This window comes from Glaciibacter kafniensis, assembly GCF_039538945.1.
In the GTDB taxonomy this organism is placed as follows: domain Bacteria; phylum Actinomycetota; class Actinomycetes; order Actinomycetales; family Microbacteriaceae; genus Cryobacterium; species Cryobacterium kafniensis.
In genome coordinates, this window is record NZ_BAABCN010000002.1 from 1362307 (window position 1) to 1419977 (window position 57671).

Below are 57671 nucleotides of genomic sequence, written 5' to 3' on the forward strand. Positions count from 1 at the left end.
TCGTGATCGACGACCCCGCTGCGCGGGTGCGGGCGGTAGATGACCCGATGGCGTCCGGTCTTCAACAGTGCGGTCACCAGTGCAACACCGTGGGTGGCGATGGAGCCATAGGCCGCTGCGGCGCGGTCGCCCTCCCAGGTGGGCGCGTAGAGCACGACCTGACGCTCGTCGGGGGTGTACGGCAGCGTGCCGCTGTAGTAGTCGGCCTGCGGACGGCCGATCTTGAGGGCGCGTTTGTCGAAGTCGTAGTCCCAGAGCACTTTGTCGAGGCGGCTCAACGCCGCGTCGCCCGCAACGAAGGCATAGTCGTACGCCTTGAACTGGTTGGTGGTCATGTACATCTTGTCGCTCTCACCGTGGTTGATGAAAACGTGCCAGCGGCGCCCGTAGCGCATCATCTGAAAATTCTTGGCGTTCTGGTTGACGTAGAACACGATGCGGATGTCTTGCTCGGCGATGACCTTTTCAAGGTCTGTCACCTTGCGCACGAAGGCGACGGGAACCGGCGACTCTTCCATCAGTTTGAGGGTGCCGCCGCCGGTGCGGCTGAGCAGCAGAACGGGCCAGGTCTCAGCGAGCTTGGCGAGCGGCTTGTACCACTGACGCATCTGATAGAGATTGACCGGGCCGTCGGCGAAGTACACGGCGATCTTGAAGTGGTGAGGAGGAAGCGGCGCCTGCACGGCGAGTTTGCTGTTGAGCATTCCCTTCGCCTTGCGTGACGCCGAGACGTCCTTGACCAGTTTGATTGCCAGTCTGACGTCTCTCTGAATACCCACGTTTCAACCCTATCGATGTCACCGTGTTCACTTCGGCGAAATGTACCCCGAACGGGTGTACCGGTAGCGAATCGTTAGACGATCGGCGGCCGCCCGGCCAGGCTCATCCGCCAGATTGTGCGGGCCGATAGCGGCTTGCGCTCCCCCGGAATCTCACGCCAACCCTCGCGCCAGCCGCCGAACCAGGCCGAGAGCGCCGACCGGTTGCGGGCCCAGCGCAGAACCTGGATGCCCGTCCACGAACCGACGTAGAACGGCACGAACAGTGCAGGCAGGTTGCGGCGGGCCAACCAGACCCGGTTGCGCGCGTTGAGACGGTAATAGTCGGCGTGGCGGGTCGGCTGAATCACCGGGTGGTTGGCTTCGAGATCGCCGGCATACCATGCACGCAGGCCCTGGTCCCAGACCCGCCAGGCGAGCTCGATGCCCTCGTGCGCATAGAAGAACGGCTCGGCCCAACCGCCCGTCGCGTCGAACACGGCCCGCGGCAGCATCACCGCGCCTTCCCAGACCGAGAAGACGGCGCTGGAATGCGTGGCCTCTCCCTTGCGAATTCGGGGAATCCACCGGCGGGGCGAGGTGATTCCGCTGGGATCGACGACGCGCGGTTGCAGCAGGCCGATCGACGGGTCGTTCTTCAGCAGCGCTATCGCATCCCGCAAAAAGTGCGGGTCGGGAATGCTCGCATCGTCGTCGAGAAAAAAGAGGTATTCTCCGCTGACCTGGGCGACTCCGCGATTGCGGCCGGCCGGAATGCCGAGGTTGGTCGGCAACGCCAGCGCCGCGACACCTTCGGGAAGCCCGGTCGGCGCCCAGCCGTTTCCGACGCAGACGACGTCGAGACGGACATCCTGCTGCGCAAGAATGCTGCGGATGCCCCGCTCGAGATCGTCAGGCCGGGTGCCCTGGGTGAGCACCACGACACCGACGGTCGGCACGGCGCTGTTCGGCCCTGCGCCGGTCGCCCCCGCACCGGCCGGCCGTGGGGAGACCGGCCGGTCGGCGTCAGGAACGGACACGCTTCGATGCCATGATTGCGATGAAATGCCCGACGAGTGCCAAGAAGGCGAGCGGCACGAGCACGATGAGCACGATCCGGTCGACGAGAGGTTCGCCGAAGATCAGGCCGACAACCGCTGAGACGAAGATCACCATCGTCATCTCGACCGAGTGATAGAGACGGTGGAACGGCACGAAGCGCGCGAAGCGGCGGGCACGAGCGAGCAGGCTGGAGGTCGGAGCCTTCTCGCCGTGGGTGTCGGCCAGTTTGACGAGTCCGGCGTTGGCCCTGGCCACGTGAACCATGTCGTTGAGCGCCTTGTTCAGCACGATCAAGAGCGCGAGAAGCAGGCCGAGGGTCGTCCACAGAAAATCGGCCGGCGCATCAAACGGGTAGGCGGCAACCCGAATGCCGAAGGCGATCGGAATAAGCGCCTCGGTCGTGTAGTGACCGACCTTGTCGAGAAAGACGCCGGCTGGCGACGATGTTTTGCGCCACCGGGCGACCTCGCCGTCGCTGCAATCGACAAGCATCTGCAGCTGGCTGAGCAGCAGGGCAAGCACAGCACCCCAGATGCCGGGGATGAGCAGGGCTGCAGCGGTCGACCAGCCGACGAGGATCATCAACCCGGTGACACCATTCGCCGAAATGCGCGTCTTGAGCAGCATCCAGGTGAGATACGGCGAGAGGTCGCGCAAGTAGAGCGAGGCCGTCCAATGTTCGGCGTTCGCTCGCATCCGCACCTCTGGCGGTTGGGCGACGGCTCGAAGTTCGGCGATCGATCTGGGACGGGAATCCGCCGGAGTGCCTGGCTGCATAATTATCTTCCCGTGTGTGCCGTGATGTTGCTGGTGAGTTTCAGGTATCCGAGAACGAACCCGATACCCCAGCAAAAGTGAATGCACGGCAAGACTATGAGAAACCAGAGCGAGGAACGAAACCCGTCGGGGCGCGTGACGAGAATTGTCGCGGCGATCACGAAGACGAGGTAGATGGCGGGAATCACGAATCCGAGAAGCAGCCAAGGCGATTCGCCGAGCGCCGCTTGCACGATTCCGCCGATTCCGAGCAGCAGGCCGAGGATCGTGCCGACGACCATCACCGGCGGCACGAAATAGCGCAGGCCGTTCGAAGCCGGAAAACGACGGGCCAGTTCGCCGCGCCAGAGGCCAGTTGACAGCATCTGTCTGGCCAAGCGCGACAGGCTCGGTCGCGGGCGGTAGATCACGGTGAGGGCCGGGGTGAACCACACTGTTCCGCCGGCCTCACGCAGACGACGGTTGAGTTCCCAGTCCTGACCGCGCTTGATGCTTTCGTCGAAGAGTCCGACCTTCAAAATGCTCTCGCGACGGAAGCAGCCGAGGTAGACCGTGTCTGCCTTGCCCTCCGCTCCGCCGACGTGAAACGGAGTTCCCCCCAGCCCGACGCGCGTGCCGTAGGCCCGAGCGACGGCTTTCTGAAACGGATGCTCACCCTGGGCGTCCATGATGCCGCCGACGTTGTCGGCTCCGGTGCGTTCCAACGTCTCGACGGCGATGCGCGCATAGTTGCTCGGGAGCACCGAGTGAGCATCGACCCGAATCACGACTGGGTAGACGGAGGCGCGAATAGCGGTGTTCAGTCCGGCCGGAGTCGAGCCGATCTCATTGGGGACGACGCGGATGCGCGGATCGACCGCCGCCATTTCTTCGACGAGTTCTGTCGTACCGTCGATGCTCGGGCCGAGCGCCAGAGTCACCTCGAATGGGCCGTCGTAGTCTTGGCTCAGCAGACTGTTCACTGCGGCACGCACGTGAGTCACTTCGTTGAGCACCGGCATCACATAGGAGACGCCAATCAGCGGTTCGTCTCCGGTTCGGTGCAACTGGTCTGCCATATTTCCATTCGTCTATAAGTCGATTGAGCCTATCAGGCGCGACTTTTGAAGCCGCCGGGTGACCGCGCCGCCACCGGGTGTCCACACGCCCAAATACGGCTGCGCCGCCGGTCGAAACCGGCGGCGCAGCCGCGAGGAAGGATCAGCCGACGAGGTCGACGAGCTCGGCTAGCTTGACAGCGATCCGAGAGTCACCGAGATCGTTGTGGCCTTGCCGTCACGCACATAGGTGAGTTCTGCCTTCGACCCGGCCGCTTGAGCCCGCACCTGAGCGGTGAGGTCTGTCGCGTCGGTGATCGGCGCACCATTGAAGTTGGTGATGATGTCACCCTTCGTGAGCCCCGCTGATGCGGCAGGCCCACCATCGGTGACGCTGCTCACCAGCGCACCGACCGTTGTGCTGGTATCGACGCTGGCCGCGTCACCGACGCTGGCACCGAGCAGACCGTGAGTCGCCGTGCCGCTCGCGACCAGTTCGTCGGAGATGCGCTTGGCGAGGTCTGACGGGAGGGCGAAGCCGACGCCGATGCTTCCGGCGGCGGTAGTGGAGTTGGAGCTCGCGTTCGCGATGGCGACGTTGATTCCGATCAGCTCACCCTTGCTGTTCAGCAGGGCTCCACCGGAGTTGCCTGGATTGATCGAGGCATCCGTCTGAATGACCGGAAGCGAGATGCTGCTGCTGGCCGCGGTCGGCTGCTGAGCACCGTTGCCGTTGTCGAAGTAGTAGTCGAACGGACCGCCAGAGCCGCCGTTGTTCGGCGTGGGTGTGGTCGTGTCCGGCGAGGTCGGGGCGGCTGACGACGCAACGGTGATGCTGCGGTTCAGCGCGCTGACGATGCCGGTCGTGACCGTGCCGGACAGACCGAGCGGCGCACCGATGGCCACGGTGGAGTCGCCGACGTTGAGCTTGCTGGAGTCTGCCCACGTGATCGGGGTCAAACCTGAGGCGTTGGTGAGCTTGATCACGGCGAGGTCGGTTGTCGGGTCGGTACCGATGACCTTCGCGTCGTAGATCTTGCCATCGTGGGTGGTGACCTTGACCGTTCCGTCGGCGGAGGCGCCATCCAGTGTCACCACGTGGGTGTTGGTCAGAATGTAGCCGTCTTCGGTGAGCACGACGCCGGATCCGGTGCCGCCTTCATTCGCCGTCGTCACGTTGATCGTCACGACGCTCGGCGCGGCCTTCGCCGCGACCGCAGTCACTTCGTTGACACTCTGCGTGTTGTTCACCACGACGCTGCTGGCGCCCTGCGACTGGTTTGCCGGAACGGTGCTGCTCTGATTGCTGTTGACGAGCGCGACGACTCCGGCACCAGATGCGCCACCGAGGATGGCTCCGATGGCGAGGGCTGCGATGAGGGTCGTGGTGCCCCGGCGGCGGCCGGCGTCCTTCTTCTTCAACGGTGGAATCGGCTCGGTCGGGTACCCGTTCTCGGTGGCATACGAGGGGGCGCCGTTCGCGTCGGAAGTCCCGGCGTAGAGCGGGCGGCCGAACGCGTCAGTCGGGTAGGCGGCGGTTGCATTGGCAGACTGAGCGGCAGGGGCGGGCGGGTTGTGCTCGCCCTGCTGGGCATGCTGAGCGGATGCGACGGGTGCAGCCTGCGGAGCAGAGTGCGTCGGGTGGGCAGCTGGCGTTGCGACGTGCTGAGCTGGTGACGCCCCAACCGGTGCGACAGTGGCAATCGGTGCGGCGGCGGCGGGGACGACCGGCGCAACGGGAGCTGCGGCGGCGGGGATGACGGGGGCAACAGGAGGTGCGGCGGCGGCCGGGACGACCGGGGCTGCTGCCTCGGCGGGCGCCGGGACGACTGGCTGCTGCGGGGTTGAGGCAGCGATCGGGGCCGCGGGAACCTCAGAAGTCGGTGCGGGCGGCGTTGCCGGTGTCGGCGTCGGGGCCTGCGCGGCAGGTGCCACGGGTGCGGCCGGAACGACGGGGGCGACGGGCGTTGCAGCGACGGGCTGCGCCGCTACCGGGGTCGCTGGCTCGGCTGCGACGGGCAGAACGGCTTCGCCTGACGTGTTGACTTCGACTGCAGCAGCGTCGCTGGGGACAACTGCGTCGCCCTGCTGTTCGGGGGTGTTGCCTGATTCGTTAGTGCTGTCGGTCATGGGGTGCTCCTTCCAAGCGTTGTTAGCTTCGCCCCCGAACCTGGACGTTTTATATGCGAGGGCTGAGAGCATTCAATGGCGAAGCCGTGACCTTGCTTGGGGTTGTGCTGCACCCTGTGATTCAGCAGCCGGGGCCGCGTGAATCGGCCTGACATCCGTCGTTCACCAGTACCGTTTTGGCCTGTCCGGCGACCGCGCTGAACGGTTCCGCCGTCACCGACAGAGTACCGGCGATGGTGCGCCACCCTTGCTCGGCGAACCGATACTCCGCGGTGTAGGTGACACCGCTGACGATGACAAAGGTTGCGGATGCGGCGTAACGGTGACTTGTCGAGGTGTCCGAGAACTCGGCCAGGCTCTGCGCTGCCCACGGCGACCCACCCGAGGCGGAGCTGAGCGTCGTACCGTCTCCAAAGTTCCAGCTGTAGCTCACCGGCGTGAAACGCACCTCCGCTGGGAACCCCAGGAGCAGTCCGGAACGTACATGGATCTCGGCAGTGGCCATGAAGTTGGCGGGCAGACCGACCACCATCCAGCCGTTCGGTTCCATGCCGGTCGACGCTGTGGCCGGCGTGAAATTCACCAGGTCACTGATTCTCACCGTGAAGTTCGGATCGCACGGCGAGTTTGGAATGCAATTGACCACGTAGTCCTCGCGGTCGATTGGTGGCGGGCCGCCGACGGTTGCTGTGTTGCCACCGGGCGCGGCGTCGCCATAGTTGCTCTCGCCGGTCACATCGTCTTCGTTGCTCGTGCCGTTGGAGCCTGTGTCGACACCGGCGGAGACGTCGACGCCGCCGCCGTTGATGTCGCCGGTTGCTGGGGGTGGGTCGCACAATCCAGCCCTAATTTCGCCCTCCGTGCATTGGTCGTTTGCGGCGATAGCAGGTTCCAGCACCAGCATGCTCTGCGGCAGGAGAGCGAGCGCAAACATGCACGCTGTCAACAGAAGTTTTTTCCAGCCCATGATTCGCTCGAAGAGACGAGCAACCTTTTCGAAGTCGGATCTGACGGAAGGAATTCAACCACGATTGGGAACCGATCAGCGCGAGTTGTTGGGACGACGGACTCTCCCTTGTAATTGACGACGTCAACATCCGACACGTCGGAACACAAATACGTGCTCATGCCCGGCACTCTCGAATTCAAGTCAATCGATTGGATCCGCAGCGAGTCGAATTTGGACGTTCCGATCGATCGGTATCCACGAGTCGTGTACATGTCTGCTGTTTCAAGTTCAGATCTAAGTGCATCCCCGGTCAGGACGTCACCGAACCTGGTTGTATCGATTTCATCTGCTGCGAGCGCCTGATCAATCATTACCTGGTACGCGGCATACGCCTCCGTCGCCGCGGCGAGCGCCTCCTCGTCCGAGGCGAAGACCGGCGCTGCCGCGGTCGGTGTTTCTGACGGAACGGGAGCCGGGGCCGACGCGCATCCGCTCACCACCAACACGCTGGCGATGAGTAGCAGCCCGGCCCGGGCACGCACAACAGAAGGAGCGGTGTGACGACCCCAACTCACGGTGCGCATGCCGACACGTTAGGCCAGATTGGGCCTCGCAGGTGCAAACTTTCCACAGGTCGGACCGGATCGGCGGCAGCTCTTCGGTCGCCGCGCTTGTCGCTCGCGCAACCCGCGCCCGGCGGATGTCGTAGTTTTGAGGGCATGCAGGTTGCGAAATGACGATCACCGGCGCTTGGCAGCGCACCGCCCGTGGAGCCGGTTTGCTCGCCGCCGATGGCAGCGTGACCGCGAGCATCTTCGCTGAGATGAGTGCGCTCGCCATGCGCACCGGGTCGATCAATCTCGGCCAGGGTTTTCCCGACGAGGACGGCCCGGCCGAGGTGCTCGAAGCCGCGCGCCAGGCGATCGCCGACGGAGTGAACCAGTACCCGCCGGGACGCGGCGACCCGATTCTTCTCGACGCCATCTCCCGGCACCAACTGCGTTTCTACGGTCTCACCGTCGATCCGGCCACCGAGATCTTGGTCACCGCCGGTGCGACCGAGGCTTTGGCCGCGACGATCCTGGCGCTGCTCGAACCCGGCGACGAGGTCGTCACTTTCGAGCCGTTCTACGACGCCTATGGCGGACTGATCGCCCTGGGCGGCGGCATCCACCGCACCGTGCCGCTGCACTCCCCCGGGTTTCAACCCGAGGAGAGTGAGCTGCGGGCCGCGGTCAGCGACCGCACCCGTCTCATCCTGATCAACAACCCGCATAACCCCACTGGCACCGTCTTCAGCACGGAGACTCTCGCGCTCATCGTGGAACTCGCACACCGCCACAACGCCCTCATCGTCACCGACGAGGTCTACGAGCACCTGACTTTTGGCGTACCGCATATTCCGATCACGACACTGCCCGGTGCCGCCGAACGCACCATCACCATCTCGTCAGCCGGCAAAACGTTCAACACAACGGGCTGGAAAATCGGTTGGCTGAGCGCGCCCGCCCCGATCGTGACCGCGATTCTCGCCGTCAAACAGTTCCTCAGCTATGTCAATGGCGCGCCATTCCAACCGGCGATCGCCCGCGGGCTCGATCTGCCCGACTCCTTCTACACCGGCATCGCGACCGACCTTGCCGCCAAGCGCGATGTGCTCGCGGAGGGGCTCCGCACCGCCGGTTTTGAGATCACTGTGCCGCAGGGTTCGTATTTCATCGTGGCGGATGCGCAGAGTCTCGGTTATGCAGAGGGCGCCGAATTCTGCCGCGCCTTGCCCGAGCTCGCCGGCGTTGTCGGGGTTCCGCTGAGCGCGTTCACCTCACCGGATCACCGCCACCGCTACGCGTCACTCGTGCGCTTCGCCTACTGCAAGCGGGTTGAGGTGTTGGAGCAGGCGGCGACGCAGCTCGCGGGGCTGTCGGCGCGCTGAGGCCGCACCCGACCACGGAAAGCGATCGCCTCCGCGAAGGCTGATCAGCCCCGTAAAGGAGGAGATTCTGCGAAACGCCGCCTGAAACAGGCAGTTCAGCACGGCGAGTTGCAGAATTTCCTCCTTTACGTGCGGCAGCCCATGCTTACGTGCGGCAGCGAACGCGACGCACGGCACCCCACGCCGAGTCCGACCACGCGCGAAATTCCAGTTAGCGCGGGACGACCGCGAACCGACGCAAGGCGAGCGCAGGATTGATCGTGCGCACCGCCGCGATGCGTTCCGCCGACACCCAGGCGATGGCGATGTCGGTGATCTCACCGACGGTGGCGAGCTCGACGCCCATCGGATCGACGATCATGCTGTTGCCCACCCCGACCGGCGGCGTGTGATCCGCCGCCGCAACATAGATCGTGTTCTCCAGCGCCCGTGCCGTGACGAGCGTGCGCCAGTGATGCTCTTTGAGCGGGCCACGCACCCACTCGGCAGGAACCAACACGACGTCAGCGCCGGCATCCACCAGTCGTCGAGTGACCTCCGGAAAACGGATGTCGTAACAGGTCTGCAATCCGACCGTCAGGCCGTGAATGGTGAATGTCTCTGGTTGCTCAATCGCACCGGCGACGACCCAGGTCGATTCCCGGTCGCCGAAAGCGTCGTAGAGGTGAAGCTTGCGATAGGTGGCAAGAAGGACTCCGTCGGGCGACACCGCGACAAGCGTGTTCGAGAAGCGGGCCGGGTCGGACGTCGTCTCCAGCATTCCGGCGACGACCCAGATTCCGAGCTCACGGGCCAGGTCGGTCAGTGCGGTGACGAAACTGCCGTCGAGCGTCTGCGCCGCTGCGACAAAAGAGGGACCGATCGTCGGTTCGAAGAACGCCGAGTACTCGGGAAAGACGGCGAGAGCGGCACCGCGCGACGCCGCACGCTCGGCTAGTCGCCGCATCTCACTGAGATTCGCGGCCTCATCGGCGCCAGGTCGAAACTGACAGACGGCGATTCCGACAGACGCGGGAGCCTCAGAGGCGTGAGTTTCAACCATGTCGTCAGCCTATATCGGCGCTCCACTGGTGCGCGTCGGTGCATGTCGGTGCGCTGCACTGCACCGCGTCGCGTCGCTTGAACTTCGCGCCTCAACCCTCGACGGCCCGACGCAGAAACCGCAAGCGACAGCGGATGCCCCACGATCTGTGCGGCTTCCGCTGGCAGTCACGCAATCCCAGCGGTTTCTGCGATATCACCCGCGACTCTGACGTCCACGCACATGCCAGCACGCACACCCACACCCACACGCACACCCACACCCACACCCACGGCCAGGGACATCCCGCAACCCGCCGCATCAGCCGGTTCACCGACACCGCACCAACCGGGAGGCTGACACAATCGATCCAGTGTGAGAAAGTTGCAGCCACAGATGACCGCGGACTCCATCACGGAGCGGCGTCGTCGGTGACTGATCGGCGAACTCGGCCGCAGTAGCCCTGAAAGGTGCTGACATGAAGATCTTGGTCGTTGAAGACGATGAGCAGATGGGTTCGCTGATCGAACGCGGCCTGACCGCCGAAGGCTATGAGGTTCGTCGGGTGGCCAGCGGCATGGACGCGCTGATTGCCGTTGCCCACGAGGACTTCAATCTGGCTGCCATCGATGTGATGCTCCCCCAGATGTCGGGTTTCGAGCTGTGCCGTCGCATCCGTGAGACCGGCATCACCATGCCGGTGCTTCTGCTCACCGCTCGCGACACGGTCGAGGACCGGGTCTTCGGGCTCGACAGTGGGGCCGATGACTACCTGACCAAGCCATTCGCGTTTGCCGAACTCACCGCGCGCGTGCGCGCGCTCCTGCGTCGGCAGTCGATGGGCGCCCAGCTGACCCTCGAGCTCGGAAACGTGGTGCTCGATTCTCGCGACCTCCGGGTGAGTGTGTCTGGCCACACCGTCGCCGTGAGTCCCAAGGAGTTCGCGCTGCTGCGGCTTCTCTGCGGGCGGGCAGGCGGTGTCGTCGACAGGACCACGATTCTCGAGGAGATCTGGGACGGCACTTCGCACATCGACCCGAACATCGTCGACCAGTACATCAGCTACTTGCGACGCAAGATCGACTCAACCCTGGCCGGCATCCGGATCGTGACAGTTCGAGGCACCGGCTATAGCGTGGAGCTGACGGAATGAGACGTCTGCCCGGGCTGTCGATCCGGGCGCGAATCACTCTCGGAAGTCTGGTCGTTGCGGCAGTGCTGTTCAGCACCGCCGCCTTCTTCTTTCGCCTCGAGGTGCAGTCGATCCTCGCCGAGACCACGGCAACCCTGCTGAAGAACGATGCGGCACCGATCGTCTCCAACCTCATCGCCGAGCCGAGCGCGACGGTCGAACCGCCCGGCGAAGGCCAACTCGTCGCCGTTGTCGACCCGACCGGCCTCGTGCAGGAGTCGACCCTGCCGCTCAGCCTCGCCTCACACACCTCGATGCTGACCCAGCTGACGGGGTCGCCACATGAGATTCAAGCGGGAAACTCCAGCTACCTGGTGATGGCCACCCCGGTCGAGACGCCCGCCGGCACCTGGGTCATCGTGACCGCGCGCAATCAGGAAGCCCTCGGGCTGCTCCTCGACGAGCTCACCGGCGTCTTGATCACCGGCACGATTGTGCTCATCGTCGGGTTCGGCATTGCCTCCTGGCTGCTCACCGGCGCAGCTCTACGCCCGGTGAACCGACTCCGCGAAGAGGCCGAGAGCCTGAGCGAGGTCGGCGCATCCGCTCAGCTTCCCGTTCCGGCCGGACGCGACGAGGTGAGCCAGCTCGCCGTGACCCTCAACGCGTTCATCGAGCGGCTGCGTCGTGGCGTCGATCGTGAGAAGCAGGTGGTGTCGGATGCCAGCCACGAGTTGCGCACCCCGCTGGCGGTTCTGAAAACCCAGCTTGAATTGGCGCACCTGGATTCCGGCAACGCACCGGCACTGCTGAGAGACATCGACGAGGCATCCGTCACCGTCGACCGGCTCTCCCGGCTAGCCACGAATCTGCTCGAACTCTCGAAGCTGGAAAGTGATCAGGCACCGCCGGAGACCGATTGGAATGGGCTCGTCTCCGAAGTGACAGGTTCCGTCGATCGAGCACGGATGACCAGGGGCGTTCGCGAGCTGGAGATCGCGTTCGAAATCTCCGGTGACGATCCACACGGGCGTTACACGCTGTCGCGCACGAACATGGGTCAGCTCGTCGACAACCTGATCGCCAACTCGATGGCCGCGATCGGGGCCAGTGGAACCGTGACCGTGAGTTTGTCCAGACAGGGCGACGTCGCGGTCGTGCGCGTTGTCGACACCGGCCCCGGCATGCCCGTGGATTTTCTGCCCATCGCCTTCGACCGGTTCTCCCGTACCGACGGTTCTCGGGCCAGCGGTTCCGGGGGTTCCGGACTCGGCCTTGCCGTCGTTCACGCGATTGTCGATCGGGCCGCCGGCACGATCACGGTGGCCAACACAGGAACGGGTTTGGCCGTCGAGGCGCGTCTTCCTCGGCATCTCAGCTGAGCATCACCTGATACACGCCTGAGAGCCTTCATAGGAGGACACCCTCCGTACGCAGCCAATCGTTAACCTGCGCCCCCTAACGTCAACAACGTGACCTCCGCACTCACCCACCCCATCGAGACGCCCCGTGTGCCGCAAACCCCGGCGCAGCGGTCCGCTGGGTGGCCTGCGCGACGGCCCGCACAGCAGCCAAGGTTCACCCGTACTGCGGCGCTGCTCGGAGTGCTCGGCGCTCTGATCTCATTCGCCGGCTCGTGGAACCCTTCGTATTGGGGCGACGAAGCGGCCAGTGTCATGTCAGCCGAACGCTCGCTGCCGTCGCTGTTTCAGATGCTCGGTCATGTCGACGCTGTGCATGGCACCTACTACCTCTTTCTGCACTTCTGGATCGAGGCGTTCGGCACCTCAGAACTCGCAACCCGCCTGCCGAGTGCCCTCGCCGTCGGTCTGGCAACCATGGCCACCGCGGTACTCGCCCGACGCCTGTTCACCGCACGCGTTGCAGTCGTCGCCGCACTCGTCTTCGCTGTGCTCCCCCGCGTCACCTTCATGGGCGCTGAAGCCCGCTCGACCGCGATGGCGACGGCCTGCGCCGTCTGGCTGACAGTTCTCCTCGTGCAGACGCTGCGGATGTCCGCATCGCCGAGCACCAGCATTCGGATGCGCCGGGGCCTCTGGGCCGCATACGCCGCGCTTGGCGCACTCGGCATTTACGTGTTTCTCTATCTGGTGCTGCTCATTCCGATTCACGCCCTGGCAGTCTGGCTTTGGGCGCCGAACGAGCATCGCCGCGCACTGTGGCGCAGCTGGTTGAAGGCGACCGGCAGCGGAATCCTGCTCGCCGCCCCCGTCGTGGTCTTCGGACTGGCGCAGCACGAGCAAATCTCGTTCATCGGCACCCGGCCGCAGCCCACCCTGCTGACCGCTTTGGTCAGCCAATGGTTTGACAGTGCGCCCGTCGCCCTGGCCGCTTGGGCCTTGATCACTGTGGCCGTCGCCGTCGTCATTTTCTCCCGGCACCCGCTGCGCGGATTCGAACGCCCGGTGCGCCCGGCGCTCGTGGTCATGCTCGCTTGGATCGTCGTTCCTACCGCGGCGCTGTTGATCGGCACCTTTCTAGTCGCCCCCATGTATATCCAGCGCTATCTCTCGTTTTGCACTCCTGCGGTCGCGATCGTGATCGCCGTCGGCATCGTCTGCCTCGGGCAACGCTGGCTGCAGGCCGGGGCGCTGCTCCTGCTCGTCGCACTGGTGGCGCCGGACTACCTCTCCCAGCGCACGAGTTTCGCAAAAGACGGCGGCAGCGACTGGCGGCAGACGGCCGCAGTGGTCGCAGCCAACGCGCATCCAGGCGACGCGGTAATCTTCGATGACAGTACGCGGCCGTCACGCCTCCCCCGACTGGCGCTCCGGCTCTATCCGGCGGCGTTCACCGGACTCCAGGATGTGACGCTCGCCACGTCGTTCCAGCAGACCGCAGGTCTCTGGGACGTGACGGTGCCACTCGCATCCGTCACCGAGAAAGTGGCGAGCACCCGCACCGCCTGGATCCTGGAAAACGTCGGCAGCACCGAAGCTGTCGCCGCAACCGACGTGCACGAACTCGAAAACCTGGGCTTCGTTCCGGCCCTGACCGAAACCGTGAATCGCACTACAATTATCGAAATGACGAGGTAGCCCCCATGCCCAACACGCTGGTCATCATTCCGACCTACAACGAGATTGACAACCTCGAGCCGATCGTTTCGCGCGTACGTGCGAACGTCGCCGACGCCGAGGTGCTCATCGTCGACGATTCTTCGCCCGACGGCACCGGGGCACTCGCCGACTCGCTCGCCGCGCGCGATTCGAACGTGCATGTCTTGCATCGTTCCACCAAGAACGGGCTCGGCGCCGCCTACCTTGAAGGATTCGCCTGGGCGCTCTCCCGCGGCTATTACACGCTCGTGCAGATGGACGCCGATGGCTCACACCTGCCGGAACAGCTGCCGAGCCTGCTGGCGGCCAGCGAGAACGCCGAAGTCGTGATGGGTTCACGCTGGGTTACCGGCGGACACATCGTGAACTGGCCGTGGCACCGACGGATGCTCTCCCAGGGCGGGTCGACCTACTCGCGTTTTCTGCTGCACTTGCACCAGCGCGATGTGACGGGCGGCTACCGCGTGTACAGCGCCAACGCTTTGGAGCGGATGCGACTGTCCAGCGTCGAGAGTCTCGGCTACTGCTTTCAGATCGACATGCTTCTTCACGCCGTGCGGGCGGGGCTGACGGTGGTCGAGGTACCGATCACCTTCGTCGAGCGCACCCATGGCGCATCGAAGATGAGCGGCCGGATTGTGCTCGAGGCGATGGGACGCGTCACGATGTGGGGCCTGACCGGGCAGGGCGTTGCGCGCACGAGCGGTTCTCCGGCTGTGGCTGGGTCGCGCCGCGGCTGAGGGCTGAAGCACGGGGACCTCGTTGGTCGAGGAGGCCGCCCGCGATCGGGTCGAGACCCCGTGAGCCGACGTTCAAACGCAACCCACGTCAAGAGATCGACTCGCCGGGTCTCGAGACGCGCGCTCCTGCGTCGCGTGCTCCTCGACCAACGAAATGGCCCATATACCTGAGACGCGCGCTCCTGCGTCGCGTGCTCCTCGACCAACGGGACGGGATTGCCCGAGATGTGTTCTAGTCAAAATGACTATATGATGGACCCAGTGAGTTAAAGTCGATTCAACCTTTACTTGATGGGGCAATCCATGAGCGCTGAGCAACCCGGCACCACCCTTGCGGTGTCGACGGTGATCTTCGCGTTGCGCCCGGATGCGACATCCGGTTTGATGACGCTCTGGCTCCCGCTGGTTCGCCGCACCCGCGAACCCTACGAAGGTCACTGGGCGCTGCCAGGCGGCTGGCTTCCTGACGACGAAGAGCTCGCGACCGCCGCGGCACGCACGCTGCGCGAAACCACGAGCCTCACGCCGACCTACCTGGAGCAGCTCTACACGTTCGGCGCCCTCGACCGCTCCCCCGGTCGCCGCGTGATCTCGGTCGTCTACTGGGCGCTCGTGCAGTCAGTCGAAGCAGCGCAGGTCACTGTCGGTGAGAACGTGAAGTGGTTTCCGGCCGACGCACTGCCGCAACTGGCATTCGACCACAACCGCATCGTCGAATATGCACTCTGGCGATTGCGCACGAAGATGGAATACTCCCGCGTCGCCCACGCCTTTCTCGGCGAGACATTCACGCTTTCGCAGCTGCGCGAGGTGCATGAGGCCGTGTTGCAGAGGCCCCTCGATCCGGCAAACTTTCGGCGCAGCATGGAGGCCTCCGGTTCGATCGTCGACACTGGTGAGCGGCTCGCGGGAGCCCGCAATCGCCCGCCCAGGCTCTACCGGTACAACGCCGAACTTCTCGCCCCCAGCGGCGCTCCGTCCCGCCGCCGCCCGTCAGAGATTCCAGAACGCCCCCACACCGCACGACCCACTCCGGGAGAATCATCATGACCATCGCATCCGTCGACACGACAATTCGTCTCATCAGCACCGGCAGCACGGCCGGCAGCACGTGCAGCCCCGATCTCGCGAAGGGACCGTGGGAGTTCGATGCCGGCGTGCCCGGCTATGGCCCCGGGTCGTCGATGGGTGACGTGATCCCGACCGGCTCGCCGCGCCAAGGCGAGCTGCCGGCCGAGTACCGCACGGCATCCGCTGATGAACTCGATCTGCGCATCCGGTCAGCGAAAGAGACCCTCGGCGACCGCGTCGTCGTTCTCGGCCACTTCTACCAGCGCGAAGAGGTGGTGCGCCACGCCGATTTCGTCGGCGACTCGTTCCAGCTCGCGCAGGCGACCCGCAGTCGACCAGACGCCGAAGCGATCGTGTTCTGCGGCGTGCACTTCATGGCTGAGACCGCCGACCTTCTGTCTGGCCCCGACCAGGCCGTGATTCTGCCGAACCTCGCCGCCGGCTGCTCGATGGCCGACATGGCCGACATCGACTCGGTCACCGAATGCTGGGAACAGCTCAGCGAGCTCTACGGCACCGAAGCGGATGTCGACGGCCGGGTTCCCGTCATCCCCGTCACTTATATGAACTCCTCCGCTGCCCTCAAAGCATTCTGTGGGGAGCATGGCGGCATCGTCTGCACCTCGTCGAACGCCGAGACCGTGCTCGAGTGGGCGTTCGAACGCGGCCAGCGGGTGCTCTTCTTTCCTGACCAGCACCTCGGACGCAACACCGCGAAGGCCATGGGCATCCCGCTCGAGCGCATGCCGATGTGGAACCCGAACCGCCCGCTCGGTGGCAACACCGCTACCGAACTCGACGATGCCCAGGTGATCCTGTGGCACGGCTTCTGCAGCGTGCACAAGCGGTTCACCGTCGACCAGATCGCGAAGGCTCGCCAGGACTACCCCGACGTGCGCGTGATCGTGCACCCCGAGTGCCCGATGCCGGTCGTCGATGCCGCAGACGAGTACGGCTCGACCGATTACATTCGCAAAGCGATCGCCGCCGCCCCGGCCGGATCGACATTCGCCATCGGCACCGAGATCAACCTGGTGCAGAGGCTGGCCGCCGAGCATCCCGAACACACCATTTTCTGCCTCGACCCGGTCGTCTGCCCCTGCTCCACGATGTACCGCATCCACGCGGGCTACCTGGCCTGGGTGCTCGAAGCGCTGGTGGGAACCGCCGAACGCCCGGCCGCCGTGCTCAACCGCATCGCGGTCGCTCCCGACGTCGCCGCGCACGCCACCGTTGCCCTCGAGCGGATGCTTGCAGCCCTGCCGCCGGTGGCGGCTCCGGTCGCTACGTCCGCCGGAGTCTGACATGGCCTCGGTGCTGATCGTCGGCAGCGGCCTCGCCGGGCTGCTGGCCGCCGTGCGCGCCTCCGATGCCGGTCACACCGTCACTCTGGTGACGAAGGCGGAGCTGGCCGAGAGCAATACCCGCTACGCGCAGGGTGGCATCGCCGCTGCCCTGTTTCCGGGTGATTCGGTCGAGGCGCACGTGCAGGACACCCTGCTTGCCGGCGCGGGTCTGAACGACGCAGCGGCCGTGCGGGTGCTCTGCTCCGAAGGGCCGGCCCGGGTGCGGGACCTGATCAGGTTCGGCGTGGATTTCGACCACGACGAGTCGGGTCTGCGTCGCGGCCTGGAGGCGGCGCATTCGCGTTCACGCGTGCTGCATGCCGGCGGTGACGCCACCGGCGCCGCCATCGAAGCCGCGCTGATCGCGACGGTGCGGCGGCGCAGTGCGCTGCCCGGACCGGCCCGGCCCGGTGCCTTGCGCATCAAGGAGCACACGATGCTCGCCGATTTGGTGCTGCAGAACGGCCGTGTGACGGGTGCGCTTGTCGCGGGCGTCAGCGGCGGCGCCACAAGCGGAGCCACAGGCGGCAGCCAGGTCACGCGTCTGATCGAAGCGGATGTCGTAATCCTCGCCACCGGCGGCGCCGGAATGCTCTACCGGCATACCACCAATCCCTCGGTCGCCACCGGTGACGGTGTCGCCGCAGCGTGGCGGGCCGGAGCCGCGGTCGCCGACCTCGAGTTCTATCAGTTCCACCCCACCGCACTCGCGGTGCCCGGCACACCGCTCATTTCGGAGGCCGTGCGCGGTGAGGGAGCCGTGCTGCTCAATTCCCGCGGCGAACGGTTCATGCTCGCCGTGCATCCCGACGCCGAGCTTGCGCCGCGCGACGTGGTGGCGCGGGCGATTGCCGCCGAGATGCACGCGCAGGGCGGCGAGCCGGTGCGCCTCGATGCGACGATGATCAATCGTGCGAAGCTTGAGTCGCGTTTTCCCACCATCACCGCGGCCTGTGCCGCCGCCGGTCTCGATTGGGCGGCTGAGCCCGTTCCGGTCGCTCCGGCCGCGCACTACTGGATGGGCGGCGTCGCCACCGATCAATGGGGGCGCAGCACCCTGCCCGGACTCTTCGCCATCGGTGAGGTCGCCCGCACCGGCGCGCACGGAGCCAACCGTCTCGCCTCAAACTCGTTGCTCGAGGCGGCGGTCTTCGCCGATCGGGCGGTGCGGGCGCTCGATGAATCGATGGTCGAGCCGTTCTCGGTCGAGCCCACCCCACTGGTCGAGCTTGTCGAGACCCCCGCCAGCCAACCCTCGAACGCGACCCGCGTTCGGAGATCGGCTCACCTGGTTTCGACAAGCTCAACCAACGAAACGCAGGCAGAGATGCCTCCCTTCACCCGCACCGCCCTCGCCGACCTCATGTGGCGCTGCGCGGGCGTGCATCGCTCGGGCACCGGACTCGACGAGGCCACCGCCGCTCTCGCCGAGTGGGCCAGCCGCGCCCCCGCATCCGAGCCGCTCAGCGCCGTCGAACGCGAAGACGCCAATCTGCTGCTGCTCGCCCAGCTGACCGTCGCCGCGGCACGTGCTCGCGACGAGTCGCGCGGTGCACATCACCGGGCCGACTTCGTGCTCACCCAGCCGACTCAAGCCCGCTCACGCGCCTGGCGCCGACACGACGATACGACTGCGGCCACCTGGCTGCTCTCGAGTGGCTCTGAACCGGCCGGCTCCGAACTGACTGATTCTGAGCCGACGACCACAGCGGGTTTGCCGGCAGTCCACCCGTTTTCTCAGGCCGAGGAGGCCTTCGCATGTTGACCCGACACGCCATCGACACCATCGTTCGCGCCGCCCTCGACGAAGACGCCCCCTGGGGCGATCTGACCAGCGAGATGCTCATTCCTGCTGACGCCAGCGCCACGGCAGAACTGATCGCGCGCGAACCCGGAGTGTTCAGCGGCGGTGCGGTCTTCGAGTCGGCATTCCGCCTGACGGATGCCGAGATCACCGTGACGCTGAGGCTCACAGACGGCGACGCCTTCGTCGCCGGCGATACGCTCGCCGTCGTCACCGGCTCAGCCCGCGGCATCCTGCAGGCCGAGCGCATCGGTCTGAACTTCGTGCAGCGGATGAGCGGCATCGCCACACTCACCGCGTCGTACGTCGCGGAAGCCGCGGGAACCGGCGCCCGCATTGTCGACACGCGCAAGACCACGCCGGGCCTGCGGGTGCTGGAACGCCAGGCAGTGCGCGACGGTGGCGGGCGCAATCACCGGTTCAGCCTCTCCGACGCGGTGATGGCCAAAGACAACCACCTCGCCATTCTCACCGCCGGCGGACTCGATCTCACCACCGCGCTGCGACAGGTGCGCGAGCGCCTCTCGCACACCACACACCTCGAGGTGGAAGTCGACCGGATCGACCAGATCGAACCCGTCGTGGCGGCCGGCGTCGACACGATCATGCTCGACAATTTCAGCCCAGACGACCTCCGCACCGGTGTGGCGGTGGTGGCCGGTCGCGCCATCGTCGAGGCCAGTGGCGGCGTCAATCTGCACACCGTCGGCGCGATCGCGGCGACCGGTGTCGACGTGATCTCGGTCGGCGCGCTGACCCACAGCGTGCATTCGCTCGATCTCGGCCTCGACGTCGTGATCAACACTCAGCCCGCAGCCGCCACGCCAGCATCCGCCTCGGCCAGCTGACGCGGGCCCCTCTCCAGAACCCAACCGATTCGACACCCCATGATCTACCTCGACAATGCCGCCACCACCCCGGTGCGCCGTGAAGCCCTCGAAGCCATGTGGCCGTTCTTGACCGGCGGCTTCGGAAACCCGTCGAGCCATCATCAGCGGGGCGAGGCCGCGGCGGCCGCGCTCACCGCGGCACGGCGCGACGTTGCGGCAGTATTCGGCTGCCGCCCCGGCGAAGTGGTCTTCACGAGCGGCGGCACGGAGGCGGCGAACCTCGCAGTCAAGGGAATCGCCCTCGGCGCGCCGCGCGGCCGCCACCTCGTGACGACTCCGATCGAACACGAGGCCGTGCTCGCGTCGGCCGATTATCTGCATCGCGTTCACGGTTTCGCCATCACTTTTCTCGCGGTGGATGCGACGGGGCTGGTCGATCCGGCTGAGCTCGCCGCGGTCATCCGTGACGACACCACCCTCGTCTCGGTGCAGTACGCAAACAATGAGGTGGGCACGATCCAGCCGCTGGCCGAGCTGGCCGCGGTGACCCGCTCGCACGGTGTTCCGTTTCACACCGACGCGGTGCAAGCCGCCGGGTGGCTGCCGCTCGACATCGCCGCCCTCGGCGTCGATGCCCTCGGCATCTCCGGCCACAAGGTCGGCGCTCCCCCCGGCATCGGTGCGCTTTTCGTGCGCGGTCGCTACACACTCGAACCGGTGCTGCACGGTGGCGGGCAGGAGCGCGGCAAGCGCAGCGGCACCGAGAATGTCGGCGGCGCCGTCGCATTGGCCACCGCTCTCCGCCTCGCAGACGGGGAACGCGTCGACGCGGCAGCTCGCACGACGAACCTGCGTGACGCACTCATCGACGGTGTTCTCCGCGGCGTCGCGGGTGCCCGATTGACCGGCCACCGCGTCAATCGACTTCCCGGCACCGCATCGTTCGTCTTTCCGGGAACGAGCGGCGAAGCGGTGCTGCTCGAGCTCGAACGGACCGGCATTGTCTGCTCGAGCGGCTCGGCCTGTGCTGCGGGGAGTGATGAGGCCTCTCATGTGTTGACCGCGCTCGGTATCGAGGGCACTGTCGCGCAGACGGCGGTGCGGTTCACCCTCGCGGCGTCGACGTCGGCCGACGAGGTGACGGAAACCGTGGCATCCGTGCGAGCTGCGGTCGACGCCATTGCGCGGCTCGGCGCGTAGCGCAACATTCCCTGCAACACACTCCGTCTGACCAACAATCAGCACCGGCACGCCTCAGCGGGGCTGGTTGACGGCGGTATTCCCGAGTGGTTGCATTGCACTCAAACCGACTCATGAATCCATTCCCCCGAGAGGGCGGAAATGACCGAAATCCGCACCACAGGAGCTGCGACCGGGAGTCAACCCGGCTTCGATTCGTCGGGCGCCGCAGGCGGGGTTGAGGGAGTTCACCCTCCGCAGATCTCGCTGCGCGCGCTGCGCAAGTCGTTCGGGTCGGTGACCGCCGTCGACGGGATCGATCTCGATGTCTTCGATGGGGAGTTCTTCGCGATGCTCGGGCCGTCGGGCTCAGGCAAGACGACGGTGCTCAGGATGATCGCGGGATTCGAAGTCCCGACCTCTGGCTCGGTGTTTCTCGGCGGCGTCGATGCGACGGCGCTTCCCTCCTACCGGCGTGACGTCAATACGGTTTTTCAGGATTACGCGCTCTTTCCGCACATGACCGTCGCGAAGAACATCGAATACGGACTCCTCGTCGACAAGGTGCCGAGGGCCGAACGCATCCGGCGGGTCGGTGAGGCACTGGAGATGGTGCGCCTCGGCGGGTACGAGGCGCGCCGGCCGACTCAGCTCTCCGGCGGCCAACGCCAGCGCGTCGCGCTCGCTCGAGCGCTGGTCAAGCGACCCAAAGTCTTGCTTCTCGACGAACCGCTTGGCGCGCTCGATCTCAAGCTGCGCGAGCAGATGCAGCTCGAGCTCAAGGCCATCCAGCGTGAGGTCGGCATCACCTTTGTCTTCGTGACGCATGACCAAGATGAAGCTTTGACGCTCTGCGATCGCCTGGCCGTGTTCAACAACGGACAGATCGAGCAGCTTGGCGCGGCGCACGAGGTGTACGAGTATCCGGCGACGGCCTTTGTGGCGGCCTTCGTCGGTTCGTCGAATTTCATTGGGGCGGATGCCGCCCAGTCACTTTTCGGCAAGACGGGGTCGTTCGCTGTGCGTCCGGAAAAGGTCGCAATCGCGCCCCGGGGCGAACCCACGCCAACGAACAGCCCCCACCTCGACGGGATCGTGCGCGACGTGGTCTATGCGGGCTCAGTCACACGCATCGTCGTCGACGGGCCAGCCGGGCTCACCCTCAACGCCACGGTGCTCAACGCCGAGGGCGGCGTCGACACCAGCATCCGTCGCGGTGCACCCGTCACTCTGCACTGGCCGGAGACGGCGTTCCGCAGAATCTCGGACTGACCGGGTACGCACCCCGAGAATCCAGAGACAGACGTGGCAGCGCCAGACACCACAGCACTGCACAAGAAGAAGGGCCCCATCATGAGAAGGATGTCTCGCATTGCGACTACGGGTGCGGTCGCCGTATTGGCGACCGCGATGCTCCTGTCCGGATGCTCCTCCGGCGGCACCCCGAATAGCACCTCTGGCACGACCAGAGCAGAGCCGCCGAAAGAATCGATGCAGACGACGCTCGGAGCCGGAGAGGGGCAACTCAACCTGATCGCCTGGGCCGGCTATACCGAGGACGGCTCAAACGACCCCTCGGTCGACTGGGTGCATCCCTTCGAGGCTCAGACCGGCTGCCAGGTGCACACCACCTACGGCTCAACGTCTGACGACATGATCCAGCTCATGCGCACGGGTCAGTACGACGGCGTTTCGGCTTCGGGAGACGCAACACTCCGCCTGATCTACGGCGGCGATGTCGCTCCCGTGAACACGAAGCTGGTGCCCAACTACGACACGATCTCGTCGTTTCTGAAGGACGGCTCGTGGAACTCGGTCAACGGCCAGTCCTACGGGATCCCGCACGGTTGGGGCGCGAATCTGCTGATGTACAACTCGGCGGTTGTGTCGCCGGCACCGACATCCTGGTCGGCGGTGTTCACCGACTCCGGCGAGTACAAGGGCAAAGTCACCGCCTACGACTCCCCCATCTACATTGCGGATGCCGCCCTCTACCTGAAGGCGACGCAGCCGTCGCTCGGCATCACCGACCCGTACTCGCTGACGACCGAGCAGCTTGCCGCAGCCGTCACTCTGCTCAAGCAGCAGAATGCGAATGTCGGTGAGTATTGGTCGGACTTCACGAAAGAGGTGCAGGCGTTCGAATCCGGCACCTCGGTCGTCGGCACGACCTGGCAGGTCATCGCGAATCTGATCAATTCCGACGCCAAGGTCAAAGTCGAGACAGTCGTGCCGACTGAGGGTGTGACCGGATGGTCGGACACGTGGATGGTGTCCACCAAGGCGAAGCACCCGAACTGCATGTACGAGTGGATGAACTACATCACCTCGCCCACGGTGAACGCCCAGGTCGCCGAGTGGTACGGCGAGTCCCCCTCCCAGACGCTCGCCTGCGAGGAGACGACCGATCCCAACTTCTGCACGACCTACCACGCTACCGATGCCGCGTATGCGGCGAAGATCTACTACTGGACGACGCCCACCGCGCAGTGCCTCGACGGCAAGGGTGACAACTGCACCTCGTACTCCGACTGGGTGAACGCGTGGCAGCAGATCAGAGGGTAGCTGCGACACGACCCCCCAGCTACCTTTCCACGAGGCCCAGGGCGCGGCTCGCGCTGTTGCTCAGCGTGCCGCTGCTCTGGCTCGTCGTGATGTACCTCGGATCGATCCTGGTGATGCTCGTCTCAGCGTTCTGGACGGTCAACGACTTCACCGGAGCTGTCGAGCACACATTCACGCTCGACAACTTTGCCCGGCTTTTCACCGACCCGCTCTTCGGAATTGTCGCCCTGCGCACCATCCTGGTCGCGATCGGTGTGACCGTGATCGACGCGGTGATTGCCATTCCGATGGCACTTTATATGAGCAAGGTCGCCTCGCCCCGGGCGCGACTGGTGCTGCTCGTCGCGGTGACCACACCGCTCTGGGCGAGCTATCTGGTGAAGGCATATGCCTGGCGAATTCTGGTCGAACCGAACGGCCCGATCGCATTCGTGACCGGCGGGCAGACCCCGGGCTACGGTCTCACCGCCACGGTCATCACGCTCGCCTACCTGTGGCTGCCGTTCATGATCATTCCGGTCTACGCGGGTTTCGACCGCGTCTCCAACTCTCTCGTTGAGGCCAGCTTCGACCTGGGCGGCAGCGCCTGGCGCACGGTGCGTTCGGTCGTCTTGCCTCTGGTGTTCCCCGCCATCGCGGCGGGCTCCATTTTCACGTTCTCTCTCACCCTCGGCGACTACATCGCGGTCGGAATCGTCGGAGGCAAGACCCAGCTCCTCGCCAACCTCATCTACGGCCAGCTCGTGACCGCCAACAATCTGCCATTCGCGGCGACGCTGTCCCTCATTCCGCTCGCAGCCATCGTGCTGTACCTGTTCGCACTGCGACGCACCGGAGCATTGGAGAACGTCTGATGAAACTTCCTGTTCCCCTTCGCGCCGCCCTTACCGTGTGCATGGTGCTAGGACTCGCGTTCCTCTACATCCCCCTGCTCCTCATCGTGCTGAACTCCTTCAACAGCTCACGCACCTTCGGTTTTCCGCCCACGGGGTTCACCCTCGAATGGTGGCAGAAGGCCGCGGCGAGCAGCGGTGCCCTCAGCGCCCTGGGCACCTCGGTCGTCGCGGGCCTGTGCGCGATGGTGATCGCGCTGGGGCTCGGAACCATGGCCGCGTTCGCCGTGCAGCGCTATGCGTTCTTCGGTCGCACCACGATCAGTTTCCTGGTCGTGCTGCCGATCACGCTCCCCGGGATCATCACCGGCATCGCACTCAACGCCACCTTCGTTCAGGTGCTCGGCCCGCTCGGGGTTGCTCTCGGCCTGGCCACCGTCATCATCGGTCACGCCACGTTCTGCATCGTCATCGTTTACAACAATGTGCAGGCACGACTGCGCCGCATGGGAAGCTCGCTCGAGGAGGCATCCGCCGACCTCGGGGCGACCGGCTGGCAGACCTTCTGGCGTGTCACCCTGCCCAATGTGCGCGGCGCGCTCATCGCGGGCGCGGTGCTCGCTTTTGCCCTCAGTTTCGACGAAATCGTCGTCACCACCTTCACCGCGGGCCCGGCAATCCAGACCCTGCCGTTGTGGATCTTCAACAATCTCTTCCGGCCGAACCAGGCGCCCGTCGTCAACGTCGTCGCTGCGGTGCTGGCCCTGCTCGCCGTCGTGCCCGTCTGGCTGGCGCAGCGCTTTTCAGACGACTCGACGGCGAGCCGGATTTAACCGATCTAGCCGCGCAGCCTGGAAACACGAAATCGCCCCTGAGAATCTCAGGAGCGATTTCGTGTGGCCGTTTCGAGAACTGCCATCTGTTGCGGGGACAGGATTTGAACCTGCGACCTCTGGGTTATGAGCCCAGCGAGCTACCGAACTGCTCCACCCCGCGCTACAAGATCAATACTACCGGACGTTTTCGGGCCTTCGAACCACGTGCACTCGCTACGCGTGACCCACGCTGGTTCAGGCGCCGCCTCCCACGCGTCGGCGGAGCACGATGTAGGTGTAGCCCTGGTAGAGCAGCACCAACGGAAAGAAGACGGCGGCCACGATCGTCATCACCGTGAGCGCGTACTCGCCTGACGCGCTCCCTGCCACCGTGAGGCTGTACTCGGCCTTGGTGCTCGATACGAGCACATCGGGAAAGAGGCTCGCAAACAGCGAACCGACTGTCGCCGCGATCGCGATCGCCGTCGCCACGAAAGCGCCCTTCTCGCTCCGCCGCCCGACCCACAGGGCCGTGACGATCGCGAGCAGCGCGACGGCGAGCAGCACGTATGACGGCCATCCCGGTTGGGCCATGAGTGACGTCCAGACCGCGAAAACGGCGACCATCACCAGGGCGATGATGCCCAGCGCCACCGACCAGCGGGTTGCGCGCTCCCGGAGGTCGTCGGTCGTGCGAATCGCGAGGAACGTCGCGCCATGAAACAGGCACAGCGCGACGAGCGTCAGGCCCGTCCACACGCTGAATCCCGAGAAGATGTCCGAGACATTGCCGGTGAATGCACCGTCCGAGTTGATCGGGAGTCCGGCCAGCAGCGCTCCGAGCGCCATTCCGAGCGCGAACGGGGCCACCACGCTTCCGACGCTGAGCCCGACACTCCATGCCCCGCGCCAGGAGTGGCCGCGGCCTCTGCCCCGCCACTCCAGTGCGACTCCACGCGCGATGAGCGCGAGGAGCAGAATCAGGACTCCGAGGTAGAGCGCGGACAGCCACGTGGCGTACCAGGCAGGGAAGGCCGCGAAGATCGCCGCCGTACCCACCACGAGCCACACCTCGTTTCCGTCCCAGAACGGGGCGATCGTGTTGACCGCCGTCCTACGCTCGGTCTCGGATCGGCCGATGAAAGCGTGCAATGCGCCGACTCCGAAGTCAAAGCCCTCGAGCACGAAGAACCCCGTCCAGAAGACGGCGATGATGACGAACCATATGTCGGCGAGATTCACGAGTCCTCCTCAGCGGGTCACGTCAGTAGGTCAGGGCGGGAGTGTCACGGTCGTCGCTCGCGCGTTCTTCTTCTGGAACATCGAGGCCGCGACGGGCATACCGGAGCATGAGCACAACGTCGAGCACGATCAGGAACAGGTACACCACGAAGAACGCCACCAGGCTCACAATGATCTCTGTGGCCGAGACGGTCGTCGACACTCCGTCCGCTGTCTTCATGAGTCCCTGGACGATCCATGGCTGACGCCCGCTCTCTGTCAGCAGCCACCCGGCGGTGTTCATGACGAAGAGCAGTGGCACGGCCCACGTCGCGAGGAATAGGAACACCCGGGATGTCGGCAATTTCTTGCGGGCGGCCAGCCACACACCCCACAGCGCGACGAGGAAGAACAGGGTGCCCAGGTAGGCCATCACCCTCATCGACCAGTACTGAATGGCCACGTCGGGCACGTAGTTGCCCGGGCCGTACTCAGCCTCGCTCTGCGTCTGCAGCTCATTCAGGCCGACGACTTCGCCGTCCCACGTACCGGTCGCCAGTAGGGACAGCAGATGCGGAACTTGCAGGATCTTGGTCGCACCCTCATCCGAGCTCGTGAACCCGCCGATCTGCAACAGCGAGAACGAGCACGGCTGACAGGTCTCCCATTGGGCCTCTGCGGCCGAGATCTTCATCGGCTGGTAGGTCGCCTCGATCACCCCGAGGTGGCTGCCGACACCCAGTGCGAGCACCGAGGCCGGAAGGAGCACGATGAGCGACACCAGCGCGGATGTCTTGAAGGCGAGATGCCCTCGTCTCAGCTGCCACGCCGAAACCGCGAGCATCACGACCGCGCCAGTGACGAGCGAAGCGAGGATCACGTGGATGTACCCCCAGATGAACACTGGGTTGCTGAAGACATCCCCTATCGACGAGAGCACAGGGCGACCATCCGAGTCCGTCGTGTAGCCGACCGGATGCTGCATCCACGAGTTCGCTGCCATGATGAACGCCGCCGAGAGCATCGCCCCCACCGCCACAAGCCACGCCGAGAGCAGGTGCACGCGGCGCGGCAGCACCTTCCAGCCGAACACCCAGAGCCCCAGGAACGTGGACTCCAGGAAGAACGCGGCAAGCCCCTCCATCGCCAACGGTGCGCCGAAGACGTCACCAACGAACAGGGAATAGGCAGACCAGTTCATGCCGAACTGGAACTCCTGCACGAGCCCCGTCACTACCCCGATTGCGACATTGATCAGCAGGAGCGTTCCGAAGAAGCGGGTCAGACGCTCGAAGCGGATCTCGCGCGTGCGGTACCACTTGGTGTGGAGGATGGCCATGAGGAACGCCAGTCCAATGGTCACGGGAACGAAGAAGAAGTGATAGATGCTCGTTGACGCGAACTGGATGCGGGCGAGGTCTGTCGGGTCCATATGATCAGTCACCTCCATCGCCTTCGACCATCCTGCACGGGACCAGGCTCGGCATGCCGGCCCTCCAACGAAGGCGGCCGCAGCAGCCGCAGCCAGTGTCCACCCGGTCTGCGCATCGGGCAAGAGCAGCCCGTTCCGGCACACGCTGCGCGAACCAAGCGAATCGACCATGCGCGACCCTGAGATCCAGAGATTGGGTATCGCGCACTGCCCGGTCGGAGTATAAATGTCGAAGTCGAGACTGACTCACGTATGGAGACTCCGATGCCCACTTCAACTTCGCCGGAGAATGATTCTGCCCCTGACCAGTGGTCACAGGTCGCCGATGTCCTGGTGGTCTTCGGGATAACAGGAGACCTCGCCCGGGTGATGACATTCCGCTCGCTGTACCGTCTGGAACTCCGAGGGCTGCTCGATTGTCCGATCGTGGGGGTGGCCGTCGACGACTGGACATTGGAGCGCCTGGTGCAGCACGCACGGGATTCGATCGCCGCAACGGGTGAAGTGGTGGACGAGGAGACCTTCGCACGGTTCGCCGGGCGACTGGCCTACGTGCAGGGTGACTTCGGCGATGCAGCAACCTACCAACGGGTCGGCGAGGCCATCAGCGGTGCCAAACACCCGGTGTTCTACCTCGAGATCCCGCCCTTTCTTTTCGGCAGGGTCGCACAGGGACTTGCGGAGGCCGGTCTCACAACCGCGGCCCGCGTTGTAGTGGAGAAGCCGTTCGGCCACGATCTCGAATCCGCGAAGGCGCTGGCGGCGGAACTGCACCAGTACCTGGACGAGGCTCAGCTGTACCGAATCGACCACTACCTCGGAAAGATGGGCTACGAGGAGATCCTCTACCTCCGCTTCGCCAACACCGTCCTCGAACCGCTGTGGAACCGAAGCTACGTGGAGTGCGTGGAGATCACGATGGCCGAGGAATTCGGTGTGGAAGACAGGGGTCATTTCTACGACCCCGTCGGTGCGCTGCGCGACGTGGTCGTCAACCACCTCATGCAAGTAGTGGCCGCCGCCGCGATGGAGCCGCCGTCCGGACAGGGCCCGGACGCACTCCACGACGCGGTGGTCACGCTGTTCCGCGCCGTGAAAGCCGCCGACCCCGCTCACTACGTCCGAGGTCAGTACGACGGATACCAGGACATCAACGGGGTCGCCTCAGGCTCGACGACCGAAACGTACGCAGCCGTGCGGCTCGAGATCGACAACTGGCGGTGGGCAGGTGTCCCGTTCTACATCCGCACGGGCAAAAGACTCCCCGTCACCCAGACCGAATTGCGCATCATCTTCCGGGCGCCGCCGCCCATCCACGTCGGGCTGGGTGCCGCCGAGGGCCGAGCACCCGTGCGTGACGAGTTCGTCGTCAAGCTCGATCCTTCCACCGGTGCCCGGGTGATTGTCGACGCCCATCGGGCCGATGGTCGGGGCCCACAGGCGATCACCCTTGACGCGGAGTTCGCCGATGAGGGCGGCGAGGGCGCAACGCCCTACGAGGTGCTGCTGCACGCCGCGATCGTCGGCGACTCCGCCCGCTTCAAGCGACAGGACGAGGTCGAAGAGAACTGGCGCATCATGCAGCCGCTGATCGACAACCCACCGCCCGTGCATCCCTACGCCGCCGGAACATGGGGCCCCGCAATCGCATCCACCCTCGTTGCGCACCACGGCGGATGGCACGGTCCCTGGATCGTCACGTCGAACGGGGCCGACACGTGAGTCTCTCGAAAAACGAAACCATCTGAGGAGAAACTCATGCCCGACGAGTATGACGTCATCATCGTGGGATCCGGAGCAGGCGGAGGCACCCTCGCGCACCGGCTGGCCCCTTCGGGCAAGCGAGTGCTGATCCTCGAACGCGGCGACTGGCTGCCCCGGGAAGCCGAGAACTGGGATGCCACCGCCGTCTTCGTTGACAACCGCTACGTCTCGAAAGACATCTGGTATGACAAGCACGGGAAATCCTTCCAGCCCCAGGTCCACTACTTCGTGGGCGGAGCGACGAAGTTCTACGGAGCGGCGCTGTACCGGCTCCGTGAGGCGGACTTCGGCGAACTGAAGCATCACGGCGGAATCTCGCCCGCGTGGCCGATCGACTACAGCGACCTCGAACCCTACTATGCGCAGGCCGAGGATCTGTATCAGGTGCACGGCATCCGCGGTGAGGATCCGTCGGACCCGCCCGGCGGTCCTTACCCGTACCCGCCGGTGTCACACGAGCCACGCATCCAGGAGCTCTTCGACGGCCTGGGCAAAGCGGGGCTGCATCCTTTCCACTCCCCCAACGGGATCATGCTCAATGAGGCGAACCCGGCCTTCAGCGCCTGCATCCGCTCCGCCACGTGCGACGGATTCCCCTGTCTGCTCCATGCGAAGTCCGACGCCGACGTGATCGGCGTGCGCCCCGCAATCGCGCACGACAACGTCACGCTCGTGCGCAATGCGGAGGTCCGACGACTCGAAACCGATCCGTCCGGCCGCACGGTCACGTCAGTGGTCGTGGACGTCGACGGCATCGAGCAGAGATTCACCGGTGCGATCGTCGTCGTCTCGGCCGGGGCGGCGAACTCCGCGAAGCTACTGCTGTCCAGTGCGAACGACAGGCATCCGAATGGGCTTGCCAATGGGTCTGATCAGGTCGGTCGCAACTATGTCTTCCACAACAGTCGCGCGTTCCTCGCCATCTCCGTGGAGAAGAACGAGACCCGCTTTCAGAAGACTCTCGGCTTGAACGACTGGTACCTCGGCGACGACGACTTCGAGTACCCCATGGGAAGCGTGCAGATGGTCGGGAAATCCTCGCCTCCGATGTACCGGGGCGAGCAGCACATCGCCAAGCTCGCGCCTATGTTCACGCTCAGCGAGATGGCGGAACACGCTGTCGACTTCTGGCTCTCGGCAGAGGATCTCCCTGACCCTGACAATCGCGTCACGCTGGGTAAAGACGGAAACGTCGTACTGAGCTACACGCAGAACAACCGAGAGCCTCTTGAACAGCTCTACCGCCGGGTGAAGAAGCACCTCAGCCACCTCGGAATGCATCCTGACCACCTGATCCCCCGCGACATCTACATGAAGAACGACATTCCCATCGCAGGCTGCGCCCACCAGGCCGGTACCGTGCGTTTCGGTAGCGACCCAACCACGTCAGTGTTGGACACCGACTGCAAGTCTCACGAGGTGGACAACTTGTACGTCGTCGACACGAGCTTCTTCCCCAGCATCGGGGCGGTGAATCCCGCCCTCACCGCGATGGCCAACGCCCTGCGAGTGGGCGACCACTTGCTCGCTCGGCTCGGCTGACGTTGCAGCGACGAATGGCGTCAGTATGACAGCGGAACAGGGACGGCGACGGCAACCCTCGGGCGAGCAGTACCAGATCGCCTGGGGCGACACGCAGGCGCAGATCAGCCAGGTCGGCGCGACCCTCCGCGCCTTCACGGTCGACGGGCGCGACATCGTCGACGGCTTCCCCAGCGACAAGCGGTGCACGGATGGTCGAGGCCAGGTGCTCGCGCCGTGGCCGAACCGTCTCACCGATGGCCGATACACCTACGGCGGGCGGGACTGCCAGGCTCCGCTCAACGAGCCTGCCAGGCACGATGCGATCCACGGGCTGGTGCGCTGGCTGGACTGGTCCCTGCAACGCCACGACCCGAACCAGGTCACGCTCTCGTGCACGGTTCGGCCGCAGCCCGGATACGAGTGGCAGCTCGAACTCGAGATCACCTATCTGTTGGACCGATCCGGGCTGACGGTGACGCTCACCGCGGTCAACATGGATGCCGAGCCGGCCCCCTTCGGCGTCGGATTCCATCCCTACCTCACGCTCGGCCAGACCGTGGACACCCTCGAGCTGACCGTGCCCGCGACAGCCTTTCTTGATCCGGACGAGCCCGCAGAAAGGGCGACGATGATCCCCATCGCCGGGACGACGCGGGAGTTCACCACGGCTCGGCGGATCCGGTCGCAGGAGTTGGATACCGCGTTCGGCGACCTCGCGCACGACCTCGATGGTCGCGCCACTGCCCGACTGTTCGATCCGGACAGTGGCCGGGCCGTCGAACTGTGGGTCGACGGCGGCTACCGCTACCTGATGGTCTACACGGCGGACCTGGTGGGTCAGGTCGAGCGCCGCCGCGCCGCAGTCGCGATCGAGCCGATGACCTGCCCGCCGGATGCCCTGCGCAGCGGCGTCGATCTTTTACATCTCGCCCCCGGGGAATCCTGGCGTGGCAGCTGGGGATTGCGGACATCGGTTTCACGATGACAACCATTTACCAAATCGAATTCGTGCCGGTCACGAGGGTGCAACTTCGCCCGTCTCGGCCCCGTCGCAAGGGAGGACCATGAGCGTCATCGTTGCAGGAGGCGGAATGGCAGGAGCGGCCTGCGCCTCCGAGTTGGCCAAGAACGGCATCGACGTGACGCTCATTGATCGTCACGATTACACCCAATTCCAGCCCCTGCTTTATCAAGTCGCGACGTCGCAGCTTCCGGCGGAGGACATCGCCCGACCGCTCGCCAGAATGTTCCGGGACCGAGCGCAGGTCACCGTCGTCACCGGCGAGGTCACCGCGATCGATGTGGGCATGAGAACCGTCACGACGGATGCCCGCACCTTCGGCCCTGCCGATCAACTTGTTCTCGCGGCGGGTTCGCAGGCGAACTTCTTCGGCGTCCCAGGGGCCGCCGAGCATGCCTTCCCTCTGTACACGGTGCGAGACGCCGAGCTGCTTCGCCGGCACCTCCGCGATCGGCTTCGCGAGCTGAGCAAGCCAGACAGTGACGGTGCTTTGACCGTCGTCATCTGCGGCGGTGGAGCGACCGGTGTGGAGATCGCAGGAGCCCTCGCCGAGCTCTTCCGGGCTCTTCTGGACGACGGCAAGCTCGTCGGGCGGGCGACGGTGCGCCTGGTTGAACTCGGGAAAGTACTGCTCGCGCCGTTCACGGATCGCTCGCACCGCTACGCGCTGGGAAAGCTCACCAAGATGGGCGTCGACGTGACGTTCGGCGTCGCCGTGTCCTCCGTGGACATCGATTCGGCGACCCTGTCAGATGGTTCGACGGTCGCGACCGACACCGTGATCTGGGCGGGCGGCATTTCAGGTGCGTCGCTCGTGGCCTCCAGCAGCATCACGCCCGGCCGAGGCGGACGCATCGACGTCGCCGCCGACCTGACCGTTCCCGGACATCCTGACGTGTTCGCGATCGGCGATGTCGCGAACGTGCCGGACCCGGCCGGCGGGACGTTCCCCCAGCTCGGGTCGGTCGCCCAGCAGTCGGGTACCTGGGTAGCCAAGAACATCCGCGCGCTCCGGGAGGGGAAAGCCCCTACTCCGTTCCACTACCACGACAAAGGGATCATGGCGATGATCGGCCGCAACGCCGCGGTCGCCGAGGTTGGCCCTCACCGCCATCAGCTGGAGGGCCCGTTCGCTTTCGCCGCCTGGCTCGGGCTGCACGGCGCGCTCCTGTCGGGCTTCCACGAGAAGGGCGATGCCCTCATGAACTGGGCCGACGACTACATCCACCACGCACGCGCCGCCGACCTCGAACTCGAGGAATCGGTCGGCCGGATCGCGTGGTCGGATGACGCATCCGATCGTCCTAACCTCGAGCTGTGAGAAGTGGACGGAAGCGAATTTCACCGCCGGCACTGACTCGCCGACACTGAAATGACAAATGGCCCGGAATCGAATGATTCCGGGCCATCGGGTGCATCTGCACCATCTGTTGCGGGGACAGGATTTGAACCTGCGACCTCTGGGTTATGAGCCCAGCGAGCTACCGAACTGCTCCACCCCGCGCTACAAGAACAAAGTTACCACACCCTGCATCGGCCTCGAACCACAAGTCCCCCATTCGGGCTCTTCCGTGCGATCTTTCTCCGCGCGTGCGCCCAAAACGTCGCCTCCCGGCGGCATCCAGCGACGTTTTAAGCGCACGCGCGGGGCTCGATGGGCGCTGTCAGGCTCGACTCCCGCCCCGGCCGGGCGAAACGAGAAGGGCCCGGCAGGATGTGGATGTCCACGCCCGCCGGGCCCCTCTACTCAGACTGCTTCTCGGTGAGACCGATCAGCGGCTGTACTTCAGGTGCTACTGACCGAGCAACGCGAGCATTTTCGCGATGGTGTCGGAGAGCTTCTTGTCGGCGGCACCGTATGCGGCGAAGTCGCCGGATGCCAGTGCGGCTTGCTTCTCCGTCATGGCCTGCTTTGCCACTTCGAGCAAGCTGCGCAGTTCAGCATCCGTCGCGGGGTTGCCGGTTGAGGTGTCAGGCGTCGTACCGTTGCCCGGAGCCGTACCCGTGCCCGGGGTGGTTCCCGTCGACGGCGCCACCTTCGTGTCACCGGCGTTTGCTCCAGAAACACCACCGAATAGCACGTTGAGTGCCGTATCGAGAGTGTCTTCGAAGGCGATCTGGTCACCGAATGCCACCAGCACCTTCTGCAGCAGCGGGTATCCGCCGCCACCGGTCGACTGCACGTAGACGGGCTGCACGTAGAGCAGACCGCCTCCGACGGGCAAGGTGAGCAGGTTGCCGTTGAGCACCTTCGACTGGCCCTGCTTCAGCAGGTTGAGCTGCGTCGAGACAACAGGGTCGGCGTTGAACTTGGCCTGCACCTGGCCGGGGCCGGGCACCGTGTCGTCCTTCGGCAGCGTGAGCAGAGTCAGCTTTCCGTAGTCGGCAGAGCGTTCGCCCTTCGTCGAACCGGCGTCGGCGTTGGCCGACAGGTAGCCGGTCAGAACGTTACGGCTCGTCGCACCGGAGGCATCCGGAATGAACGTCGAGTAAATCGAGAACGCCGGTTCCTTCTGGTCTGGCATCTGCATCGTCAAGAAGTACGGCGGCTGCAGCGTCGGGCTGGCCGGAGGCGACACGGGGTCGTTCGGCGTGGTCCAAGCGTCGTCGTGCGAGTAGAACGAACCGGGGTCGGTCACGTGGTACTGGCCGAGCATGGCGCGCTGCACCTTGAACATGTCAGCCGGGTAGCGCACGTGACTCATCAGGTCGCCACTCATGTCACTCATCGGCTTGACCGTCGACGGGAAGATCTTCTCCCAGGTCTTCAGGATCGGATCTTCGGTGTCCCAGGCGTAGAGCGTGACCGAACCGTCGTAGGCGTCAACAGTGGCCTTGACCGAGTTGCGCATGTAGTTGATCTGGTCGAGTGCGTACGGCTGCGCGGGGTTCTCGGTGTCGGCGGTCGCGGCGCTCAGGCCGATCGGCGTCGAGTACGGGTAGCTCGACGACGTCGTGTAGCCATCGACGATCCACTTGATCTTGCCGTCGACGACCGACGGATACGCGTCAGAGTCGAGCGTGAGGTACGGCGCGACCTTCTTCACCCGTTCGATCGGGTCACGGTCGTAGATGATCTGCGAGTCGTTGTTGACCGAGTCAGAGAGGAAGATCTGCTCAGACTGGAACTTGAGCGCGTAGATCAGTTTCTTGAACACGTTGTCGAGCTTCGGCCCACCGTTGCCCGTGAAGGTCGTGTAGGTCTGCTGCGCGCCATCGGTTCCCGAAGGATAGTCGAGTTCGACGGGCTTGGAGCCCTTCGGAGCGCCGACGATCGAGTAGGGCGGCGACGTCTCACCGAAGTAGACGCGCGGCTCATACTTGCCGAGCGAGCCAACGCTCGGGATGCCCGACTCCAGGAACACGGGCTGGCCATCGACAGTGCGCTGGTTGCCATAGGCCGCCACCACACCGTAACCGTGGGTGTAGACGACAGTCGAGTTCACCCAGGTGTTGCCCGCGTTCAGGCCCTCGAGCTTGAGGTCGCGCACCGCGACAACGGTGTCCTGAGACTTGCCGTCGATCGTGTACCGGTCAACGTCCAGGTTCGACGGGAACTGGTAGTACTGCTTGAACTGCTCAAGCTGGCTGAAGGCATCGCTGACGATGGCCGGGTCGAGAATACGGATGTTGGCCGTGGTCTCGGCGTCGGCGCGCAGTGCGCCGGGCTCCGCGGTGGTCGTCGCGTTGTAGGGAACGACGTCGATTTTCGACAGATCGTAGGCGTCACGGGTGAGGTCGATATTGCGCTGAATGTATTCGGACTCCAGCGTCTTCGCGCTCGGGTCGACCTGGAAGCGCTGCACAACCCACGGGTACAGCGAACCGATCAGCAGGCTCGACACGATCAGCAGCACCGTGCCGATGACCGGCAGGCGCCAGCGACCAATGATCGCGGTCACCAGGAAGAGGATGGCGACCACGGCGGCGATTCCGGCGAGGATGGCGCGGCCGGGGATCGTGGCGTTGACGTCGGTGTAGCCGGCGCCGGTGATCAGGTCGTTGGTGTCAGTCAGCGTCGAGTATTGGTCGAACCAGATGCTGATGGCCTGCAGCAGCAGGTAGATGCTGGCGGTGATGGCGATCTGCACGCGTGCAGCCTTCGAGATCAGAACCTCACGTCCGCTGACGCGCAGCGATCCGTAGAGGTAGCTCGTCGCCACAGTGACGAGTGCGCAGATCAACACGACAGCCGAGGCGAAGCCGAGTGCCGACTGGAAGAAGGGCAGATCGAAGAGGAAGAACGACACGTCGAAGTGGAACTGCGGGTCGACCCGGCCGACCTCTGTGCGGTTCAGCCACATCAGGGTGGTCTGCCAGCGCGTTGCCGCGGCCACACCGGCGAACAAGCCGAGCAGCGCGGGGAGCCCCCACATGGCCAGACGGCGCAGCGGCTCGATGACCTGCTGGTAGCGGTCGAGCTGGGAGTTCAGCTTCGCGTAGATCGGGCGGAGGCGATAGGCCAACTGGATGCTGACCCAGACCGGGACTGCCATCGCGAGGAAACCGACGAGGAACAACACCCCTGCAGCCAGCCATTGGGTGGTCAGAACACTGAGAAAGCCCAGCTGATCGAACCAGAGAACGTCGGCGTAGAAACCGGCGACGATGAAGAACACGACCACCAACCCCACGATGATCGCCGCTGTAATAGCGAGTGGGGCTCGACTCCGCCGTGGAGCGTCTGCTGAGGGTGCTGATGTCACGAAATGGCCTCTTGTTCTACTGAATCAGGGTCGCCACCATCCTAGACAAGCGCTCCTGAGAAAATTCCCAGCTTCAACCCAGCCGACTCAACGACGTCGGCAGGCCTCGACACACAGCATCCCTCATTAAACCGCGCGTGCGGTCAACTCACAGGACACGTGGGGAGAGCGTCCAGACCCTTTCCAGAACTGATGGCATCCAGTGCGGTGACCGCCTCGTCGAGCGTCGTGACCGAGAACACGCGGAGTCCGTCGGGAATGTGTCCGGTGACCTCATTGCAATTCGAGGCGGGAGCCAAGAACCATTTGGCCCCTGCGCCCTTCGCGCCGAACATCTTCTGCTGAATGCCGCCGATGGGGCCGACAGTTCCGGCCGGGTCGATCGTTCCGGTACCGGCAATGTCGGCTCCGCCCGTCAGCGATTCGGGGGTGAGCTTGTCGATGATCCCGAGTGCGAACATCATGCCGGCGCTCGGACCACCGACGTTGTTCAACTGAATCGAGACCGGGAACGGGAACTCGTAGTCGGTTTTCACGTTGATGCCGGCGATCACCGCGCCATCCTGCTCGACGGGCGTCACCTCAACGGTGGCGTCCTTGCCGTCTCTGACAATGGCGATCGTTGCCGGTTGTCCCGCACCGTTGGCCTTCAGCGCGGCCCGAAGAGAGCTGATATCGGTGATCGGCGTGCCGTTCACCGAGATGATCTGGTCGTCGGGTTTCAGGATGCCGGTGGCCGGCGATTCGCTCGTCAGCGACATCACCGCGACGTTCGTCGAGTACGAGATGCCCTGGTGCGTCAACGCTGCCGCGACGGCCTCCTTCTGGGAGTCGACCATCGCCGCCTCATTCTCGGTATTGCGCTGCTCGGTTGTCACGTTCGGCGGAAACACCGCTTCGAGGGGAACGACGGCCTTAGTGGAATCGAACCAGGCGCCGGCGACGGTGAGCCAATTGAGGCGCTGGTCTGGATTGCCGACCACCGAAACCGTCAGCATGTTCAGGCTGCCGTCGGTCGGATAGGTCTTCTCGTCGCTGATCGTGATCAACGGCACCTCCTTGCCGTCGGCGTTCTTGGCCGAGCCGAGGGTGTTGAAGACCGGACCGGGCTGTTCGACGACGTAGGGCGATGGAACGATTGCAAGGAGAAGCCCGCAGAGCACAGCGATGAGAAGTACGATCCAGCCGGCGCGCAGTCGGCGGGAGGGCTGACCGTGCAGCCCCGTGTGATCGTCGGTGAAAAGAGCCACCGTGCTCCTTCCGTGGATCCGCGATGCGGGAGGCGATGCGCGAAAGTGATCCGCACCTGCGATGTTCGCGACAGGCGGACACCTGAGCCCTCAAGCCTAGGACATTTCCCAGTCATGGATGGGGTTCGGGGGCTAGCGTAGAACTAAGCAACTGAGAGGTGCCTGAAGTGGACGACGACACCCGACCCGGTGAGGGTCAGAATCCTGAAGACGAGTTTCGGGACATGCTCCGCGACATCCTGAGCGGAAAGTCGTCAATCGACCCCAGCCAGCTCGCGGGGGCCGCGGGACTACCCAACGACCCAGCCAGTGTGGCGGCGCTGATGAATCAGCTCCAGGGAGCGTTGCGCGGAAGCGGCGACGGCGGCATCAACTGGGAGATCGCCCTGCAGCAGGGCCAGGAGCGCGCGGCAACCGGCCAGCTCAACGCGACGACCGAGCAGCGCACGCAGCTCGACGGCGCCTTCCACATCGCGGCGCTCTGGCTGGACGATGTGATCTCGGTCGCCGAGCTCACGACTCCGCCGCGCCTGATGACGCGCAAGGAATGGGTGACTGCGACGACGCCGATCTGGACCCAGATGGCCGAGCCAGTGGCGAACAGCATCTCCGATTCGCTCACCCGCGTGCTCACCGAGCAGGCTCCCGAAGAACTGCAGAGCATGATCGCCAGCGCGAGCCAGATGATGCGCAGCATCGGCGGCACGCTGTTCGCGATGCAGCTCGGCCAGGTCATCGGCCAGCTTGCGAGCGAGGTCGTCTCCGGCGGCGACGTCGGAATTCCGCTGCTCAGCGAGCAGCAGGCGACTCTGCTCCCCCAGAACGTCGCCGAGTTCGGCGAGGGCCTCGATGTTCCGACCGACCAGGTGCAGATCTATCTGGCGGTGCGCGAGCTGGCCCACGCCCGCTTGTTCCGCCACTCACGCTGGCTGCGACTTCACCTGATCAGCTCGATCACCGACTTCGCGCGGGGCATCAGCATTGACTCGTCGAAACTCGAAGATCTGGCCGAAGGGTTCGATCCGTCGAACCCCGAAGAACTGCGCCAGGCCATGGTCGACGGATCGCTGATTCCGCCGAAAACCGAGTCGCAGCTTGCCGCTCTCGCCCGTCTCGAGACGATGCTGGCCCTCGTCGAAGGTTGGGTCGACGTCGTCACGCGCGAGGCGACGGGCCGACTGCCCAAGGCCGACGCCATTGCCGAGACGGTCAGACGCCGCCGGGCATCGGGCGGTCCGGCCGAGTCCGCGTTCGCGACTCTCGTGGGCTTGGAGCTGCGACCGCGGCGCATGCGCGATGCGGCAGCCCTGTGGCAGGCCGTCACGGATGCCGTCGGCAACGAAGCACGGGATGCCCTCTGGGCGCACCCCGACATTCTGCCGACCTCTGAAGATCTCGACGACCCGCAGTCGCTGGTTGCCCGGCTCACCTCGAGCGCGTCCGGCGCCGCACCGGTACTCGACGAGATCGACCAGGCGCTGGAAGACCTGTTGCGTGACGAGGGAACTGATCGGCCGCACGAGCAGTAGCGCCTCGTTGATCGAGGAGCAGCCGACGGAGTCGGCCGCGTCTATGAGGTAAATGGCCACTTCGTTGATCGAGGAGCGCGCGAGCTTGCGAGCACGCGTCTCGAGATCTCGCGAGCCAATCCTTGAACTCGGGTTGCGTTCAAACATCGGCTCGCGAGGTCTCGAGACGGCCGCGGGCGGCCTCCTCGACCACCGAAATGGTCAGATTCTTTCACCACCATGCCGCGCAGCGGCCTCACCGCTCGAGATCTCGTGAGCCGATCTTTGAACGCGGGTTGCGTTTGAACGTCGGCTCGCGGGGTCTCGAGACACGCAGCTCGCGTCGCTCGCTCGCCCTCGACCAACGGGGTGGTCACGCAGCCTGTGGACAGATCGCACGACACCGGCGCGCTCTGAGGCATCATCAGGGCATGGTCATCCGACTGAACCCCCAGTACCCGGTCGTCTGGCGCACACCCGACAGCATCCAGATCGGGATTGATCGCCCCGTCACCGTGGTCACCCACGTCTCCACAGCCCTCGAACGCGTGGTCAACCTTCTGCGCGTGGGCCTGCCCCGCACCAGCATCGTCATGATGAGCCGAGAGGTCGGCGCCACCGACGCCGAACTCGCCGGCTTACTCCGGGCACTCCGCCCTGCCTTGATCGCGACCGGCGATGATCGCAGCCCGGAGTCAGATCCCCGCACCGAGCCGGAATGCGTGCCAGAGCGTCCCACCCACACCCTGGTCTGCATCGACGGCGTCGGACCGACGGCCGATGGGATCGCGCGGTCCCTCACCGGCCTCGGGATTCCGGTGCTCGCGGCCTCCCCCGTCGATCCCCTCGCCCCGGTCGACCCGCTCGACCCCCTCGTCGACCCCGCGCGCAGTCCGAATCACGGCACGAATCGTCACCTTCACGCATTCGCGCCTCCCGGAGCCGCGCCGACCGGAACGGCACCGCCACCGCCGCCGCTACCGGCACCGACGGCCGCGGTCGCCGTCGTGATCGGAAACTATGCGCTCGACCCGCGTCGGCACGGGCGGTGGTTGCGCCGCGACATCCGCCACCTGCCGGTGCTGTTCGGCGACCGCGACGTGAACATCGGCCCGTTCGTCGAACCGGGAGTCGGGCCGTGTCTGTACTGCGTCGAGCTTCACCATATTGACGCCGACCCGGCCTGGCCGGCGATCGCCTATCAGCTCTCCGATCGCCTCGCCCCCACCGAAACCGCGCGAATCAGCATGGACGTCACCGCATTGGTCGCCGGGATCGTCGCCGATCGGGTCGAAACCGGCAGCTCCGAGCTGGCCGCGGTGTCATTCGTCCTCGACGCGGCGACGGGTCAGCTCACGCGCCGCGCGCACCAGCCGCACGAGCGCTGCGGATGCCGAGCTCTGTCAGAAATCGCGAGCGTTCCCGCGGGGCGCGCTGATCGCGGCCTGATCCCGACCAACTGAGCGCCAGCATCCGTCTCGCCCGCGTGACGCCGACGTACAACAAGCGGCGTTCTTCATCGATCTGCTCGAAGCTGGTGGCATAGCTGATCGGCACGAGTCCCTCTGACAGACCGATCACGAAGACCGCCTCCCATTCGAGGCCCTTCGCCGAGTGCATCGTGGCGAGGGTGACGGCCGAGACCGTCGGTTCGTGCTGGCCGGCCTGGCGTTCCATCAATTCGTCGGTGAACTGCCGGAACGTGGTGCCCGCCGGCGCCTGATCGACCAGGCCCATCAGCGCATTGAGCGATTCCCACCTGTCGCGCACCGACCCCGGCGCTTCGGGCGCGGTCTGGCTCCAGCCGAGCGAGCGCAGCACGTCACTGACCGATTTGAAGAGGGGCTCTCCGACGATTGAGACGGATGCCGCGCGCAGCTGCATCACCGCCTGCTTCACCTCTGGCAGGTCGAAGAACCGCTTCGACCCCCGAATCAGAAAGCTCACCCCGACATCGCCGAGCGCCGTCTCGAGTGCCGCAGCCTGCACGTTGAGTCGGTACAACACGGCGATCTTCTCGGGCGGAGTCCCGGCTTCGATCAGCTCGAGAATCTGCTGGGCCACCCCGCGGGCTTCGGCCATGTCGGTCGGAAAGTCGCGCACCGTCGGTTCGGGGCCGGCCTGTCGCACGGCGGCCTGCAGGGTCAGTGCACCGGCGCGCCCACGCATCAGCTGGTTCGCGGTGGCGACGATGGCCGGCGTGGACCGGTAGTTCTGCTCGAGGCGCACCACCGTCGCATCCTCGTAGTGCTTCGGAAAATCGAGCAGATACTCGCTGCGGGCGCCGGCGAAGGAGTAAATGGTCTGGCTGGCGTCGCCGACCACACAGAGGTCTCGACGATCGCCGAGCCACAGGGTGAGCAGGTCGTGCTGCAACGCCGAGACGTCCTGGTACTCATCGACCACGAAGAAGCGGTACTGCTCGCGCACCTGAAAGGCGACCGACGGCTCATTCTCGATCATGCCGGCCATGGCCAGCAGCACGTCTTCGAAGTCGAGCTGTTTGCGCTCGTCTTTTAGTCGCTCGTAGGTCTCTTGCAGGGCGGCGACCTGGTCGACGTCAAGCCGACCGGGCAGGGTGCGCGACGAAATCCCTGCCGCATACTGCTCGATGCTCAGGCCAGAGACCTTGCGCCATTCGATTTCAGCGGCCAAGTCGCGCAGTGTCGGAGTGTCGAGTTTGAGCTTGAGCACCTCGGCGGCGTGACCGAGCAGGCGCCCCTTGCCGTCGAGCAGGCGCGGAACCTGACCGCCGACAACGTGCGGCCAGAAGTAGTTGAGTTGAGACAGCGCGGCGGCGTGAAAGGTGCGCGCCGCGACGCCGCCGGCACCGAGTTGGCGCAGTCGGCCGCGCAACTCTGCGGCAGACCGCGAGGTGAATGTGAGTGCCATCACCCGGTTGGGCGCGTAGGCGCCCGTGGTCACGCCGTACGCGATCCGGTGGGTGATCGCGCGGGTCTTGCCGGTTCCGGCGCCGGCGAGCATGCACACCGGTCCGGTCAAGGCTTCGGCGGCGACCCGTTGCTGGTCGTCGAGTCCGGCGAGAAGCGCGTCGGGTGTTGAGCTCATCGGGTGGCCTGCCAGGTTTCGATGGCGGGGGTCGGCTCTTCGCTGAGGTCTTCGTTCAGCCACCGATCGAGCAGCGCTCGAGCGATCGACGACGGGCCGGGCAGCAGGATGCTTGTCGCTTCGGCCCGCAATTCGGCCCGACTGAACCAGCGAAGGTCGAGAATCTCTTCGCCGTCGGGCAGCAGATCTGCCGGCGATTGATCGTCGGCCAGCCGCGCGGTGAATCCGCACATGATCGAGGCGGGGAACGGCCACGGCTGCGAGCCGCGATAGGTCGCGTCGGTCACCCGCAACCCCGATTCTTCGTGCATTTCACGAAGCACGGCGGCTTCGAGCGATTCCCCCGGTTCGACGAATCCGGCGAGCAGCGAGTAGCGGTTGTTCTCCCACATGGCGTTCGAGCCGAGCAGAACCCGATCGTCATTGTCGGTGATGAGCACGATCACTGCCGGGTCGGTGCGCGGAAACACCTGGCTACCGTCGAGCGGGCACCGGCGGGTCCAGCCGCTGTCTTCGACCGCAGTCGCGGCTCCGCAGCGCGGGCAATGGGTGTGTGAGTCGTGCCAGTTGACGACCCCGATCGCTTCGGCGAACGCTCCGGCGTCTCGGTCGGAGAGCGTGGCGGCAACCGTGCGCAGCGACACCCACTGTGACTCATCGGGGTGAAGCGCGGCAGCGACGTCGTCACTCAGGCGGGCGGCAATGATCGGCGTTCCGACCGGTTCGGCCGAATCGGCGTCGAGCGAGCGTCCGAGGTAGACGAGCAAGCTGTCATCTCCGATCTGCTCGGGTGGGAGCAGGGCGAGACGCGGGGCGGCCGAGTCGGCGGCTGCAGCAGCGGAGTCATCGGCACCGTCATCGGTGACCAGAAGGGCCCGACCGCGCCAGAGCGGTATGACGCGTGTGGCCGCATCCGCCCAGAGTTGCCCGAGAAAATCGGGGTTGCCTCTGGCTGCGTGATCCCTGTTCATCGCATGGCGAGACAGCGGAAGCTGCGCTGAAAAGTCGAATGACACGGTGTCCCCTTCGAGTCCGGGGCTGGTGCGCCGAAATTCTGTGCTGGCGTGGCGTATGCGCGCGACGAACGCAACTCGACCTAACCTAGAAGGCATGGCCAGATCCCATCTCACTCTAGCCGCGTTGGCCACCTCCGCCCTGCCTGGGCTCGACGTCGCCCAGGCTCGCGCGCACAGCCAGCGCGCCCACGGACTTTTCGATTCCGCGCTCATCATCGACCGCGACGGGCGCGAGCTCATCATTCGGGTTCCGCGCTCCCAAGCAGCCGAGACTGAGCAGTCAGCCGATCTCGTGGCGCTGCGTGCGCTCACCGTCGGCAATCGCAGCAGGCTGCCGTTCGATGTGCCGGAGTTCGTCGGCCAGGCTCCGGCCGGCCCGACCCGCGCAATTCTTTACGAGCTGCTGCCCGGCGACTCATTTGAGACCGACGCCCTGACCGGCCATGTCGGAGTCTCAGGCTCGATCGGTCGCGCGATCGCCGCCATCCATGGCTTGCCGACCGCGTTCATCGCCGACGCCGGCCTCCCCCAGCAGACCGCGCTCGACTGCCGCACCAGCACCATCGCGTTGATCGACCGGGCTGCTGAAACCGGCTATCTGCCCGCTGCGCTGTTGCGCCGCTGGGAGCAGGCCACCGACGATGACTCGCTCTGGCAGTTCGCGCCGACGGTTGTTCACGGCACGCTCTCCGACGAGTCGTTTTTGATCGTCGACGATGCAGTCTCCGGCATTCTCGGCTGGTCCGGCCTCGGAGTCGGCGACCCCGCCCGCGACTTGAACTGGCTGCTCGCGGCTCGCGGTGAAGCGGCTGAGACCGCAATCGCCGCGTACCTGGCTGCCCGCCAGGGCGGCGACCCCTGCCTCACCCAGCGTGCTCTGCTCTACGCCGAACTGGAATTGGCCCGCTGGCTGCTGCACGGTTCAGACACACGCAACCAGGAGATCGTCGACGATGCCGTCACGATGCTCGACGGACTCGTCGAGACGGTTCACAGCAACACGATGGAGTCGCTGTCGACTGACACCGGCCCGGTTCTCGGCGTCGCCGACGTGGAGACTCTTCTCGACGCGACACCGCACAGCGCGCTCGGTCGCGACGCAGGTGGTGCGCCACACGGCTCAGCGATGCTCACCGACAGCTTCGACCGTTCAGAGTTCGCATCGCTCCGCCTGCCCGCGGACAACGAGGTCGAGAAGGCGCCCGACTCGCTCTCGGCAACCTCGGATGACGCGCCGGACAGCGAATCGCACGGCACCTCTGACGAGGGTTCAACCGCACGCACCCTCTCCGACCCGTTCGCCGAACTCGACGGAGAAGGCGACCCGAATGCGACTGTCGCCTACTCCTTCGAAGACATTGAAGAACTGACTGCTCGCTCCACCGAGGCCCAGGCCTCGACGAGGTCTTCCTCGGAGTAAAGCCGAACGGGAGCGACGATGGTGTCGTCGGCGACGAAGTAGAACACGGCGTCGACGAGTTCGGGATCGATGCCCTTCCAGCTGGCGTAGGCCAGGCGGTATAACGCCAGCTGGGTCTGCTTGAGTTCGAGGTCTGCCGCGTTCTTCGGCGCCTTGCCGGTCTTCCAATCGACCACCTGATAGCCCGTCGCGGTGCGATAGACCGCGTCGAGCTTGCAGATGAACACCTGGCCGGCCAACACGTGGTGAATCTCGATCTCGACCTCTTCTGGCTGCAGGCTCCCCCACGGCGAATGTTCAAACGTTTGCTGCAGACGAGCGAGCTCCACGGCGGCGTCGTTGGTGAGGCCGGCCTCATCGGGCACGCCGATGCCGGTCGCACCGGCCTCATCGACGAGATCGAAGTCGAGGTCGAGCTCGCCGAATCCGACATCGATCAAATCAGCGGATGCGCCGCCTCCCGACCGCGTTTCGACCCAGGAGTGGAATAGCGTGCCGAGCCGGGTCGCCCGGTATGGCCGCTCGGGCATCGGGCGGCGAAGCCCGGCCGCCACCGCGGCCGGGTCATCGACATAATCTTTGAACCGCGAGGCTGGGATGCGCGTCGGCAGTGGAACGACGGCAGATCCCGACAGGCGCAACGCCCGTTCCTCGAGCAGCAAGGTGACGTCGCGCGACCACGCGGTGTCGACATCCACCGGAGACTCCAGGGCACGCGTCACGAACCCGGCAGCGGTCTCGACAACGGCACGGCGGGTGCCGAGTGGGTCGAACGGCCAGCGGTCGTCGCTTTCTGCGGCGCTCTCCGGTTTCTCGTCGAACTCACTCGCGGCAGGCAGCTGCGGAATCAGCCCGGCGTCGACGAGTTCGACGAGGTACCGACTGGCCGTGCGCTGGGTGGTTCCGTTCGCCCAGAATGCGCCGGTGAGCAGCAGTTCCTGCTGCGCTCTCGTCGTGGCGACGTAGATCAGTCGGCGCTCCTCGGCTTCGTGGCGCTCGGTCAGCGCGGCCTTGTACTCCTTGAACTCGGCATCGAACGAGAGCTGGGTGTCGTGCTCACTCCAGCGCAGTTCGGGAAGCTCGTCTCTGTCACCACGCATCGGGTAGGGCAGTTCGCCGAAGCGCAACCAGCCGGCGCCGTCACGAGCCGCGGCCGGCAGGCTCTTCTCGGCCAGGTTCGGAATCGCCACGTAGTCCCATTCCAGGCCTTTGGAGCCGTGAATGGTGAGCAGTTGCACGGCATCTGCCTCGGCGGCCTCGCCGCGGGGACCCATGTCGTCTTGGCGTTCGGCCCGGCCGAGCCAGCGCAGAAAGCTGCCGAGGGTGCCGTGTTCATCGCTGTCAAGAAACGCAGAAATGCAGTCGTGGAACGCATAGAGGTTGGCATGGCCGAGCCCGAATGTCTCGTTGGCGACGAGTTCGACGTCGAGCAGAATCTCTTGCTCGATCAGCCGCACGAAGTCCAAGAGCGGCAAACCGGCTCGTGACCGGAACCAAGCCAGTTGACGTCCGGCGGCGCGCAACCGCTCCCGCCCGGCGTCGCTGAATCCGGCGAGCTGGCTGTGGCTGTCTGACGCGGTGGCCACGAAGTCGAGGGCGTCGACGAGCGAGCTGGTCTCCTCGTCGCCGACCGATGCACGCAGCTTGGCCTTGAGTTCATCGCTCAGCGCCTGCTGCGCCCAGTCGTGCGCGGCAAGCCAACTGGCCACGCCGGCCAGGGCCTGCAGGTCGCGTGGTCCGATCCGCCAGCGGCCGCCGGTCAGGAGCCTGATCAGCTCGCTGCCAGAGGCCGGGTCGTGCACGACGCGCAGCACACTGACGACATCCGCGACCTCGGGGGTGGAGAGCAACCCGCCGAGCCCGAGCACATGCGCTCGCACGCCGTGGGCGCGCAGCACATCGGCAAAGAGTTCCATCTCGCGGCGGGCCCGAAACAGCATCGCCCCGGTCTTGCCGCTGCCGACCGTGAGCCGTTCGGCGAACCAACGGGCGACGATCGCGGCCTCCTCGGCCAGGGTCTCGGCCAGAGCGGCTTCGACGCGACCCGCCTCTTTGCCGGCCGGCACTTTGAGGGTGTCGACCTGGATGCCGTTGGGCTTGGCCTGCAGCGCGTCGGAGAGCGGCGAGACGAGCGCGTTGGCGACATCCAGCACCGCAGACGGGTTGCGCCAGGTGTACGACAGCGACATCGTCGGCGCGTCACAGTTGGCGCGGTTCGCGAAGTCCATCGAGAAGCCGAGCAGGTTGGCTGAGCTGGCGCCGCGCCACCCATAGATCGACTGGTGCGGGTCGCCGACGGCCATCACCGGGTGATGGGCGAACAGGGTGCTCAGCAGTTCGGTCTGCAGCACAGAGGTGTCTTGATACTCATCGAGCAGCACGATGCGGTACTGGTCGCGATAGCCGGCAACGACCCGTTCGACGCGCTGGCAGACCTGCAAGGCGAGGGAGACCTGGTCGGAGAACTCGATCAGCCCCTGCCGCCGCTTCTCGGCCTGGTAGAGGTCGGCCAGCTCGGCCAGGATCGGCAGCGGCGCGACGGCGGCCAGCGACTCGACGACCGAGTCGTATGGCTTCGTCTTGCGGGCGGAGCCGTAGGGCAGATCGGCCAAATAACCAAAGCTATCGGCCAGGCCGGCCAGGTCGTGAGGGCGCTGCTCCTCGCCGGGCACAAACGGGGGCGGGTTCTCGGCGAGCACCCGGCTGAACTGCAGCACGGCATCCGTCACCGCATCGAGCTTCTTGCCGAAGGGAACGAGGCGGTCATCGCCATGCTGGATCACGACGCTGCGCGCCAAGAGCCACGCCGACGTCTCGGTGAGCAGCACCGATTCAGGTTCGCGGCCGAGCAGAAGGGCGTTGTCGCTGAATAGGCGGCTGGCGAAGGAGTTGTATGTGGAGACCGTCGGCGTGTTGAACAAGTCTGAGCCGTCACGTGCGCCCTCGATCGACACGTCAGGGCCAGGCGCGGTGCCCGGTTCGGTGCTCGGTTGGCGGCTCGGCAGCAGCCCGGCCGCGTCGAGCTGTTCGATACGGCCGTTGATGCGCTGGGCGAGCTCTCCTGCTGCCTTGCGGGTGAAGGTGAGGCCGAGAATCTGGTCGGGCCTGGCGTGACCGTTGGCCAGCAGCCAGAGCACCCGGTTCGCCATGGTCTCGGTCTTGCCGCTTCCGGCCCCGGCGACGACGAGGGTCGGGGCGAGGGGCGCTTCGATGACCGCCTGTTGCTCAGTCGTGGGCGGGAACATCCCGAGCGCCTCAGCGATCTGGAGCGCGGAGATCTGGGGTGCAGGGCCCTTGGGTGCAGAGTTCTGGGCATCGGGACTCATGAGCTGACCTGCTTGATGATGTGAAGGCGGCAGGACCCGAACGACCACGGGTCGAGGCAGTGCGAGGCGATTTCGGCGACGAAAACGGCGCCGCCCATTCCGACGGCGTCGTTCTTGACGCGGGTGCGGAAGGCGTCGAGTTCGTCTGGAGTGAAGGGTTGCTGGGTCGGGTTGCGGTAGTTCTTCTTCTGCGTTCCCGACGAGACGATGACCAGCCGGGCGCCGGCGAGGTCGGTTCCGTCGGGAACACCGGCGATCGCGCCCTCCTGAAAGGCCAGCTGATAGGCGCCGAGCTGCGGATGATCGGCGACGCCGGCGTCGTTGATCGGGTCGCCTTTGCCGGTCTTCAGATCGACGATGACCGCACGGCCGTCGCTCAGCTGCTCGACCCGGTCGACGGTGCCCGACAGGATGGCGCCCCCGACGTCGAGGGTGAATTTGCCCTCGGCGCTCAGCAGGGTTCCGCCATCGCGATCGAAATCACTCAGGTAACTCGCGAGGCGGTCGGTCAACGCGCGCGCCTCCAGCTTCGCCACCCGCGACTGCCACTCGGCGTCGAAGACGAGCTCATCCCAACGCTCGTTGACGCCCGTCCACAGTGCCTCTGACGTCACATCCGTCGCCCGCTCCATCACACTGTGGATGATCGTGCCGAGGTTCGCGGCAGTGTTGCTGCCACCTCCGCCGACCTGGCCGATCATCCAGTGCAGTGGGCACGCCTCGAAGGAGGCCATCTTCGACGGGGAGACGCGCACCGGGTCGTCACCGGCCTGCTCCTCGCCCTGGGCGTCGACGGAGGGCTGTGGGTCGTTGAGCGGGCGCAGGGTGCTCTGCGTCTGGAGGCCGTACCACTCGTCGGGGTGCGCCCCCGCGACGCTTTCGCGGGCGAGCCTGGCCAGGGTGGCTGCGGCGTCGTTGGCGCGGCGGCTGGTGAATTGATCGTCGCTCACCCGCGGGCCGACCGCCGTGGTGAGGTCGCGGCGCAACCGGCCCACCATGCCGCGCAACGACAGGGGGTAGCGGCCCAGCGTCTCTGGGCTCGAGTCCGGCTCGGGTAGCAGCCGCAAAAACACCGATGGCTGGTTGTCTTCATTGGCGATCGCCGTCACGAAGACCTCGTGACGAGCGCGCGAGGCGGCCTGAGCGAACATGCGCAACTCGTCGTGAAGAACGCCGGTGCGGGCGTCTGTCGCCTGCGGGTCTTGGTGGCTGGCGAGGGAGGCGAGATCTCCCGCGCCGAGGAGCGAACCGCGCACACGCAGATCGGGCCAGACGTTCTCTTGCACGCCGGCGAGCACCACGAGGTCGAACTCGCGCCCGATCACCGCGCTCGGAGTCGAGACGATGACCGCGTCATTCTGGGCACGCGGAGCGAGGGTGTCTTCTGGGACATCGGTGTCGACGAGGTGCTCGAGAAAAAGCACGGGCGGCGCATGCGGGGTGCGCTCGACGAAGCGTTGCGCGGCGGAGAACAGCGCGACGACGGCGTCGAGGTTGCGGTTCGCCTCGTCGGCGACGATGCCGGTGCCCGCCGACTGCTCGAACCAGATCTCGGCGAGCCGGCTGCGCTGCCAGAGCCCCCAGAGCAGCTCCTCGATGGTCGCGCCGGCCTCGAATTCGGCGGATGCGGCGCGCAGGCTCGCGCCGAAGGCTGTGGCTTTGCGGGCGGTGCGGTTGTCGATCGTGTCCAGCGCATCGGCCACCTGGAGAGCCTCAACAAGCAGCTCATCGGCGCTGCGCACGCCGTCGGCGTTGAGCTCCTGCTGCCGAAGGGCCGCCCGGAGGCGCCGCAGGGTGATCGGGTCGAGTCCGCCGAGCGGCCCGCCGAGCAACGCGGTCGCGGCCACGGCATCGAGGGGCTTGCGGCCGAGGGTCACCTCGAGCGCGAGGATGAACGCGCCGACCGCAGCCTCGTCGCGGAGCGCGGTCTGCGCGCTGGCCACCTGGGTGGGGACTTCGAGGGAGGCGAGGCCCTTCGACAGGGCAGGAACGAGTGATCCGGTGCGCACGATGACGGCCATCTGGCCCCACGGCACCCGGCCGAGAAGGTGCCTTTCGCGCAGGCGTCTGGCGATGACGGCGAGCTGTTCGGCGGGGTTCGTCACCACGACCGTCTGCACGAGGTCGGTCGGGGCGGGGGAATCGGGACCGGCATGCGCCGTGGGGGTGGCATCCGCCGCAGCCGCCGCATCCGTCGCATCCGTGGCGTCCGTCGCATCCGTCGCATCCGTCGCATCCGTCGCATCCGTCGCATCCGTGGCGTCCGTCGCATCCGTCGCGCGCGCCAGTGTCGCGGCACGCTGCGTTCCGGCGGCAGCGGTGCCGATCCGGCTCGTCGCCTCGCGCACGACCGCGCGCACGGCGCTCCCGTGCCGATAGACAGAGCCGAGGGTGAAGGACTGAACGTCGGAACGACCGAGATAGGCAGCGAGCCGACCGAGGGCATCCGGGTGCGCGCCGCGGAACGACCCGGTCGACAAGTCGGGGTCGCCGACGGCCAGAATCGCGACGCCGCGAGCCGCGAACTGGGCGAGCAACGCGAGGGTGGCCTGGGTGGCCTCTTGCGCGTCGTCGAGAATGATCAAACGCAGGTCGGCCAGGGCGCCGAGCGCCGAGCGCCCTGCGACGCCCGCCGGGGCAGCGTGCACCAGCGCGGTGGCGAATTGGGCGAGTTCGGTGGAATCGTATTGCCCAGGTCGCGTCTGGTCTTTCACCTCTTCGTAGCCGCGGATGAACTCGGCGGCGGCGGCCCACTCCGGTCGATTCGTCTGGCGGCCCCAGTTGGCGAGACGCTCGGGCGACACGCCATATTCGACGGCGCGCATCATCAGATCGCGCAGCTCGGTACGAAATCCACGCAAGCGTCTGACCTCTGGACCGAGCGTCGCCGGCCAGGTCGGCCCGGTTCTCTCGTCGAGATGGCCCTGCAGGAGTTCGGCGATGATCTGGTCTTGCTCGCCCCCGGTGAGCAGCGTCGGGCTGACTCCTCCGGAACGGGCGACGGAGTCTCGCACGATCTGAAATGCGACAGAGTTCGCGGTGCGCGCAAGTGGACCCTGGGTCGGAACCCCCAGTCGGAGGGCCAGCGAATCGCGCAGCGTCGCGGCGCCCGACCGCGTCGGAACCAGCACGAGCACCTCACTCGGTGAGTAGCCGCGGCCCAGCACCCGGTCGGCGACCACTTCGACCAGAGTCGTCGTCTTGCCGCTGCCTGGCGCGCCGATGACCGCGCCGCAGACGCCGTCGGGCAGGCGGACAACAGCCTGTTGGGAGGGGTCGAGCACGAGGCCAGAGCGGGGGTCGGCCGGAGCGTCGACGGCACGTTCAGTCGAGGGTTCGGATGCGATTATGCTCACGTTTTCAACGGTAGCCGGTTGCGCCGACAGTGAACGGTGTGCGGCGCCCCTCCGGTTCTGTCGTAATCTGGGCGGGTAGGCAACGAAAGGCGCATCTGGTGGACATCCGCATTGGCATCTTCAACTCTCCCCGAGAGATCAGTTTCGAGACTTCACAGCCCGCGACCGACGTCGAGGCTGCGGTCGCTGCAGCTCTCGCCGATCCCGCGGGTTACCTGAAGCTCTCCGACGACAAGGGTCGCATCTACGTCGTTCCGTCCGTCGGCCTCGCCTACGTGGAAATCGGCTCTGAAGAGTCGCGCCGCGTCGGTTTCGTCGCCTAGGCACTCCGATGGAGCTGCTCTTCGTCGCGCTGGGTGGCGCGCTGATCGGTTTGGCCGTTCGCTACTCCATTCCGGGTCGCACGACGCAGGGTGCAGTGCTGATTCCCGCATTTGCCACCGGTCTCGCTTCGGTGGTCTGGGTCGCACTGACCTGGCTCGGCATGAAGTGGGACGGCGGCTGGATCTGGTGGGTGACGTTCGCCGTCACTGCTGCAGTGACGGTTGGAGTCGATCTCCTTCTGACGCGTCGGCGTGAACACGGCGATAACGCGCTGTTGCACACGCTGCTCAAGTCCGGCACTCCGCTCGCATCCTGATCGATCAGTGCAGGTGATGACAGCTGGTTCAGGTCGTACCCTCGACCCGCACCAGCAGCACCTCGTTGACCGACTGTACGTGCTGGACTCGGTGCTTTCGGGTGACGAGACAAACACGGATGCCCGGCGCGGGTTGTACGTTCACGGTGCGGTCGGCCGTGGCAAGACCTGGATCTGCGATGCCTTCTTCAGATCGGCACCCACTGCAGCCAAACGCCGCATGCACCTGCACGATCTCCTTCTCGAGCTGCACCGTGCCATTTGGCGAGCCCGCTCCTCGGCGGAATCAGCCGGCCAGGATGTGACGGAGCTCGCCATCGATGCTCTGCTCGGCGACATCGAGCTGCTCTACATCGACGAGTTCCTGGTTCACGACTCTGCCGATGCCGTGTTGCTCAGCCGGGTGCTGCATGCGGTGTTCGAGCGCGGCATCCTCTTGCTCACCACCTCGAACGACGCACCAGACGACCTTCTGCCAAGCCGGGAGTTTCACGCGCTGGCTGAACCGGCGATCGCCCTGATCGAGGCGCACCTCGACGTCGTTGAACTCGGTGGAACCCTCGACTACCGTCGCGTCAACACTGCCGGCCGTGCAGAGCAGCCTTCGGGTTTTGCGAGCGGGGTGTGGATCTCGCCGACCGAGCTTGACGAACTCGCCCGTACCCTCCGCTCCCCCGGTGTGCTCCGCCGCCCGAGTGCCGCCGAGCACACCGTGCTGTCGACGAATGGACACGATTTCACCGCACGTCGTGCCGCCGACGGCGTCGTCTGGTTTCACTTCGACGACGTCTGCGAGAACGCTACCGCTCTCGCCGACTATCTGAACTGGGCGACCGAGTTTCACACCTGGGTCATCGAGGGACTCCCCCCGCTTCACGCCGCGACTCCTCAGGGCCGCCAACGCTTCGTGCACATCGTCGACGTGCTCGTCGATCGGGATGTGACGCTCCACATCATCAGTGACAGCTCACGCCGCGAGATCGCGCTCGAGGCAGGGTCACTCGACGCCACACGTCTGCACAGCCGGCTCGCACTGCTTCGTAGCGTTTCATAGCGCTGTCGCCCGATCTCGAAACCCCGTTGCGCTGGTCGAAAACCGTCACGCCCGTTGCGTTCAGTGGGCGCGGCGGTTTTCAACCCGCATGGCGTGATCGGGCTCGGCCTTCGACCCGCGTGACGGCATCCGACCCGCGTGACGGGTGTTCCGCAGCGGTGCGACAGGGCGCGGGCGTTGTTGCGCGCGTTGGGTGCCGCTGCGCGCGCCGGCGCCCACCCGCGTAGCGGCGCCGGACCCGCGCGACGGATGCACGGCCGCTGACGAGCGGCGCACAGAGCTAGGCGGTCAGGCCGAGCTCGTCCATCCGACGAGTGTGTGCGGCGATGATTTCGGTGAAAACGGGCTCGATCCGGGATTCATCGCGGGCCAGATCACCCGACACGTGCAACGCTGACCGGGCAATGAGCAAGGTGTCGCCGACCAGACGGCGGCCCCAGAGTGCCAATGACGAGGCGAGTTTCGGATCGGTCGCGATCGCAGCGGTGACCTCGCGCACGACCACCGCGAATCCGGCATCCTGTTGCAGAATTTTCACGACCTGCGAGCGGATGTCGCCCGGCAGGCCCGCGGCCAGGCCGGCGAAGAAATCGTCGAGGAGGCCGGCCGTCAGATAGCAGCCGATCAGCGTTTCGTGCCAGGTGGTGCCGGCACGCATGCGGCGAAATGCGTCGAGGTCGGCGGAAAACGGGGCCATGGCCTCGGCGGGATCCGTGCCGCGGCGGCGCAGTTCGTCGACGAGCGACTCATGCTTGGCGAGGGCGAGTCCGGCCGACCGACTCAGCTGACCCTTCACCGTGATGCTGGGCGCGGCGGTCGCCGCCTGTGCCAGGCTTTCGAAGACACCGAGCTCCATGTAGGCGGCCTGGCCGAGAAACTGGGGCAGCGGCGGAACGAGCTCTCCGAGATCGACTTTCGTCGTCGGCAGAGTCTCCCCACGGCCAGTCAGGCGCGGGATCTCCAGGCGCTTTGCGCGTCGACCGAACCATGAGACCACGAGCCCAGCTTAGAGCGTCGCACCCTCTGCGCCTCGGTCATCCTCCTGACGCGTCGAGGCGCCCTCCGAGAGATCGGCGGAGTGCTCGGCGGAGAGCTCGGCGGAGAGCTCGACGGGAGGCCCCGCAGGCGACATCAACAGGTCGCATACAGAAAGAGGATGCGCTTCACGGAGATTGCCAGGCCCGTTCGGTAAGCTAACCTCACATCCCCGGCATCGGATCGGTGATCATGCGCCTGAAACAGAAGACGGGCGCAACCCTCTTCTTCAGTAAAGACAGGCATTCATTCGTGACTTTCTCCGAACTTAATATTGACCAGGACATGGTCGACGCTCTCGCCGAAAAGGGCATTCTCGAGCCGTTCCCCATCCAGACCCAGACCATTCCACTCGCTCTCGCCGGCCAGGACATCATCGGCCAGGCGAAGACCGGAACCGGCAAGACCTTCGGCTTCGGCCTCCCGCTGATCCAGCGTCTCGGGCTGAACCCCGAGCCCGGCGTGCAGGCGCTCATCGTCGTGCCGACCCGTGAACTGTGTGTTCAGGTGAGCGAAGACCTCGAGCTCGCTGCCAAGAACCGCGACACCAAAATCGTCTCGATCTACGGCGGCAAGGCCTATGAAGGTCAGGTCGAACAGCTCAAGGCTGGCGCCCAGATCGTCGTCGGCACCCCCGGTCGTCTGCTCGACCTCGCCAGCCAGCGCCTGCTCAACCTCAAGAACGTGCGCGAAATGGTACTCGACGAGGCCGACAAGATGCTCGACCTCGGCTTCCTCGCCGACATCGAGAAGCTCTTCGCCCAGACTCCGGCCGGCCGCCACACCATGCTGTTCTCGGCCACCATGCCCGGGCCGATCGTTGCCCTCGCGCGCCGCTTCATGACCAAGCCGATCCACATCCGTGCGACAGACCCCGATGAGGGCCTCACGCAGGCGAACATCGAGCACCTCGTCTACCGCGCGCACAACATGGACAAGGACGAGGTGATCGGCCGCATCCTGATGGCAGAAGGCCGCGGCAAGACCGTGATCTTCACGCGCACCAAGCGCGCAGCAGCCAAGCTCGTCGAAGAGCTCAACGACCGTGGCTTCAACGCCGCAGCCGTGCACGGCGACCTGAACCAGGAACAGCGCGAACGCGCCATGGCGGCGTTCAAGGCCGGCAAGAAGGACATCCTGATTGCAACGGATGTCGCCGCGCGCGGCATCGACGTCAACGACGTCACCCACGTGATCAACCACACCATCCCCGAAGACGACAAGGCCTACCTGCACCGCGTCGGCCGCACCGGCCGTGCAGGCAAGACCGGCATCGCCGTGACCTTCGTCGACTGGGACGACCTGCACAAGTGGGCCCTGATCAACCGCGCTCTCGAGTTCGGTCAGCCGGAACCGACCGAGACCTACTCGTCGTCGCCGCACCTCTTCAGCGACCTGAACATTCCGGCCGGCTCCAAGGGACGCCTGCGTGCGACCCCGGTCAAGGAGGTCGTGGCCGGCAGCGGCCCCGGTCGCTCTGACTCAGGTCGCAGCGATTCAGGCCGTGGCGGTCGTGGCGGTTCAGGCAGCAGCGATTCCGGTCGCAGCGGATCGGGCCGTTCGGGCTCGGGTCGCTCCGGCGCACCCCGCGCCGAGGGAGCTCGCAGCGAGAGCACGCGCACAGAAGGCGCCCGCGCCGAAGGCACTCCCGTCGAGGGCGAGCGCACCGGTGCCAGCCGTTCACGCTCCTCCCGCGGCGGCCGTTCCGGCGGACGCTCAGATGCCCCGCGCACCGAAACCACCCGCGAGGCCGACCGCACGATTCAGCCGACGTCGGCCGACCAGCCGCAGATCCGTGAGGGTCGTACCCGCACCCGCAACCGCGTCAGCCGCGTGACGAACCCGGCAGCGCCAGAGGCCGTCTCGGCTGCCGGCACTCACGACGGTGGCGGCATCGAGCACCGCGACGGCAAGACTGCCCCGCGTCGCAGCGTGCGCCACCACTCAGCTGAGACTCCCACGCAGGAGTAGTTTTCGCGAGACGTTCGGCCCGTCGCATCTTCGGATGCGGCGGGCCGTTTTTCGTGGCCTGCCGTTGCCCATTCCATTCGGCTGTTCGATCCCATTCGACGGAGATTCGTGCGAATTCGGCCCGAATCGCGCCGATTCCAGCCCAATAGCAAGAAATCTCCGTCGAATGGGGGTGATGCAGGCCGGAACGCCGGGGCGGGGCCCGATGGATCAGGCGTAGATCGGTGCCGCACCGGTGCCCTGCGCGATGATCGCGTCCAGCACCTCCGGAGCGGTCGTGTTCTCGCCCAGACGGTTCGGCTTACCCGTGCCGTGATAGTCACTCGAACCGGTGACGGCGAGGCCATACCGGGCGGCGAGAATGGCCAGCCGCGCCTTCGCCTTCGGCTTGTTCTCCCGATGATCGAGTTCGAGCCCGAAGAGGCCCGCGTCGACGAGCTCGGCCAGAAGCGCTTCTGACATGAGACCCTCCACGCCCCTGGTGGCCGGATGCGCGAGCACCGGGACTCCCCCGGCTGCACGCACGAGTTTCACCGCAAGCAGCGGGTCAGGCGCATAGTGCGGTTGGAAGTAGCCGGCCCGCGAGTGCAGAATTCCCTCGAAGGCATCGCTGCGCGTCGGCACCAGCCCGCGCGCGACGAGCGCATCGGCGATGTGCGGGCGACCGATCGTCGTGCCCGGTGTCGTCTGCGCGAGCACGTCGGCCCAGGTGAGGCCGTAGTCGGCGCCGATGCGCGCGACCATCGCCTCGGCGCGGGTGAGCCTGGCCTCACGGATGCGCGCGGTCTCATCGATGATGCCGGCATCAGTGGGGTCGAACAGATAGGCCAAGAGGTGCACGCTGGCATAGCCCTGACGCGTGCTGAACTCCATGCCGGGAATGAGGGTGATTCCCACTTCGCGGGCGGTGGCGGATGCCTCGCCCCACCCGGTCGTCGAGTCGTGGTCGGTCAGGGCGACAGTGCCAAGACCCGCCGCGTGGGCGGCGCGGATGAGCTCGCTGGGCGTTTCGGTTCCGTCGGAGACGCGCGAGTGAGTGTGCAGGTCGATCGCACCCGCAAATCGTCTCTCAGCACTCATTCCCCCATGTTACCGGGGCCAACGCGCCGGGCAGCGGCCCGGCACACCGACACCTCAGGAGGGTCTCAGACGCGAAGGACCGGCGCTGTGGCAATGCATGCGCAAACGCACTCAGCGAGACAGGGGCTGGCGGTGAAAGAATGGGCGCATGGCTGATAGCACCGAAACCGGAACCACTCCCGCCCCGCGCTCGAACGAGAACCGTTCGACGACACC

At 65.7% G+C, this 57671-nt stretch carries 44 protein-coding genes and 2 tRNA genes (2 of these 46 only partly in view); 26 read left to right on the plus strand and 20 right to left on the minus strand.

What is annotated here, in order from left to right; all coding sequences use genetic code 11:
• From ABD791_RS06920 to ABD791_RS06950, 7 genes are all read right to left on the minus strand, one after another.
• A protein-coding gene (locus tag ABD791_RS06920; protein ID WP_345063802.1) for a CDP-glycerol glycerophosphotransferase family protein crosses the window boundary here: on the minus strand, positions 1–779 show its 5' portion. The gene continues 499 nt to the left of window position 1, outside the view; 779 of the gene's 1278 nt are visible here — the first part of the coding sequence; the start codon lies at positions 777–779; its stop codon lies off the left edge, out of view.
• Between the two features lie 74 nt (positions 780–853).
• Positions 854–1717: a glycosyltransferase family 2 protein gene (locus tag ABD791_RS06925; protein ID WP_345064557.1), complete on the minus strand. Its 864-nt coding sequence runs from the start codon at positions 1715–1717 to the stop codon at positions 854–856.
• A 67-nt stretch (positions 1718–1784) separates the two neighbouring features.
• Entirely contained in the window at positions 1785–2597 is an 813-nt protein-coding gene (locus tag ABD791_RS06930; protein WP_345063805.1) for a CDP-alcohol phosphatidyltransferase family protein, read from the minus strand.
• A gap of 2 nt (positions 2598–2599) precedes the next feature.
• The gene (locus ABD791_RS06935) at positions 2600–3655 is read right to left on the minus strand and encodes a glycosyltransferase family 2 protein (protein ID WP_345063808.1); all 1056 of its coding nucleotides are present in this window, start codon (positions 3653–3655) and stop codon (positions 2600–2602) included.
• Between the two features lie 168 nt (positions 3656–3823).
• The gene (locus ABD791_RS06940; RefSeq protein WP_425562239.1) at positions 3824–5392 is read right to left on the minus strand and encodes a S1C family serine protease; all 1569 of its coding nucleotides are present in this window, start codon (positions 5390–5392) and stop codon (positions 3824–3826) included.
• Between the two features lie 493 nt (positions 5393–5885).
• A complete protein-coding gene (locus ABD791_RS06945; protein WP_345063813.1) occupies positions 5886–6698 on the minus strand; it encodes a hypothetical protein in 813 nt (270 codons plus the stop codon).
• A gap of 8 nt (positions 6699–6706) precedes the next feature.
• Positions 6707–7297, minus strand: coding sequence for a hypothetical protein (locus tag ABD791_RS06950; RefSeq protein ID WP_345063816.1), 591 nt, complete (start codon positions 7295–7297; stop codon positions 6707–6709).
• A 149-nt stretch (positions 7298–7446) separates the two neighbouring features.
• Here ABD791_RS06950 and ABD791_RS06955 point away from each other — a divergent pair, with 149 nt between their 5' ends.
• The gene (locus ABD791_RS06955) at positions 7447–8646 is read left to right on the plus strand and encodes an aminotransferase class I/II-fold pyridoxal phosphate-dependent enzyme (RefSeq protein WP_345063818.1); all 1200 of its coding nucleotides are present in this window, start codon (positions 7447–7449) and stop codon (positions 8644–8646) included.
• A 211-nt stretch (positions 8647–8857) separates the two neighbouring features.
• Here ABD791_RS06955 and ABD791_RS06960 read toward each other — a convergent pair whose 3' ends face one another.
• Positions 8858–9688: a carbon-nitrogen hydrolase family protein gene (locus ABD791_RS06960; protein ID WP_345063821.1), complete on the minus strand. Its 831-nt coding sequence runs from the start codon at positions 9686–9688 to the stop codon at positions 8858–8860.
• A 457-nt stretch (positions 9689–10145) separates the two neighbouring features.
• Here ABD791_RS06960 and ABD791_RS06965 point away from each other — a divergent pair, with 457 nt between their 5' ends.
• The 13 genes from ABD791_RS06965 (at position 10146) to ABD791_RS07025 (ending at position 25080) form a co-directional block, all read left to right on the plus strand.
• Entirely contained in the window at positions 10146–10820 is a 675-nt protein-coding gene (locus ABD791_RS06965; protein WP_345063824.1) for a response regulator transcription factor, read from the plus strand.
• The gene (locus tag ABD791_RS06970; protein ID WP_345063826.1) at positions 10817–12181 is read left to right on the plus strand and encodes a sensor histidine kinase; all 1365 of its coding nucleotides are present in this window, start codon (positions 10817–10819) and stop codon (positions 12179–12181) included. The genes ABD791_RS06965 and ABD791_RS06970 overlap by 4 nt, the downstream gene beginning before the upstream one ends.
• Before the next feature lie 90 nt (positions 12182–12271).
• Positions 12272–13858, plus strand: coding sequence for a glycosyltransferase family 39 protein (locus tag ABD791_RS06975; protein ID WP_345063828.1), 1587 nt, complete (start codon positions 12272–12274; stop codon positions 13856–13858).
• Positions 13859–13863: 5 nt separating this feature from the next.
• Positions 13864–14619, plus strand: a complete 756-nt coding sequence (locus tag ABD791_RS06980; protein WP_345063831.1) for a polyprenol monophosphomannose synthase — start codon at positions 13864–13866, stop codon at positions 14617–14619.
• 303 nt (positions 14620–14922) lie between these two features.
• On the plus strand, positions 14923–15669 hold the full coding sequence (locus ABD791_RS06985) for an NUDIX hydrolase (protein WP_345063834.1): 747 nt from the start codon (positions 14923–14925) through the stop codon (positions 15667–15669).
• A complete protein-coding gene (gene nadA / locus ABD791_RS06990; protein WP_345063837.1) occupies positions 15666–16994 on the plus strand; it encodes a quinolinate synthase NadA in 1329 nt (442 codons plus the stop codon). The genes ABD791_RS06985 and nadA overlap by 4 nt, the downstream gene beginning before the upstream one ends.
• A 1-nt stretch (position 16995) precedes the next feature.
• Positions 16996–18801, plus strand: a complete 1806-nt coding sequence (nadB, locus tag ABD791_RS06995; RefSeq protein WP_345063839.1) for an L-aspartate oxidase — start codon at positions 16996–16998, stop codon at positions 18799–18801.
• Positions 18795–19688: a carboxylating nicotinate-nucleotide diphosphorylase gene (nadC, locus tag ABD791_RS07000; RefSeq protein WP_345063842.1), complete on the plus strand. Its 894-nt coding sequence runs from the start codon at positions 18795–18797 to the stop codon at positions 19686–19688. The genes nadB and nadC overlap by 7 nt, the downstream gene beginning before the upstream one ends.
• A 39-nt stretch (positions 19689–19727) precedes the next feature.
• Positions 19728–20870 (plus strand): cysteine desulfurase family protein, encoded by a 1143-nt coding sequence (locus ABD791_RS07005; RefSeq protein WP_345063844.1) that lies wholly within the window; start codon positions 19728–19730, stop codon positions 20868–20870.
• 141 nt (positions 20871–21011) lie between these two features.
• Positions 21012–22121 carry an ABC transporter ATP-binding protein gene (locus tag ABD791_RS07010; protein WP_345063847.1) on the plus strand — a complete coding sequence of 370 codons (1110 nt, stop codon included), beginning with the start codon at positions 21012–21014 and terminating at the stop codon, positions 22119–22121.
• An 81-nt stretch (positions 22122–22202) separates the two neighbouring features.
• Positions 22203–23414 (plus strand): ABC transporter substrate-binding protein, encoded by a 1212-nt coding sequence (locus ABD791_RS07015; RefSeq protein WP_345063849.1) that lies wholly within the window; start codon positions 22203–22205, stop codon positions 23412–23414.
• The gene (locus ABD791_RS07020) at positions 23393–24268 is read left to right on the plus strand and encodes an ABC transporter permease (protein WP_345063852.1); all 876 of its coding nucleotides are present in this window, start codon (positions 23393–23395) and stop codon (positions 24266–24268) included. The genes ABD791_RS07015 and ABD791_RS07020 overlap by 22 nt, the downstream gene beginning before the upstream one ends.
• Positions 24268–25080 carry an ABC transporter permease gene (locus tag ABD791_RS07025; protein WP_345063856.1) on the plus strand — a complete coding sequence of 271 codons (813 nt, stop codon included), beginning with the start codon at positions 24268–24270 and terminating at the stop codon, positions 25078–25080. The genes ABD791_RS07020 and ABD791_RS07025 overlap by 1 nt, the downstream gene beginning before the upstream one ends.
• Positions 25081–25169: 89 nt before the next feature.
• On the opposite strand, the gene ABD791_RS07030 is transcribed toward ABD791_RS07025, so the two are convergent.
• From ABD791_RS07030 to ABD791_RS07040, 3 genes are all read right to left on the minus strand, one after another.
• A tRNA-Met gene (locus tag ABD791_RS07030) sits at positions 25170–25243 on the minus strand.
• A 74-nt stretch (positions 25244–25317) separates the two neighbouring features.
• Positions 25318–26304 (minus strand): cytochrome d ubiquinol oxidase subunit II, encoded by a 987-nt coding sequence (cydB, locus tag ABD791_RS07035; RefSeq protein WP_345063859.1) that lies wholly within the window; start codon positions 26302–26304, stop codon positions 25318–25320.
• 22 nt (positions 26305–26326) lie between these two features.
• Entirely contained in the window at positions 26327–27727 is a 1401-nt protein-coding gene (locus tag ABD791_RS07040; RefSeq protein WP_345063862.1) for a cytochrome ubiquinol oxidase subunit I, read from the minus strand.
• 252 nt (positions 27728–27979) lie between these two features.
• Here ABD791_RS07040 and zwf point away from each other — a divergent pair, with 252 nt between their 5' ends.
• The 4 genes from zwf to ABD791_RS07060 all read left to right on the plus strand — a co-directional run bounded on the left by zwf (position 27980) and on the right by ABD791_RS07060 (position 33345).
• Entirely contained in the window at positions 27980–29437 is a 1458-nt protein-coding gene (gene zwf / locus ABD791_RS07045; protein WP_345063865.1) for a glucose-6-phosphate dehydrogenase, read from the plus strand.
• Between the two features lie 36 nt (positions 29438–29473).
• Positions 29474–31021, plus strand: coding sequence for a GMC oxidoreductase (locus ABD791_RS07050; protein ID WP_345063868.1), 1548 nt, complete (start codon positions 29474–29476; stop codon positions 31019–31021).
• 25 nt (positions 31022–31046) lie between these two features.
• Positions 31047–31988, plus strand: a complete 942-nt coding sequence (locus ABD791_RS07055) for an aldose 1-epimerase family protein (protein WP_345063871.1) — start codon at positions 31047–31049, stop codon at positions 31986–31988.
• A 79-nt stretch (positions 31989–32067) separates the two neighbouring features.
• Positions 32068–33345, plus strand: a complete 1278-nt coding sequence (locus ABD791_RS07060) for an NAD(P)/FAD-dependent oxidoreductase (protein ID WP_345063874.1) — start codon at positions 32068–32070, stop codon at positions 33343–33345.
• Positions 33346–33454: 109 nt separating this feature from the next.
• Here ABD791_RS07060 and ABD791_RS07065 read toward each other — a convergent pair.
• The 3 genes from ABD791_RS07065 to ABD791_RS07075 all read right to left on the minus strand — a co-directional run bounded on the left by ABD791_RS07065 (position 33455) and on the right by ABD791_RS07075 (position 37980).
• Positions 33455–33528: transfer RNA gene (locus tag ABD791_RS07065), tRNA-Met, on the minus strand.
• 289 nt (positions 33529–33817) lie between these two features.
• Positions 33818–36730 (minus strand): UPF0182 family membrane protein, encoded by a 2913-nt coding sequence (locus tag ABD791_RS07070; protein WP_345063876.1) that lies wholly within the window; start codon positions 36728–36730, stop codon positions 33818–33820.
• Between the two features lie 143 nt (positions 36731–36873).
• Entirely contained in the window at positions 36874–37980 is a 1107-nt protein-coding gene (locus ABD791_RS07075) for a YlbL family protein (RefSeq protein WP_345063879.1), read from the minus strand.
• Positions 37981–38204: 224 nt separating this feature from the next.
• Between ABD791_RS07075 and ABD791_RS07080 the strand changes: the two genes are divergently transcribed.
• Both ABD791_RS07080 and ABD791_RS07085 read left to right on the plus strand, forming a co-directional pair.
• Complete coding sequence (locus ABD791_RS07080) at positions 38205–39509, plus strand: zinc-dependent metalloprotease (RefSeq protein WP_345064560.1); 1305 nt, start codon at positions 38205–38207, stop codon at positions 39507–39509.
• Positions 39510–39919: 410 nt separating this feature from the next.
• Complete coding sequence (locus ABD791_RS07085) at positions 39920–40951, plus strand: hypothetical protein (RefSeq protein WP_345063882.1); 1032 nt, start codon at positions 39920–39922, stop codon at positions 40949–40951.
• On the opposite strand, the gene ABD791_RS07090 is transcribed toward ABD791_RS07085, so the two are convergent.
• A complete protein-coding gene (locus ABD791_RS07090) occupies positions 40842–42557 on the minus strand; it encodes an ATP-dependent helicase (RefSeq protein ID WP_345063884.1) in 1716 nt (571 codons plus the stop codon). The two genes, ABD791_RS07085 and ABD791_RS07090, sit on opposite strands and share 110 nt — an antisense overlap.
• Positions 42554–43573: an NAD(+) diphosphatase gene (gene nudC / locus ABD791_RS07095; protein ID WP_345063887.1), complete on the minus strand. Its 1020-nt coding sequence runs from the start codon at positions 43571–43573 to the stop codon at positions 42554–42556. Before nudC ends, ABD791_RS07090 begins: the two co-directional genes overlap by 4 nt.
• Before the next feature lie 94 nt (positions 43574–43667).
• Here nudC and ABD791_RS07100 point away from each other — a divergent pair, with 94 nt between their 5' ends.
• Positions 43668–44993 (plus strand): phosphotransferase, encoded by a 1326-nt coding sequence (locus tag ABD791_RS07100; protein WP_345063889.1) that lies wholly within the window; start codon positions 43668–43670, stop codon positions 44991–44993.
• Here the strand turns inward: ABD791_RS07100 and ABD791_RS07105 are convergent.
• Together ABD791_RS07105 and ABD791_RS07110 are read right to left on the minus strand one after the other, a co-directional pair.
• On the minus strand, positions 44915–48319 hold the full coding sequence (locus ABD791_RS07105) for an ATP-dependent helicase (RefSeq protein WP_345063892.1): 3405 nt from the start codon (positions 48317–48319) through the stop codon (positions 44915–44917). The genes ABD791_RS07100 and ABD791_RS07105 overlap by 79 nt on opposite strands.
• Positions 48316–51675: an ATP-dependent helicase gene (locus ABD791_RS07110; protein WP_345063895.1), complete on the minus strand. Its 3360-nt coding sequence runs from the start codon at positions 51673–51675 to the stop codon at positions 48316–48318. Before ABD791_RS07110 ends, ABD791_RS07105 begins: the two co-directional genes overlap by 4 nt.
• A gap of 98 nt (positions 51676–51773) precedes the next feature.
• Here ABD791_RS07110 and ABD791_RS07115 point away from each other — a divergent pair, with 98 nt between their 5' ends.
• The 3 genes from ABD791_RS07115 to zapE are packed head-to-tail and all read left to right on the plus strand — an operon-like array spanning position 51774 to position 53369.
• Positions 51774–51998: a DUF3107 domain-containing protein gene (locus ABD791_RS07115; protein WP_345063897.1), complete on the plus strand. Its 225-nt coding sequence runs from the start codon at positions 51774–51776 to the stop codon at positions 51996–51998.
• An 8-nt stretch (positions 51999–52006) separates the two neighbouring features.
• Positions 52007–52315: a hypothetical protein gene (locus ABD791_RS07120; RefSeq protein ID WP_345063900.1), complete on the plus strand. Its 309-nt coding sequence runs from the start codon at positions 52007–52009 to the stop codon at positions 52313–52315.
• A 16-nt stretch (positions 52316–52331) separates the two neighbouring features.
• A complete protein-coding gene (zapE, locus tag ABD791_RS07125) occupies positions 52332–53369 on the plus strand; it encodes a cell division protein ZapE (protein WP_345063902.1) in 1038 nt (345 codons plus the stop codon).
• A 280-nt stretch (positions 53370–53649) separates the two neighbouring features.
• Here zapE and ABD791_RS07130 read toward each other — a convergent pair whose 3' ends face one another.
• Positions 53650–54366, minus strand: coding sequence for a ferritin-like fold-containing protein (locus ABD791_RS07130; protein WP_345063904.1), 717 nt, complete (start codon positions 54364–54366; stop codon positions 53650–53652).
• A 290-nt stretch (positions 54367–54656) separates the two neighbouring features.
• On the opposite strand from ABD791_RS07130, the gene ABD791_RS07135 reads away from it, so the two are divergent.
• Positions 54657–56375 carry a DEAD/DEAH box helicase gene (locus tag ABD791_RS07135; protein WP_345064563.1) on the plus strand — a complete coding sequence of 573 codons (1719 nt, stop codon included), beginning with the start codon at positions 54657–54659 and terminating at the stop codon, positions 56373–56375.
• Positions 56376–56585: 210 nt separating this feature from the next.
• On the opposite strand, the gene ABD791_RS07140 is transcribed toward ABD791_RS07135, so the two are convergent.
• On the minus strand, positions 56586–57455 hold the full coding sequence (locus ABD791_RS07140; protein WP_345063906.1) for a PHP domain-containing protein: 870 nt from the start codon (positions 57453–57455) through the stop codon (positions 56586–56588).
• A gap of 148 nt (positions 57456–57603) precedes the next feature.
• On the opposite strand from ABD791_RS07140, the gene ABD791_RS07145 reads away from it, so the two are divergent.
• Positions 57604–57671: the 5' portion of an aminopeptidase P family protein gene (locus tag ABD791_RS07145; protein WP_345063908.1), read on the plus strand. 1474 nt of this gene lie beyond the right edge of the window; the window shows 68 of its 1542 coding nt (coding positions 1–68); its start codon is at positions 57604–57606; the stop codon falls past the right edge of the window.

Excerpts from the sequence above, each read along its gene's own strand:
- ABD791_RS07005 (WP_345063844.1), top strand. The coding sequence starts at position 19,728 with ATGATCTACCTCGACAATGCCGCCACCACCCCGGTGCGCCGTGAAGCC.
- nadB (WP_345063839.1), top strand. The coding sequence starts at position 16,996 with ATGGCCTCGGTGCTGATCGTCGGCAGCGGCCTCGCCGGGCTGCTGGCC.
- ABD791_RS06945 (WP_345063813.1), bottom strand. The coding sequence starts at position 6,698 with ATGTTTGCGCTCGCTCTCCTGCCGCAGAGCATGCTGGTGCTGGAACCT.
- ABD791_RS06960 (WP_345063821.1), bottom strand. The coding sequence starts at position 9,688 with ATGGTTGAAACTCACGCCTCTGAGGCTCCCGCGTCTGTCGGAATCGCC.
- ABD791_RS07050 (WP_345063868.1), top strand. The coding sequence starts at position 29,474 with ATGCCCGACGAGTATGACGTCATCATCGTGGGATCCGGAGCAGGCGGA.
- ABD791_RS07085 (WP_345063882.1), top strand. The coding sequence starts at position 39,920 with ATGGTCATCCGACTGAACCCCCAGTACCCGGTCGTCTGGCGCACACCC.
- ABD791_RS06955 (WP_345063818.1), top strand. The coding sequence starts at position 7,447 with ATGACGATCACCGGCGCTTGGCAGCGCACCGCCCGTGGAGCCGGTTTG.
- nadC (WP_345063842.1), top strand. The coding sequence starts at position 18,795 with ATGTTGACCCGACACGCCATCGACACCATCGTTCGCGCCGCCCTCGAC.
- ABD791_RS07090 (WP_345063884.1), bottom strand. The coding sequence starts at position 42,557 with ATGAGCTCAACACCCGACGCGCTTCTCGCCGGACTCGACGACCAGCAA.
- zwf (WP_345063865.1), top strand. The coding sequence starts at position 27,980 with ATGCCCACTTCAACTTCGCCGGAGAATGATTCTGCCCCTGACCAGTGG.
- ABD791_RS07080 (WP_345064560.1), top strand. The coding sequence starts at position 38,205 with ATGCTCCGCGACATCCTGAGCGGAAAGTCGTCAATCGACCCCAGCCAG.
- ABD791_RS06930 (WP_345063805.1), bottom strand. The coding sequence starts at position 2,597 with ATGCAGCCAGGCACTCCGGCGGATTCCCGTCCCAGATCGATCGCCGAA.
- ABD791_RS07140 (WP_345063906.1), bottom strand. The coding sequence starts at position 57,455 with ATGAGTGCTGAGAGACGATTTGCGGGTGCGATCGACCTGCACACTCAC.
- ABD791_RS07060 (WP_345063874.1), top strand. The coding sequence starts at position 32,068 with ATGAGCGTCATCGTTGCAGGAGGCGGAATGGCAGGAGCGGCCTGCGCC.
- ABD791_RS07015 (WP_345063849.1), top strand. The coding sequence starts at position 22,203 with ATGAGAAGGATGTCTCGCATTGCGACTACGGGTGCGGTCGCCGTATTG.
- ABD791_RS07025 (WP_345063856.1), top strand. The coding sequence starts at position 24,268 with ATGAAACTTCCTGTTCCCCTTCGCGCCGCCCTTACCGTGTGCATGGTG.
- ABD791_RS07055 (WP_345063871.1), top strand. The coding sequence starts at position 31,047 with ATGACAGCGGAACAGGGACGGCGACGGCAACCCTCGGGCGAGCAGTAC.
- ABD791_RS06985 (WP_345063834.1), top strand. The coding sequence starts at position 14,923 with ATGAGCGCTGAGCAACCCGGCACCACCCTTGCGGTGTCGACGGTGATC.
- ABD791_RS07100 (WP_345063889.1), top strand. The coding sequence starts at position 43,668 with ATGGCCAGATCCCATCTCACTCTAGCCGCGTTGGCCACCTCCGCCCTG.
- ABD791_RS06935 (WP_345063808.1), bottom strand. The coding sequence starts at position 3,655 with ATGGCAGACCAGTTGCACCGAACCGGAGACGAACCGCTGATTGGCGTC.
- ABD791_RS07010 (WP_345063847.1), top strand. The coding sequence starts at position 21,012 with ATGACCGAAATCCGCACCACAGGAGCTGCGACCGGGAGTCAACCCGGC.
- zapE (WP_345063902.1), top strand. The coding sequence starts at position 52,332 with ATGACAGCTGGTTCAGGTCGTACCCTCGACCCGCACCAGCAGCACCTC.
- nadA (WP_345063837.1), top strand. The coding sequence starts at position 15,666 with ATGACCATCGCATCCGTCGACACGACAATTCGTCTCATCAGCACCGGC.
- ABD791_RS06950 (WP_345063816.1), bottom strand. The coding sequence starts at position 7,297 with ATGCGCACCGTGAGTTGGGGTCGTCACACCGCTCCTTCTGTTGTGCGT.
- ABD791_RS07105 (WP_345063892.1), bottom strand. The coding sequence starts at position 48,319 with ATGAGTCCCGATGCCCAGAACTCTGCACCCAAGGGCCCTGCACCCCAG.
- ABD791_RS06970 (WP_345063826.1), top strand. The coding sequence starts at position 10,817 with ATGAGACGTCTGCCCGGGCTGTCGATCCGGGCGCGAATCACTCTCGGA.
- ABD791_RS07120 (WP_345063900.1), top strand. The coding sequence starts at position 52,007 with ATGGAGCTGCTCTTCGTCGCGCTGGGTGGCGCGCTGATCGGTTTGGCC.
- ABD791_RS06980 (WP_345063831.1), top strand. The coding sequence starts at position 13,864 with ATGCCCAACACGCTGGTCATCATTCCGACCTACAACGAGATTGACAAC.
- ABD791_RS06965 (WP_345063824.1), top strand. The coding sequence starts at position 10,146 with ATGAAGATCTTGGTCGTTGAAGACGATGAGCAGATGGGTTCGCTGATC.